Genomic DNA, 57,046 nt, shown 5'->3' with positions numbered 1-57,046 from the left:
TCTTCCCGTCATTCGGAGCATCCGCCGTCTCGACACTGCCCGCGAACGTCGAGGCAAAGCTTGGTCTTCCCGTTGGCCCGACCTATGCCGCAGAACTTGTTCGTCTTTCGATACAAGGTGTCGACTATCTGTCACCAGCCAATGTGCTCGGCCTCATAGGCTTTCCATCATTCCATACCGTAATGGCGGTCATGTCGGTGTTCTTGACATGGCAGATCGTGTGGCTGCGCTTGCCCGTACTGGCCCTGAATATACTGATGGTGCCCGCTTTGCTTTTACACGGCGGACACCATTTGAGCGACTTCCTCGGCGGGCTGGCCGTATTCGCCGTCGCCTGCCTTGCTGCCGGTTGTGTTGTCAACGCTCTCCGCGACGATAAGGCTGCATCAGCGCCTGCGGAACACGTGCACGCCGCGCCATGACGATCAGCGCCACAATCGACATGATATAAGGGATCATCAGGAAAAGCTGGTAAGGCACGACCTTACCGTAAACCGTTTGCAAGCGGAGCTGGAAAGCATCGAACAGCGCGAACAGCAGCGCACCCAGAAGTGCGCGTGCAGGCTTCCATGACGCGAAGACGACGAGCGCAATACAGACCCACCCGCGCCCCTGCATCATCGTCGGGAAGAACGAATTGAAGGCGGAAAGCGTAAGGAACGCGCCGCCGACAGCCATGAGCGCGCTGCCGAACATGATTGTGAAAATGCGCACGCGGATCGGGTTGATGCCCTGCGCTTCGGCTGCATGCGGGTTTTCGCCAGTCATGCGGATCGCAAGGCCGAGCGGCGTGCGGAAAAGCACATAACCAAGCAGCAGTGCCAGAGGAATGGCGATCCACGTGAGCGCCGTTTGCGTGCCAAGCACCTGTCCGACGAACGGGATATCTGCAAGCCAGGACGGATTGACCGGCTGGAATGGTGTGATCGTCGGCGGAGTTGAAGAGAGCGGTACCAGAAGACGAAACAGGAAATAGCTAAGGCTCGATGCAAATAATGTGATGCCCAAGCCCACAACATGCTGCGACAGGCCGAGCGGCACGGTGAGGGCTGCATGAAGCAGGCCGAACACGGCGCCCGATGCTGCTGCCGCAAGCACGCCCACCCAGAGGTCTGCGCCATTATAAACCGTCAGCCAGCCGATCATCGCGCCGAAGGTCATGATGCCTTCAATGCCGAGATTAAGCACACCCGCCCGTTCGCAATAAAGTGCGCCGAGCGTGCCGAAGATCAGCGGCGTTGCAATGCGCAGGACCGAGACCCAGAGGCCTGCGGAGAGCAGGATATCCATCAACTCGTTCATCGGGCGATCCTGTATTGTGTGAAGAACAGAGCAACCAGCATGGTCAGAAGCGACAGCGCCACAGTCACATCGGCAATGAAGCTTGGAATGCCGATAGCGCGGCTCATGCCGTCGGCACCGACAAACATTGCGGCTGCAAAAAGCGCTGAGAAGATCGCGCCGATAGGATTCAGATTGGCCAACATGGCGACAATGATACCGGAATAGCCGAAGCCCGGTGAGAGGTCAGTTGTGACGTAACCCTTAACGCCCATGACCTGTATTGCGCCTGCAAGGCCCGCAAGACCACCGGAAATGCAGGCGACTTTCACCAGCGTCTTGCCAAGCGGAACGCCTGCAAAGCGCGCGGCTTGCGGATTGAGACCGGCAGCCTTGGTTTCAAGCCCGAAGACGGTGCGCTTCTGTACATAGGCAATGATGAGCGCCAGAGCGATTGCGATGACGATACCAACGTGCAGTCGCATGCCCGCCATGATTTTCGGCAGCACCGCCGCATCCGGCACAGGCTCGGATTGCGGCCAGCCAAAGGCGAGGGGGTCTTTCATCGGCCCTTCGATCATCATCGAGACGATGAGCACGGCAACAAAGTTCAAGAGTAGTGTCGTCACCACTTCATCGACACCGAAGCGGAGGCGAAGCCCGAGCGGAATAAGCAGGAAAATCATGCCCGCAATCGCACCGACCACGAGCAGCAGCGGAATGAGAATAGCGGCTGGAAGCTGCAACTGCGTGCCACAGGCGACGACCGCAAGAGCCCCCATATAGAACTGGCCTTCGGCGCCGATATTCCAGAGTTTTGAGCGAAAGGCGACGGCAGCCGCTAGGCCGGTCAGCATCAGGGGTGTTGCGCGGGTGAGTGTTTCGGTGATCGAAAGCTTGTTACCGAAAGCGCCGATGGCTATCTGGCGGAAGGATTCCAAAACCGGCGCACCAGCGGCGGCGATCAGCAGACCGGCAAGCACAAAGGCGGTCAAAACGGCGATAATTGGTGCGGTTGCTACCAGTGCCATGGGCCGTGTTTCGCGTCTTTCAATACGCATCAATTGAGCCCCTTCTGGGTATTTGTCTGCCACTCGCCAGCCATCATCAGGCCCAGCCTTTGTGCATCTGCTTCTTCCGCGTCGATGGGTGGGGAGAGGCGCCCCTTGACAATCGCTTGAACACGATCCGCCAGGCCGATAATTTCATCCAGATCTTCCGAGATTAGCAGTACTGCGGCTCCCTTGGCACGTGCTTCCAGAATGCGGGCATGGATGGCCGCGACCGCACCTTCATCAAGGCCACGCGTCGGTTGCGCCGCGATCAGAATGCGGGGAGCCGTTTCAAGATTGCGACCCAGAATAAGCTTCTGCATGTTGCCGCCGGAAAGCAGGCGAATACGGCTATCAGGCGTGCCGCCGCGCACATCGAAATCCTTGATGATGCGGTCGGTAAATTCACGCGCAGCCGCGCGATTGACCAGAAGACCATTGGAGAACTGCGGATCACGCACGCGTTCAAGCACAGCATTTTCCCAAAGCGTAAGATCACCGATTGCGCCTTCAGTGTTGCGATCTTCCGGGATACGGCCAACACCTTCCGCCACAAACTGGCGCGGGTCGAATTTGGTGACCGTTTGCCCGAACATGACAAGTGAGCCACTCGCAGGCTGGCTGAGACCCGAAACGAGACGCCCAAGCGCTGCCTGCCCATTGCCCGACACGCCAATGATGCCCAGCGTTTCGCCTGCGCGGAGGTGAAAGTCGAGATCGCTGAGGCGTGTCGCGCCATCTTCCACGACCGTTACATTCTTTGCTTCCAGCAAGGTTTCGCCGGGCGTTGCCGCGGCGCGGGCAGGGCGCGAGACGCGCCGCCCCACCATCAGTTCGGCGAGTTCCTCTTTCGAGGTTTCGGAGGCCTTGCGCTCAGCGACAAGCTTTCCACCGCGCAGGACGACAACGCGGTCGGCTGCCGACATGACTTCATGCAGCTTGTGCGAGATGAAGATCAGCGACAGCCCCTGACGTGCCATTTCTTTCAGTGTCGCAAACAGGTTTTCGGCTTCCTGCGTGGTCAGAACGGCGGTCGGCTCGTCGAGGATCAGAATGTCGGCGTCGTTATAAAGCGCTTTCAGGATTTCCACGCGCTGTTGCTCGCCCACCGAGAGATCGCCAAGCCGTGCATCGGGATCAACCTGCAGGCCAAAGCGTCCGGCGATGTCGGCAATCTTGGTGCGCGCGGGTCCATGTGCCGATTTAAGTTTCCAGAGGCTTTCAGTGCCGGTGATGATATTTTCAAGCACTGTGAGGTTGGGCGCGAGCGTGAAATGCTGGTGCACCATGCCCACACCCGCATCGATGGCAGCGCGCGGCTTGCCTTGCGGGATTTCCTCGCCCTTGACGAAGACGCGGCCCTCATCCGGCACATAATGGCCGAACAGGATGTTCATCAGCGTGGTTTTACCTGCACCATTCTCGCCAAGAAAAGCGAGGATTTCGCCGCGCTCAAGCTTCAGCGAAATATCGTCATTGGCGGTAAGCTGGCCAAATCGCTTGGTGATGTTCTGCAATTCAAGAACGGTCGTGGTCATATGTTCAACCCCGCAACGGGAAATCTGTGCTGCCAGCGCTGATCCTCCTCCAGACGCTGGCCAAGGTTCAGAAGCAGCCGGTCAGCGCCCATTGGCGCCACGAGCTGAAAGGCGACCGGCATGCCGTTGGCGTCGGTTCCAAAGGGAAGCGAGAGCGCCGGGAAACCGGAAATATTCGCTAGCGCCGCATAAGGCGCGAAGGCATTCATCTTCTGCCAATGCGCATCGACATCGCCGTGATCCATGGGAAAGGAACCGAGTGGCATCGGCCCGCGCGCGAGCATAGGCGTAATCAGCACGTCGATGTCGCGGAAAATCTGCCAGAGCATATGTGCGGTGCTGACGGCTCCGTTCATGGCGCGGTAAAGTGCGGTGGCTTCCATGCGCCGCCCGCGCTCCGCAACCGCACGGGTAAGCGGTTCAAGCCTGTCTTCATCAAGCGCCAGAAAGTCGATTGCGGCCGCGAGATTGACGGAAATGATGCGGTCGAAAGCGCGTGCGCTGGAAGCGATCAGCGGGCTGAATTCCGAAGCCGGAATTTCACGGATTGTATGACCTTGTGCATCCATGAAATGCGCTGCATCGGCCACAACCTGCAGGCGCTCCGATGTGATTGGATAGTTTGCAAGATCGCCGGTCACGATGCCCACACGAAGGCGCTCCGGCAAATCACCTGCCTGCATTGCCGGGTCGGGCAGAAAGCCTTCTGTTTTGCCTTCGACAAGCGGCAGAAGCGCTTTCGCATCACGGACGGAGCGACAGAGCGCAAATTCGCTCGCAATGCCTGCAAGATAATTGCCGAAATGCGGACCCGCTGGCATGGCGCCACGGCTTGGTTTCAGGCCGACAAGACCGCAGGTTGCGGCGGGCACACGGATGGAACCGCCAGCGTCGGTGGCGTGCGCAATTGCGACTATCCCGGCTGCGACGGCTGCTGCCGCTCCGCCGGATGACCCGCCGGGTGAAAGCGCTTCATCGAAGGGATGGCGTGCAGGCGGTGCTCCTGCTGGCTCGCTCGCAAGCGCCAAGCCGAATTCTGGCACGGTGGAGGTGCCAAAAAAGTTGAGTCCGGCTGCGCGCAGCCTGCGACCGAGTTCGGAATCCATCTGCGCTGAGGCATTGAGAAATGCCTGTGAGCCGAGCCGGATCGGCAGACCGGCACAGGGGCCGCCCAGATCCTTGAACAGTGAGGGAACGCCCGCAAAAGCCGCCCTGGATGGCGCGGCATCGAATGCAATGGCACCGGCACGGCCCAGATCGCGATCGAGATATGCAATGGCGCCCAATGGGCGCCATTTTTCTGCTGCGTCGAGAGCGGCATCCATGGCCTGTTCGGCACTGAGGATTCCTTCCGCAATCGCCTGCGCGAGCGCGGTTGCATCCTGCTGGTTCATGTCGATTGCCACGATGTGCTTGCCCGTCCTGAGAGGTTACTTCGGTTCGGCCGGGTTCGGCTTGTACTCGAACTTGCCTTCCTTCAGTTCCACACGACGGGCTTCCATCTTGGCTTCTGCTTCGGCAGGGGCAATGCCCTTGACGTAGATGATATCGTTGCCGCCTTCCTTCATCAGGCTGAATGGCGTGTAATCCTTGCCGGTTGCCTGGCTGGCTTTCACGTCGGCGATAGCCGCATTGAGGATCGGGCGGAAATTCCAGATCGCATTGGCAAAGACCGTATCGGGATAGCGCGGCGTATAGTCGATCAGCGAGCCGATGGCCTTGATGCCGCGTTCCTTGGCGGCGTCTGCCGTGCCGATGCGCTCGCCGAACAGGATGTCCGCGCCAGAGTCGATCTGGGCAAGACCGGCTTCACGTGCTTTTGGCGGGTCGAAGAAGGTGCCGATGAACGATGCGATGAACTTCGCGTCAGGCCGGGTTTCCTTCACGCCGTCCTGAAAGGCATTGATGAGCATGTTGACTTCCGGGATCGGCACGGCACCGACCGAGCCGAAGGTGCCGGACTTGCTCATAGCGCCTGCCAGCATGCCTGCGAGATAGGCAGCCTCGAAGTTCCAGGTGCCGAAAACACCGAAATTGTCGCCCTGCGGCTTGCCCGAGGAGCCCATGACGAAAGCCGTCTTCGGATAATCGCCTGCCACCTGGCGCGCTTCGCGTTCGACGGCATAGGATTCGCCGACGATCAGCTTGATGCCCTGTTCGGCATATTCGCGCATGGCGCGGGGGTAGTCGCTCGCCGAAACGCCTTCGGAGAAGACATATTCGATGACGCCTTCGTCATTGGCCTGCTTCAGTGCATCGTGGAGACGCGAATTCCACGCGTTTTCGACTGGCGAGGCGTGGATGCCTGCTACTTTCAGCTTTTCATCGGCAGCGAAGACGCGGGTGGTGATTGCCGTTGCGCCCAGTGCTGCAGACATTGCGAGAATGTCGCGACGGGTAAAGTTCGGTGTTTTGATGATTTTTGTCATTTGGTCAGGGACCCCTCATGTGTGTTTTCGGCGCGTGGGTGCGCGCAGCCGGTTGCTTCGTTTTGACGTGCGGATTTCATGAGCAACGATTTCCATCATTGCCCAAACCACCTTTAATTCAAGAAGATTCTAAAGCTGGCCGACTGGCGCGTAGTCTGCTCCGTCAACCGAAGACGGACGGCCTTCGAGGTTGAGGCGGCTTATGCGCTGCGGGGTTTCGGCGATGACCTTGCCGCGCTTCACGACTTTGAGGCGGTTTGCCTTGAGGCGCAGCGCTTCAATCGGGTCGCGTGCCTGCAGCACCACGAAGTCGGCATTGCAGCCTTTTGCAAGGCCATAGCCTTCGAGGCCCAGCGCCTTGGCGGAATTGACGGTGAGCGCGTCGAAAACCTGCTTCTTGCCTTCGATGGAGGTCATTTGTGCGACATGGATCGCCATGTGGCCGACTTCCAGCATGTCGCCGGAACCCATGGAATACCAAGGGTCCATCACGCAGTCATGGCCGAAGGCGACATTGATGCCAGCAGCCATCAGTTCCGGCACGCGGGTCATGCCGCGGCGCTTCGGATAGGTGTCCGCACGGCCCTGAAGCGTGATGTTGATGAGCGGGTTCGGAATGGCATTCATCTTTGTTTCCGCAATCAGCGGAATGAGCTTCGAGACGTAATAATTGTCCATGGAATGCATGGAGGTCAGATGCGAGCCGGAAACGCGACCCTGCAGGCCAAAACGTACGGTCTGCGCGGCCAGCGTTTCGACATGGCGCGACATCGGATCATCGCTTTCGTCGCAATGGATATCGACCGGCAGGCCGCGTTCGGCGGCGATACGGCAGAGTTCTTCCAGCGTGGCTGCGCCATCGGCCATGGTGCGCTCAAAATGCGGAATACCGCCGACGACATCGAGCCCCATATCGAGCGAGCGGTTGACGAGATCAACCGCGCCCGGCGAACGATAGTAGCCGTCCTGCGGGAAGGCTACAAGCTGAAGGTCGATGTAAGGCTTCACCTTCTCACGCACTTCGATCATCGCTTCAGCGGTGAAGAGGCGCGGATCGCTGACATCGACATGGCTGCGGATTGCCAGCAGGCCCTGCGAAACGGCCAGATCGCAATAACGCAGCGCGCGCTCGACCATGGCCTCAACGGTCAGTATCGGCTTTAGTTCGCCCCACAGCGCGATACCCTCCAGTAGCGTGCCGGAACGATTGAGGCGCGGCAGGCCGAGCGACAGGGTCGCATCCATATGGAAATGCGGGTCGACAAATGGTGGGGTTACGAGCCGGTCGGTCGCATCGATTTCCTGCGCCGCCTGATGTTCCCCCTTGGAGGGCACGATATCGGCAATCTTGCCGTCCTTGACCAAAATGTCCTGCTTCTCGCGACCGTCGGGGAGATTGGCGTTTCTCACGATCAAATCGAACATCGGCAAGACCTTTCATCTGGATATGCAAGAACAGAGCCCAAAAATATGGGCTCATTTTTCAATTGCCTTATACCCTATATCCAGTGGGCGCAATGCCAGGGGAAGCTGGAAGGGGTCGTCATCCTCAATGGAAAATGCTAGGCCCCGAAATCATCTTTGCAGGATTGCCATGTTCACGATTAGTCGCGTCGAAACCTATAGTCAGGAGATCAAAAAAAGTCGGTTTCTGGCCATTGCCGCGCCTGTGGCGAGCGAGCAGGCGGCGAAGGACTTTTTGAGCGAGCATTCCGACCAGTCGGCAAGCCATAATTGCTGGGCCTGGCGCATGGGGCAGAACTACCGTTTCAGCGACGATGGCGAGCCGAGTGGCACGGCAGGAAAGCCGATCCTGCAGGCAATCGACGGCCAGCAACTCGATAATATTGCAGTTGTGGTCACGCGCTGGTTTGGCGGCATTCTTCTGGGAAGCGGCGGCCTGATGCGCGCCTATGGCGGCACGGCTGCAACCTGTCTGCGACAGGCGGAGAAAACAGAAGTTATTCCGCTGGTCGGATTTCAGTTTGCCTGCGATTTTTCAGATCATGCGCTGCTGAAAGCCCGTCTGACAGCGGTGGAAAACCTTACCATAGCGCAAGAGAACTTCACCGGCACCGGCGTGGAGATCGCGGGCACCATGCCCATTGCCATGCGGGATGAACTATCCCGCCTCGTTACCGATCTGACGCGCGGCAAAACGATTATCGCATTTGATGACTAGATCATGCCGCTCGTATATTGCTGACGCTTGTTCTCATACATCAGCAGGTCGGCGCGCTTGGCAACGGTTTCCAGCTTTTCGCCCGGCATGCTGGTTGCAGAGCCGATGGAAAGATTGAGTTTGAGCTGGGAATAATACTGGTTGTTGATTTCGACCAGCCGCTGAATGTCATCGACCATTGCCTCGGCGCCGCGCTCATCCACATAAGGCAGCACAACTGCGAATTCGTCGCCGCCGATGCGCGCCGCATGGCCCGGCTGCTTCACCGCTTCATTCAGCACTTCGCCGATGCGCCGCAGCAATCCATCGCCTGTCGCATGACCCCATTGGTCATTGGCGGCCTTTAGGCCGTTGAGATCGATGATGATGACCGAAACGGGCGTATGGCCCTTCCGTTCAAGCCGGTTAAGCTCGTCGACATAATAGGCGCGATTGTGAAGCTTGGTCAGAACGTCGTGTTTGCCCAGATATTCCAGATAGGCTTCTGCCTTCTTGCGCGCAGTGATATCGGTCAGCGCGATCTGCACCAGAGACCAGTCCGTCTCATGTCCCGGCAGAACGGAGAATTGCAGAAGCACATGCCTTTCGGAGCCGTCGAGCGCGTAGTTCACTACTTCGCGGCGCTGGAACAGGACACCGTTCCACAGATCAATCAACTGTTCGCGGAACGATGATTCCATCTCGTCCTTGAAGATGTGCGGCAGGTTCTGCAGCAGCGTCTTCTTGTCGGATGCGAGGAAGAGGGCAGTTGTCTCGGTGTTGACTTCGAGAACCCGGATTTCGCTCATGCACTGACGTACGAATTCCGGATGCACGTCGGTAAATACCCGAAAATCAACGATGCCGCGCTGGCGCACATCGTCCATCAATTGCTTGATGCGGCTGAAATCCTCGACCCAGAGCGACACGGGCGAATGTTCGAAAAGGCCCTGCGCGTGCTGCTTGTGGCGGTCCTGTTCGCGGCGGGCGTCCTCGCGGGCGGTAACATCCTCGATGGAAAGCAGCACCCGCTCCCAGGTGTGCTCATAGCCGGGAAGCACGACGCCCTTGAGCTGTATGTCGAGCCGCTTGCCGCCAAGCGAATAGTTGATGGTATCGCTTGAGAAGGCATTACCGCCATTCCAGAGCTGGACCATCTCGTCGATATGTGGGTCCAGCATGTCGTCGCGAAACACGCGCTCGAGATTGGCGACCAGATGGCTGACGCTGTCCGCCTCGAAAAGCGAAAGCGTCTTGCGGTTGACCTTCAAAACCCGGATATGGCTGGTGCAGATGCGAAGCCGGGTCGTGTCTTCGTGCAGGAATGCCTTGAGATCGGTAACGCCAAGCGCGCGCCATTCTTCGAGCTGCTTGCGCAGGCCGCTATAATCCTCAAGCCACAGGGAAATTGGCGCAAGGTCAAAAATATTGGCGCTGTCGCTCAAGGCAGACTCGATATTCATGGATTTCCCGCTCTACCATTGGCTTCCCGCATTTCCGAAACTGAGACGTTCGGAATATGCGCTCAAACCGGATTCTCTTTTCCCATCGGGAAAAGCCGCGATGGTTTATTGGGAGCGCGTTATATTACGAGCGGCTCAGATAAACTAGAGGTTTTATTGTTCTGCAACTTCGCTTTCTACGCAAAACACAAAGGGCGGCTCCCAAAGGTACCGCCCCTGTTCATATATAGGTCGCTATCAATTCTCGATCGGCAGCCGATGGCGTACGAGCGTGGTCCAGTATGAGCAACCCCAGGCGATGACATCGTCGTTGAAGTCATATTTGGGGTGATGGAGATTGGCACTCGGGCCGTTGCCGATATTGATCATCGCGCCCGGCACTTCGTTCAGCATGAAGGCAAAGTCTTCACCGCCCAGCGTCGCCGGCATGTCGCGCGTCACACGGTCGGCGCCTGCAACTGCATCGGCAGCGATTGCCGCCAGTTCCGTTTCGCGCTCGTGATTGACGGTGACCGGATAGCTGCGCTGATAATCGAGCGTGGCCTTGGCGCCGAAAGCATCGGCAATGCCCTGCACGGCGCGGGTAAGCTTCTCCTCGATATGGTCACGCACTTCCTCGCGAAGCGTACGAACCGTGCCGGTCAGCCGGATTTTCTGCGGAATGACGTTGAACGCGTCGCCACCCTGAATGGTGGTGATCGAGATCACCGCGGAATCCAGCGGGTCGATGGTGCGTGCCGTCAGCGTCTGGATTGCCTGAATGAGCGCTGCGGTGACGGGAATGGGGTCTATGGTCTGGTGCGGCGAAGCGGCATGTCCGCCAACACCCTCAATGGTGATGTCCAGAACATCGACCGATCCCATGATCGGGCCGGAATTGATGGTGAAATGACCGACTGCGAGGTTTGGACGGTTGTGCATGCCGTAAACTTCGTTGACCGGCCAGCGCTTGAACAGACCGTCGTCGATCATCGCCTTGGCGCCTGCGCCACCTTCTTCGGCAGGCTGGAAAATCACGATGACTGTGCCGTCGAATGCGCGGCTTTGCGCCAGCTCGCGGGCAGCGCCCAGAAGCATGGTCGTATGGCCGTCATGGCCGCAGGCGTGCATCTTGCCCGGCACTTTTGACGACCATTCAGCGCCGGTTTCTTCGAGGATCGGCAGTGCGTCCATGTCGGCGCGCAGGCCGATGGCGCGACCCGAGCGGTTCGACTGGCCGCGAATGACGCCGACGACGCCGGTGCGCCCGATACCAGTCACGACCTCATCGACGCCAGCGGCGCGCAGCGCTTCGGCAACTTTTTCCGAAGTCCGGTTCACATCGTAAAGCAGCTCGGGGTTTTCGTGCAGGTCACGGCGGAACGCGACGAGTTCGTCAAGCTGGTTCGATGTCCAGTTTTCAACCGGCATGTCAGGCTCCTTTTGTGTTGTCTTCAATCGTGTCGAGGCGGTAGCGGAAATCGCAGTGGCTTGCGCCCTTCATGATGGTCTGTGAGCGTTCCAGCTTCATTTCGGGATTGTAGCCGATGCAGAAATCGCCATCGCGATTGCAGGAGAGCAGGTGGCCGATATGGCCAAGACCCATCTCGCGGTACATTTCCGAATAGCGGCAGCGCGTAACGTTGAAATCGAAATGATCTTCGCCCTGCGAAATCACGTCGATCTCCAGTGCGTTTTCCTTCGTCCACAGCGGCTGGATATCGGCAAAGTCCTGTATCGTCGGCGTGCGGCCCAGCTCATCGGCAAAGCTCTTGCCCTGTTCGATGGCCGAACGGCTGACTGCTTCGCCGATTGCAGCCTGCGCTTCTTCCTCACCGGAGCGTTCGCGAATAACTTCGTAAACATTCTTGAGAACCAGCGCTTCGATGCGGCGACGTTCGAGAATTGACATTTGATTCATGGACCTGACCTTTCACATGAACGTTAAATGAGCGGGACTAGAGATTTGGCTCGGAGAGATCCTTGCGCCGAAGCCATGCGAGGTAGAACGGGGCAATCTTTCGCGCGACTTTATGAAAAGGCAGCGGTGCCGGTTCCGAGACGGGCAGGGCAAGTTCCTGCACAGGCTCGCCGTCGAGCGCCCGTGCGAATTCACGCCCGAGCGATGTGCCAAGCGCAACGCCGCGTCCGTTGCAGCCGATCCAGGCCCAGCCATTGGGGCCGAGCTGATGAACGCGTGGAAAGCGATCCCATGTCATGCCGATATAGCCGCTCCACACATGGGTGATTTCCGGCTCGCCAAGTGCTGGAAAGGCTTCCGCCATGTTGCGCGCCGTCTTGCGCTTGACGCGTTCTGCGATGTTGAAATCGCCCATCACCACGCCGCCGGTAATCAGCCGGTTGCGGGCATCGTAGCGGAAGAAACGCAGGTCGCCGCGTGTATCGGAAACGGCCTGCCTACCGGGCAAAATCGTTGCGCGCAGATTATCGCTGACAGGCGCCGTCGCCATTTGCCACGAGAGCACCGGCACGATGGTGCGGGCAAGGCGCGGAGCAAGCCCTTCGCGCAGCTCACCGGTATAGGCGTTGGTGGCGAGCAGAAAGCCCTTGGCGCGAACTGTGGCGCTGGTGGTCTTGACCTCCCAGTGATCACCCACCTGGGCATAGGAGATGACCGGGCTTTGTTCGTGAATGATCGCGCCGTGGCGTTCGGCAGCCGAGGCAAGACCGCGTGCGAATGCCAGCGGATTGATATGACCGCCGGTCGGGTTGAACATGCCGCCATACCAGAAATCGCTGCCCAACAGCCGCGATGTTGCGGCGCGGTCGAAAAATTCCGCCGGGAAGCCGAAGCGTTTCCATGCGTCCACGCGGGTTTGCGAAAGCTTCACCCGGCCCGGCGAATGGGCAGGCTGGAACCAGCCGTTCTGCTCGGCCTCGGCCTCGATGTTTTCATCACGCACGATGGAAAACAGAATGTCGGCGCTATTGCCGATCAGTCGAGCAAAACGTTCGCCCGATGCGCCGTAGCGTTTGGCGATTGCATCGGGTTCCGCCGAAGTCATGGTCGGAATGACCTGTCCATTATTGCGCCCCGATGCGCCCCAGCCGACCGCATTGCCTTCCAGCAGGATGACGCGCTTGCCGCGTTTCGCCAGATGGAGCGCTGCTGAAAGCCCCGTAAAACCACCGCCGACGATGGCGACATCGGCTTTCGCGTCATTGGTCAGCGGCTTTGCCGGTATGCGGGCAGGGGCAGTGGCAGCCCAGATGGAGGGTGGAAAGACTATGTTCTGCATGATGTCACGCATTTTCCAAACGAGGAGGCGTCCAGCCCTTGCCGGGAATGGAGGCAAGGAGGCGCTGTGTATATTGATGTTGCGGATTAGCGAAGACCTCAGCCGTCGGACCTGCTTCGGCGATCTCTCCCTTCGACATGACGATGATGCGATCGCAAAGCTGGGCCGCGACGCGCAGATCATGCGTTACGAAAAGAAGCGACAGATTGAGCCGTTCGCGGAGGTCGGCCAGAAGCCGCAACACCTGAGCCTGTACGGAGACATCGAGCGCGGAGACCGGTTCGTCGGCGACGATGATGCGAGGTTCCAGCGCCAGCGCACGGGCGATGCCGATGCGCTGCCGCTGCCCGCCCGAAAATTCATGCGGAAATCGGTCGGCGGCAGCGGGCGAAAGCTCTACCAGCTCCAGCAACCCGCGGGCCTTTGCGTGCGCCTCTGCCTTCGGTACGCCATGGACGATTGGCCCCTGTGCGATCAGGTCCACGACGCGGCGGCGCGGGTTGAGCGAGGCCATCGGGTCCTGAAAGACCATCTGGATGTCCTTGCGCATGGCCCGCACTTCACGCGGACTGGCGCTCAGAAAATCTTTGCCATTCACATCGACCTTGCCGCTATCGGCTTCAAGCAGACGGGTGACGATGCGCGAAACGGTTGTCTTGCCCGACCCGCTTTCGCCCACGACGCCAAGCGTTTCACCCTGACGTAGTTCAAACGAAAGGTCCTTCACGGCAGGAACGGCACTTCTTTTGCCGGTGAGCAAGCCGCCGCGCGCCTTGAAGGTTTTGCGTAAAGCGCTCGCCTTGAGAATGATCGGCTGAGCGTCCACAGATGGCTTCGGTTCGGGCGGAGTGAGAGCTGGAACCGATGCAATCAGCGCCTTGGTATATGGGTGCTGCGGATGGTTCAGCACGTCGTTTGCCGGGCCTTCCTCGACCAGTTCGCCAAGCCGCAGAACGGCAACGCGGTCGGCAATTTCCGCCACCACGCCGAAGTCGTGCGTGATGAACAGGATGCCGGTATTGTGTTCGCGTTGCAGGTCGCGGATCAGTTTCAGGATTTGTGCCTGCGTGGTCACGTCGAGCGCGGTGGTCGGTTCGTCGGCGATGATGAGGCGCGGTTTCAGGATCAGCGCCATGGCGATCATGACACGCTGGCGCTGTCCGCCCGAAATCTGGTGCGGGTAGGCGTTATAGGCGGATTCCGGGTCCGGAATTTTCACTTCCGCCAGCATATCGAGCACGGCGGCGCGACGTTTCTTGCGACCGAGCTTCATGTGCAGGCGCAACACTTCATCGATCTGCCAGCCAACCGTCTTCTGCGGGTTGAGTGCGGTCATCGGCTCCTGAAAGATCATGCCGATGCGGTCGCCGCGCAGCTTCTTCATATCGGTTTCGCTGAGCGAATAGAGATCGGTGCCTTCCAGTCTGATTATGCCATTGGTCACGCGCACATGCGGTTCCGGCAGAAGGCGCATGATTGCGCCTGCCGAAAGCGATTTGCCGGAGCCGCTTTCGCCGACGAGGCAGACGATTTCACCGGGGTTGATGGTCAGTGTCAGGTCCTGTAGGGCGTAAGGGCGGTCGGCGCCCTTTGGCAGCGCGATCTGCAGGTTTCTGATTTCGAGAACGGGTGCAGCGGTCATTATTTCTTCTGCCTCGGATTAAGCGCGTCGTTCAGGCCTTCGCCGAGCAGGCTGAAGGAAAGAACGGTGAGCAGAATGGCGATGCCGGGAATGACCGAGCAGAACCAGTCGGTGCGCAGCACGGCGCGACCCTGGCCGATCATGTTGCCCCAGCTTGCATAGTTCGGATCGCCGAGACCAAGGAAGGCGAGAGCGCTTTCCATCAGGATGGAGGTGGCCATCACCACCGATGCGAAGACGATCACCGGCGGAAGGGCATTCGGCAGGATTTCGCGGAAGATGATCGAGGCATTGCCAACACCGAGATTACGCGCAGCATCGATGAATTCGCGCTTGCGCAGCGCCAGAAATTCGGCGCGCACCATGCGGGCAGGCGCGGTCCATGACACGATGCCGATGCAGATGATGATGTTTTCGATCGATGACCCGAAGATTGCCACCAGTGTCAGAAGCAGTACGAAGCTTGGAACGGTCTGGAAGGCTTCGGTGATGCGCATCAGAACGTCATCCACCCAGCCGCCATAATAGCCGGCAAGAGCGCCGATGATGATGCCGATCACGATAGAAATCAGGGTGGCGACCACGCCGATCAGAAGCGAAATGCGCGCGCCATGGACGATGCCTGCCATGATATCGCGCCCAAGCTGGTCGGTACCAAGCGGCGTTGCAGCATTGACGAATGGCCAGACGAGCGGATCGCCTACGCGCCGTAGCGGGTCGCCGGGCGCAATGACATCGGCCAGCAGCGCAATCAGGACCACGGCGATGAAGAGGATAAGGCCCAGTACGGCGGCGCGGTTGCGGCTGAAGCGCTGCCACAGAATTTTTGCGCGCGAGACCTGCGGGCGGGTGAGGGAGAGTTCCTGTGAAGTCATGACAGTTCGATCCTGGAATCAAGCCGCGCATAGATGAGATCGGTGATGAAATTCACGATCACCACCAGCACCGAGCACAGGAAGATGATGCCCATCAGCGTGTTGAGGTCGCGCTTGATAACGGAGGTGTAGGCAAGTTGGCCGAGGCCGGGTAGCGAAAAGATTGTCTCGATCACGACCGAGCCGCCAAGCACAGTCGAGAATTGCAGTCCGAGCAGCGTAACGACAGGCAGGAATGCGTTACGCATGATGTGATGGAACATCAGCCTTGCACCGCTTGCACCCTTGGCGCGTGCGGTGCGAACATAATCAAGGTCGGCCACTTCCAGCACGCTGGTGCGCATCAGGCGCATGTAGAAGGCGAGATAGATGAGCGAAAGCGCCGTCGTCGGCATGACGAGGTGCACGGCAATATCCCAAACATTCTTCCAGCCGGTATAGAAACCGGCAATCGTCTTGTAGCCACCGACCGGCAGCCAGCCGAGCTTGACGGAAAAGATGAACATCAAGATGAGGCTGAGAAAGAAGCTCGGCATTGCATAGAAGACAAGGCCAAGCGTGGAAATCGCATTGTCGGTCAGCGAATAAGCGCGCCGCGCGGCGAAAGCTCCGAGCGCAATGCCGAAAATGAAGGCCACCGAAAGCGAGGAAACCATGAGCAGGAGCGTCGGCACGAGACGGGCCATCAGTACGTCCAGCACCGGCTGTTCGTAGACATAGGACCAGCCGAAATCGAACTGTGCCAGCTTGGTCATGTAGATCCACAACTGCGTCCAGACCGGCTGGTCGAGGCCGTATTCGGCGCGCAGATTGGCGACGAATTGCGGGTCTGCGCCGCCCATGTCGCCAACAAGCGCGTCCACCGTATCGCCAGGGGCAAGCTTGATCAGCAGGAATGACCCGATCATGATGAGAAGAATGACGGGGATCGCCTGCAAGATGCGCCGCAGCGCAAAAGTCAGGATCGGGGGCAGGGGCATTGCGGGTTATCCTGCAAGATATTCATTTCAGCATTCATAAAACTGGGGAACCGCTGCCGGATGACCGGCAGCGGTTGGTATTGTTTATTGATCGATCCACAGATCGTACCAGCTGGAGGAATCCCAGCGCGGCGTGTTGTGGTGGTTCTTCAAGACCTTATTGGTCACGCCGACGAACGGATGTTCGATGGCGAAGATGACCGGCAGGTCTTTCATCTCAAGCTGCTGGATCTGGTGATAAAGATCGGCGCGCTTGGCCGGGTCGAGCTCGCTCGCGGCCTTGTCGATCAGGTTGTCCATTTCGTCCGATTTGTAGTCGAACTGGTTGGACCATGCGGTGCCGACCGGAGCGCCGGAGCGCAGCCAGACGGTGGTGGAAACAGCCGGATCGGAGCGGAACTGGTGCCAGCCGCTTGCCGTGTCGAAGTCATGGTCACGATAGACACCGTTCAGAAAGCCCGGCGCATCGTTGGTCAGGATCTGGACGTCGATACCGACTTCCTTCATCGCCTGAGCATAATATTCGGCCCAGAGCTGCGTATATTCACCCCATGGTGCCGGGCGATGACGCAGCTTGAAGCGGATGCCGTCGGGGCCAGCCGGATAACCGGCTTCGTCGAGCAGTTTCTTCGCCTTTTCAACATCATACGGGTAGGTTTGGACCTGATCTGTGTAATTGGCGCCGCCGGCGCTTGGGATCGGGCCACGGCCCGGCTTGGCATAGCCGCGCATGATCGTCTTGATCGCAAAGTCGATATCGAGCGCGTGATAGATCGCCTGGCGAACCTTCAGATTGGCAAGGATCGGATTGCGCAGATTGAACTCGATGGTCGAGTGGGCAACGTTGTTTTCGAAACCCTTGGTGCCGGTGTCAAAGCGGCCATCCTTCTGGAGGCGCTCGGTATCCGACATGGAAATACCGTTGAAGGCGGTTTCCATCATTTCACCGGCTTCAAGCGCTGCGGCAGCAGCGGCCTTGTCCGGCATGAAACGCCAGACGATGCGGTCGAGATAAGGATATTCCTTGCCACGCCAGTAATCGTCGTTGCGCTCGGCAATGATGTGCTGGCCGCGCTCATATTCAACGAACTTGAACGGTCCCGTGCCGACCGGTGCGGCGTTGTACTTGTTCTTGAGAATATCCGTGCCTTCATAAAGATGCTTCGGCACCGGATGACCGAGATCAGGCATGGCGGCGACGAGCAGCTCCAGCGGCATCGGCTTGGAATAGCGGAACACTGCCGTGTGCGGATCGGTGCAATCGACGGCTTCGAGATTGGCCTGAAGCGTGGTCGAATAGTTGAGCAGCTTCTTCCAGAGGTTCATCGCGCTGTACGAAACGTCATCGCAGGTGAAGGGCTGGCCGTCATGCCAGCGCACATTCTCGCGCAGCTTGAAGGTGATAGCCTTGCCGTCTTCCGAGGAAGACCAGCTGGTCGCCAGAACCGGCACGTAGCCCTCATAAGTGCGGTCGATCAGCGGTTCCATGATGCGGCCGGTGATTTGATAGACGCCGGTGGAGGCGCGCAGCGCAGGGTTAAGCACACCCTGCTCGGTGTTCATATGGACGATGACGGTGCCGCCGCGCTTCACTTCTTCGGCGTGCGAAGACGCCGTCGCAAGCGAAAACGCCGCTAGAAACAGGCCAAGGCCAGCTTTTCTGATATGCATTCTCTGTTCCCCTGAAGGACGTTGAGGGAGGGCTTTCCAGCCTCTTTTCCCGCACGTCCCAATATTGTTCAAGCCCCTGAAATCGCAACGAAATGCCACCTCAGAGGGTCTTTATTGTATGCAAGCATTGATATGCTAGAATCCGTGGCGATAATGTCAAGATAAACTAATATCGCGGGCAAAATTGGTAAAATTTCTCGACCAGCCTGCGTTAATAAATGTCGATTTTCTACGACGGAGTTTGTTGATGAGCCAAAATTCCCCCGAGCAGAATGCAAACTCGGGCAAAAACGAGCGCGGCGCGGTCTGGATCACCGGCGCCGGGTCCGGCATCGGCGCTGCCATGGCACGACGGTTCGCGCGTGAAGGCTGGCGCGTCGCGCTGACGGGCCGCAAGGCGGATGCACTTGCAGCGATTGCCGAGGAGATCGTCTCCAATGGTGGCGAGGCGCAGATATTTCCGGCGGATGTTCTCGACCGGGAGGCGGTTGCCGCTACTGCCGGAGCTATCGTCGAATGGGCAGGTCGTCTTGATGTGCTCTGCAACAATGCCGGTCTCAATATTCCGCGCCGTAGCTGGGCGGATATTGATTTCGATTCATGGGACGATGTCATCGACATCAACATCAAGGGTGCAATCAATGTGATTGCCGCTGCTTTGACGCCCATGCGCGCGCAGGGTGGTGGGTTGATGATCCACACATCGTCCTGGGCAGGGCGGTTTTCATCGCCCGGCGGCGGCGTCCCCTATGGTGCGTCCAAACATGCGCTCAACGATTTGAGCGCCAGCCTGAATGCGCAGGAAGGGCCGAACGGCATCCGGTCGACAGTGCTGTGTCCCGGTGAGGTGGCGACGCCGCTTCTGGCGCGTCGTCCGGGCTTCGATCTCTCCCGCATGGATGATGTCATCCAGCCCGAGGATATGGCTGACACCGCGCTCTATGTTGCCAATATGAATCCCAAGGTTACGATCCACGAGATCGTTCTGGCTCCGACCAAGAAATAGAAAAGGAAGTTTTGTATGTCTCATCCGGTCAAAGGCGTCGATCATATTTTCCTGCTGGTCGGCGATCTGGAGAAAAGTGCCGAACAATATCGCCGTTTCGGATTTACGCTGAGCCCACGTGGCCTCCACAGCAAGGAAAAGGGCACTGGCAACTACACCATCATGTTTCCGGAGGATTATTTCGAGCTGCTCGGCATCGTCGCCGAGACGCCGGGCAATCTGCATCAGCGTGAGAAGCTGGCAGCGCAGGGCGAAGGACTCCATGCCATTGCCTGCCGCATCGACAATGCGCGCGATGCCAAGGCGAAACTGGACATGCTTGGCATCAAGACCGGCGAGGTTGGCGCGTTTCAGCGTCCCGTAGAACTGCCGGGCGGTGGCGAGGGTGTTGCGGCTTTTGAAACGGTGTCTTTCGCGGAAAGTGAAGTGCCGCAAGGTATGGTCTTCATGTGCCAGCACAAGACCCGCGAAACGGTCTGGCTGCCGGAACTGATCGAACATGCAAATGGTGCAAATGGCCTTTCCGCCATTATTGCCATCTCATCCGATCCAGAAGCTGCTGCCAATGGTTTTGCCCATCTGTACGCCAATGGCGAGGCAGAGGCACAGGATGGTGGCTGGAAGGTTTCGACAGGCTCACGTTCGGCAGACATATGGGTTGTGAGTGAGGAGAAAGCCGCTGCAATCTATCCCGGTGTGGATTTTGCCCGGACACCGGGCAAGGCTTTCGCCGTTCTGCGCATCCGGGTCGCTTCGCTGGACAAGGCGCGCATCGTTCTCGATGCCAACGGAATTTCCCACGCGAAGACATCTGCGGGCATCGCCGTGCTGCCGGAAAATGCCAGCGGCACGGTTCTGGAATTTTCCGAGCAGTAAGAATTTGAACAAGCGGGGCTGTGAGGCCCCGCTTTGCTAATCAGCGCGGAAAGCGCTGGTTTTCTTCCAGTACGTTCAGGTCCATGTGGTTGCGCATATAGCGCTCGGACGCCTTTTGCAGCGGCTGGTAGTCCCATGGATAATAGGCGCCGTTGCGCAACGCCGGATAGACGACGTGGCGACGAGCCTGACTGGCCCGGACGTCGGCATCGTAGCGTTCCAGATTCCAGCGTTTTTCAGCTTTGGCCAGAAGGTCGTCCAGAACGGTTTTGAATTCCGGCAGTTCCGCCAGATTGCGCAGCTCGTCGGGATCGTCGGCAAGGTTGAACAATTGTGGCGGGTCGGCGCGGCAAAGGTTGAGCTTCCAGTCGCCATCCCGCAGCGAGACCATCGGCGCGATGGTGCCTTCGGCTGCATATTCGACTGGAACCGCGCCGCGTTCGGCGGAACCTGAAGCAACACCAGTCAGTGAAACGCCGTCGGTCCACGGCATGATGCCCTTGAGGTCGATGCCCGCAAGGTCGGCCAGTGTCGGCAGAACGTCGAGCGTCGAGACGGGCGCATCCACGCGGCCAGCCCGCAATTGCGGGGCCGCAATCATCAACGGGACGCGAGCGGAGCCATCGAAGAAGCTCATCTTGAACCACAAGCCGCGTTCGCCAAGCATATCGCCGTGATCGGAAGTGAAGACGACGATCGTGTCATTCGCCATGCCGCAACGCTCGATCACATCGAGCAGCGCGCCGATCTTGTCATCCACATAGGAGATATTGGCGAAATAGGCTTGCCGTGCCGTGCGAACCTGTTCGCGGGTCAGATCGTAGTCCTCGGCCTTGCAGGCTCGCAACAGGCGTTCCGTATGGGGATCGATTTCGCTCTCCGGCAGAGGTCTGATCTTCGGATCAAGTTCGGGAATGTCCGCATAAAGATCGAAGAAGCGCTTGCGCGCTACGTAAGGGTCATGCGGATGTGTGAAACTGACCGTCAGACACCATGGCCGCTCGTCGTGGCCGCGCGCCAGATCATAAAGCCTTGCTTCGGCCTGATAGGCAACTTCATCGTCATATTCGAGCTGGTTGGTGATTTCGGCGGAACCCGCTCCGGTGATCGAACCGAGATTGTGATACCACCAGTCTATACGTTCACCGGGCTTGCGATAATCCGGCGTCCAGCCGAAATCCGCCGGGTAGATGTCGGTGGTGAGCCGCTGCTCGAAACCGTGCAACTGATCCGGCCCGACGAAATGCATCTTGCCGGAAAGCGCCGTCTGGTAGCCAGCGTTGCGAAGGTGATGCGCATAGGTTGGGATTTCAGACGAAAACTCCGCCGCATTGTCATAGACGCCAGTTCGAAACGGCAACTGGCCCGACATGAACGACGCACGCGCCGGGGCGCAAAGCGGGCTTGCCGTGTAGCAGTTGGCAAAACGTGCTGAACGTTCGGCAAGCTTTCTCAGATTGGGAACATGCAGGAATTCGGCCGGGCCATCTGGAAAGAACGTGCCGTTCAGCTGATCGACCATGAGAATGAGTATATTCGGCTTTTTCATTGTGCGGGACCGTTGGCAAGTGTGGGAACGCGAAACGGCGGGCGCTGAAACGCCCGCCTGCAAAGTGCGTGTTGTTCTCGGTTAAAGACCGAGGTTTGCCTTGACGGCTTCCGCGCCCGGTTCGCCCTTGAATGTGGTAACACCCGCAAGCCATTTGTCGATCTGGTCCGGATGCGCCTTCAGCCATTCCTTGGCGGCTGCAGGGCCTTCCGCACCTTCATCGAGAATCTTGCCCATCAGCTCATTCTCGATATCGACAGTGAAAGTGAGGTTCTTGAAGAACGTTGCGGCATTCGGGCACTGCGCGGCCCAGCCGGTGCGGCCAAGCGTGTAGACTTCCGCGCCGCCGAAATTCGGGCCGAAATAGTCATCGCCACCCGCCAGATATTCTATCTTGAGCTTGTTGTTCATCGGGTGCGGCGCCCAGGCCAGAAACACGACCCATGCCTTATCCTTGTTCTTGCGATCCACCTGCGCGAGCATGGCCTGCTCGCTCGATTCCACCAGCTTCCAGCCATCGAGCTTGAACTTCTGGTCCTCGATGATTTTCTGGATGTTCTGGTTGGCAGGCGCACCCGGCTCGATGCCGTAGATTTCCTTGCCAAATTTGTCCGCATGGGCGGCGAGGTCGGCAAAGTCCTTCACGCCTTCGCTTGCCACATAATCCGGCACGGCCAGCGTGAACTTTGCCCCTTCGAGGTTTTTCACGATGACTTCGGCGGCTTTCGCCTTGTCGAGATCGTCGCGGAACTTCTGCTGTGCGGGCATCCAGTTGCCGAGGAAAACGTCAAGATTGCCAGTCTTGAGCGCCTCATAGCCGATGGGCACGGACATGGTTTTTACATCGGGCTTATAGCCGAGACCTTCCAGCAGCACGCTTGCGACGGAGTTGGTGGAGGTGATGTCGGTCCAACCCGGATCGGACAGCCGGATGGTTTCGCAAGCGGCGGGATCGGCAGCAGAAGCCGCTCCTGTAAGTCCCGCCAGTGCCGTGAACGCCAGTGCCGCAATCTTCAAATAGCGCATTTTGTGACCCCTCCTATAGATTAAGACCAGTTATGTCTTATGTTCCTACTTTAAGGAGAACATCATTTAGGCTAAGGAAAAACCCATTCATTTTTTATCGAAGCTATAGAAAGAATTTATGGTTTCTCCATCCTGGGACCTTGGCAGCCTTGGCGTTTTCGAAGCGGTGGGACGATTGGAAAATCTGACCCTTGCCGCGCGTGAACTCGGCATGACGCAACCGGCGGTCAGCTATCAAATAAAACGTATCGAGGAGCGTCTGGGCGTCGGATTGTTCGCTCGACGGGCCCGTGGTGTCGAGATATTGCCCGAGGGCCGCATTCTTTATGAAGCAGTGCGCTCCGGTCTTGATGGAATCGATGAGGCTGTGCAGCAGATAAAACGTCGCCAGCGCGCGCCGGGACTGCGGATCGCGACCGACTATGGCTTCGCGACATTCTGGCTGATGCCGCGTGTCGCGCAATTTCGCCCGAAACATCCGGAGGTGGATGTGCGCATCACGGCATCATCCATGCTTCAGCCGCTCGACCGGCGTGACGCGGATATTTCGGTCCTTTTCGGCGGTCGCGAGGATTTCCCGAAGGACGCTATCGCCTTCATCGGTGAAAAAGTCGTGCCAGTCTGTTCGCCAACCTATCTTGCCGAGCATGGCCCGTTTCCGGATGGGAAACGGCTGGGTAGCGCTTCACTGCTGCATCTTGATACGCTGCAGGGTGATCGCTGGTTCACATGGCAGTCATGGCTCGATGCTATCGGTGAGGACATCGTGGACGGCAATTACGGGCTGGTCTTCAACACCTATAATCTGGTGATCGAGGCAGCCATTGCCGATCAGGGGCTGGCGCTTGGCTGGGCGGGGCTGATCGACGGGGCCGTGCAGCGCGGGCAGCTTGTCCATGCTTGCGAGGTGTCGCAGACGAGCGACAAGGGTTATTGGCTGGTCTTCAATCCGGACATTTCTGCGGGCGCGCGTAAGCTCGCACTGGAATTGCTGCAAGCAGCAGAGGAAAGCTGATATTGTAAGAAAGCAGTCGCGATCCTACTTTTGCACATCATTCAATATCTGACGCGCTTGCCAAAAGCGCGCGTTTTTTTAAGAGGTGTCGATATGATTACCTGGAACCGGATCGATGAAACGAATTGAACTTCTGATCGAAAATATCATTCTGGCGTCACGCTGGCTGCTGGTTGTCTTCTATCTCGGCCTCGCCGTTGCGCTGGCGATCTATGCTGTATCCTTCGTGGGCAAGCTGTTCGATTTTGCAACGAAAGTCACCGCGCTGAATGATACCGACACGATCCTGAAAGTCCTCGGGCTCATCGACGCGGCGTTGATTGCGAGCCTCGTGGTGATGGTCATCATTTCGGGCTATGAGAATTTCGTCAGCCGCTTCGATCAGGCTGGCGACGAGGTGCACTGGCTTGGCACCATCGATGCAGGCTCGCTCAAGATCAAGGTTGCCTCGACCATCGTGGCGATCTCATCGATCCATCTGCTGCAGATATTCCTCAACGCCACCACCTACACGTCAAACCAGTTGCTGTGGTTCACCATCATCCATCTGGCATTCGTGTTTTCGGCGCTGTTCCTCGCCTATATCGACAAGCTCACGGCCAAGGATAAAGGCGGGGCTAAAGGCAAGGGCAAGATCGAGCCGAATATCTGATGCTCTCGGATATAATTCATTGAAAAGACCCGGCTTTTGCCGGGCCTTTTGTTTTGAAAGACGAATGCAGTAAAGTTGGTTTCAATCAATTTGAAGAAGCTGCCGATATGCATTGCTGGCAGCGGTGTGGCTCCATTTCAACCTTGTGCTAGACTGACCTTCTTTGAGAGGAAGGGCTGACCATGACACGTCTGACGGCGAAGGATTTCCCGCAAGAACTTCTCGAACTCTACGATTTCTATGCCCATGGCCGGATAACCAAACGAGAGTTTCTGGACAAGGCTGCAAAGTTTGCGGTCGGCACCATGACGGCCACAACCATACTGACCTCGCTCAGTCCCGATTATGCGATGGCGCAACAGGTCGAATTCACCGATCCCGATATCCATCCCGAATACATCACCTATCCGTCACCGGAAGGAAACGGCGAGGTTCGAGCCTATCTGGTGCGACCGGCCAAGCTGCAGGGCAAGCTGCCCGCCGTCGTGGTAGTGCACGAAAATCGCGGACTGAACCCGTATATCGAAGACGTCGCCCGCCGTGTCGCAAAGACCGGTTTCATCGCACTCGCGCCCGACGGTCTCACCTCGGTTGGTGGCTATCCCGGCAATGACGATAAGGGCCGTGAATTACAGCAGCAGGTCGACCCGACCAAGCTGATGAACGACTTCTTTGCGGCGGTCGATTTCATGATGAAAAGCGATCTGACGACCGGAAAGGTCGGCATTACCGGCTTTTGCTATGGCGGTGGTGTTGCCAATGCGGCGGCGGTCGCCTTTCCGGAACTCGCAGCCGCCGTGCCTTTCTATGGCAGGCAGGCCCCTGCAGATGAAGTGCCGCGCATCAAGGCGCCTATCCTGTTGCACTATGCCGAACTGGACACCCGCATCAATGAGGGCTGGCCCGCTTATGAGGAAGCGTTGAAAAAGAACGGCAAAACCTACGAGGCTTATATCTATCCGGGCGTCAATCATGGTTTCCACAACGATTCCACACCGCGCTACGACGAAGCGGCGGCGAAGCTCGCATGGGACCGGACAATCGAATGGTTCAAGCGCTATCTGGCCTGAAGTTAGAGCATGTCTCCCGAAAGTGGGAACCGGTTTCGGGATGAAGACATGCGTGAAAACGAACAGATAGGGCGCCGATCTGATGCAATCAGATCGAAACGCGCTCTAGGCCTTCGCTTTCAGGGCCTTGAAGACGTTGACGGCTATCACGACGACAATACCGATTAGAACCGCAAGTACAGCCTGTAGGAAGGAGGTGGCGATCCATTCGAAGGCGGCTGCAAACCGGGTGCCCTCGGTCGGCAGGTGCGAGACGATGGAATGGATGAAGGCTTCAACGCTATGGATGCCGATGGAATCCAGCCCATGTACGATGATGCTGCCGCCGACCCAAAGCATGGCGATGGTGCCGACAGTGCTCAGAACCTTCAATATGATGGGCATGCCCGCGACCAGCCCCTTGCCGAGTTGCCTGCCGAAAGCCGTGTGACTGTTGCGCACGAGCGAGACGCCCATATCGTCGAGCTTCACGATGATGCCGACCACGCCATAAACGGCGAAGGTGATCAATATGCCGACCGCGGCGAGGATGGCCGCCTGCGTATAAATGCTCGACGGAGCCAGGCCCGCCAGCGTCAGCGCCATGATTTCCGCCGACAGGATGAAGTCCGTGCGGATCGCACCGCTGACGGTTGTTTCCTCGATCTCCTTGGCAGTCGTGCCCTTGGTTTCCTCATGTTCCTCTTCCTTGTGCGGGATGAAGAACTCCACCAGCTTTTCCGTTCCTTCAAAGGCCAGATAGACACCGCCGATCATCAGAAGCGGCATGATGAAGGATGGTGCGAAATAGCCGAGGATGAGCGCCAGCGGCAGCAGGACGATGAGCTTGTTGCGCAGCGATCCCTTGGTGATTTTCCAGATGACCGGCAATTCACGTTCCGGCTTCAGCCCCACGACATATTTCGGCGTGACGGCCGTATCATCAATCACGATGCCTGCAGCCTTGGCGCTGGCCTTTGCCGTCTGTCCTGCAACATCGTCGAGCGAAGCTGCCGCCATTTTCGCAATGGCTGCGACATCATCGAGAAGCGCGAACAAGCCGGACGCCATGGGGAACCTTTCTATATTGCTGTTGCGGGTAGCTAAACTTTGAATGGGTAGTACGTCTAGATGGAAATCATCATTGCCTGCAACTGTATCTGAAATCGATACAATCTGTGCATGATTGTCAATGTTTCAATGATCATACTGATGGCTATATTGGCGGTAACACAACAGGAGAGATAGCCATGCTTAATCAGATCAAGGGCCTCCACCACGTGACCTCGCTTGCCGCCGATGCGCGCTCCAATAACCGCTTTTTCACCAATATTCTGGGACTGCGCCGCGTCAAGAAGACCGTCAATTTCGACGATCCGAGTGTCTATCATCTCTATTACGGTGATGAACTAGGCACGCCCGGCACTGTCATGACCTATTTTCCATTTCCCGGCATGCCGCGCGGTCGCGATGGTACGGGCGAGGTGGGGACGACGGTATTTGCCGTGCCGCAGGGTTCTCGTGGCTTCTGGAAGGATCGTTTCGAACAATCCGCCGTCAAGATTGAATCCGAAGACGAGGCGTTCGGCGAAAAGCGTATCCATTTCCGTGGACCGGATGGCGACAGTTTTGCACTGGTTGAAGTGAAGGACGATCCGCGTGTGCCGTGGGCACATGAGGGGATTGATGCCAAGCACGCCATCCGTGGCTTTCATTCGGTCTCAATGCGGCTTCGCGACGAAGGCGCGACCTCGGAACTGCTGAAATATATGGGATACCAGAAGCTCGATGCGAAGGACGGTGTCACCCGGCTCATCATGCCGGAAGGCAATGGTGCGGGCGTCATCGATCTGGAAACCTTGCCAGCAGTTGGTCGCAACCAGCAGGGTGCCGGTTCCGTGCATCATGTGGCATTCGCCGTCGAAAACCGCGAGAAGCAGCTGGAGGTGCGCAAGGCGCTGATGGATACGGGCTATCACGTCACACCGGTCATCGACCGTGATTACTTCTGGGCGATCTATTTTCGCACGCCGGGCGGTGTGCTGTTCGAGGTGGCGACCAACGAACCCGGTTTCGACCGCGACGAGGATACGGCCCATCTCGGTGAAGCGCTGAAGCTGCCGGAGCAGCACCAGCATCTGCGCAGCTATCTTGAAGAGCATCTGGACAAGATCTGAAGAGGTCGGGACAGGAGATCGAATATGACAATCCAAACCTATGAGCATCGGCTGAAGGCCGGTGCGACCGGAGCGCCGCTGTTCATCGTGTTTCACGGTACGGGCGGCGATGAGAACCAGTTTTTCGGTCTGGCAGAGCAGCTTTTGCCGGAAGCGACCATCGTGTCGCCACGCGGTGACGTTTCGGAATATGGCGCTGCGCGCTTCTTCCGCCGCACAGGCGAGGGCGTCTACGATATGGAAGACCTTGCTCGCGCCACCGACAAGATGGCCGATTTCATGGCTGGCCTTGTGGCTCAGCACAAGCCGTCCGAAGTGATCGGGCTCGGCTATTCCAATGGCGCCAATATCATGGCGAACCTACTGATCGAGAAAGGCAGGGTGTTCGACAAGGCGGCACTTCTGCATCCGCTGGTGCCATTCAGGCCGAAGGACAATCCGGCGCTCGAAGGCGCGAAAATTCTGATGACTGCCGGGCGGATGGACCCGATCTGTCCGCCGGATCTGACAGAAGCGCTTGCACACTATTTCGAGCGCCAGAAAGCTGATGTCGAGCTGGCCTGGCATCCGGGCGGGCACGAGTTGCGCCAGACGGAACTGGCCGCCGTTCAGTCACTGCTCCAGAATTAAGCTCAAAGCCGCCGTTCAATTTTGCACGGCGGCATTATTGTTCTGGCTCTCTTGTAAAAAACAATATACATTATATTTAAATGTATATTGAATGCAGGGTGCCATGATGGATGCGATTTCGGGCCGTGTGCCAACCCATGAAAACAAAATGACGCGTTCGGAAATGGAGGGGCGGGCAACCGAGGTTGCCGAACTCCTCAAGACGCTGTCGCATCCAGCGCGGCTTATGCTGGCCTGCACGCTTGCAGAACGCGAATATTCGGTTGGAGAGCTGGAGGAAGTGCTTGGCATTCACCAGCCGACGTTGTCGCAGCAGCTGGGCGTGCTGCGTGAAGCGGGCATTGTCGAAACCCGTCGCGAAGCGAAGCAGATTTTCTACCGGCTGACGGAAGCCAAGGCCGCACAACTCATCGAGGCGCTTTACGGTATTTTTTGCGCACCGGAGGAACGGGCATGATCACAACCTATCTGCAATCATTGGCAGGCGGTATGTTGCTTGGCCTTTCCGCAATCCTGCTGCTCGTCTTCAATGGGCGCATCGCCGGTATCAGTGGCATCGTCGGGCGGCTTCTGGGCGGCAAACAGGTTCCAGCCAATGCGGTCTTTGTGGTCGGCCTCGTTCTGGGACCGATTATCTATGCGGCAATTTGCGGTTCCTTTCCCCCAGTCACGATGGCTATGTCCTGGCCCGTCATCGTCGTGGCAGGACTTCTGGTCGGCATCGGAACGCGGATGGGATCGGGCTGCACATCCGGTCATGGCATCCTCGGCATGGCGCGGTTTTCCAGGCGTTCGATAGCCGCGACGCTCACCTTTCTCATAACGGGCATCGTGGTGGCCAGCATTTCGGGAGCATTGCTATGAAACAGTCGGCATATGCGCGTCTGGCTATGACGCTGCTTGCGGGCGCGATCTTTGGTTTTGGTCTGTCGCTGTCGGGCATGATCGATCCGTCGCGGGTGACGGGCTTCCTGAATGTTACCAGCGGCCATTGGGACCCGAGCCTTGCCTTCGTGCTGGGTGGCGCCCTCCTGGTGGCTATCCCCGGCGTGATGTTGCAGCGGCGTATGGCGCGGCCGGTGCTGGACCAGTCTTTCCATCTGCCGGAGAATGCTGAGATCGACTGTCGGTTGATTACCGGTTCTGCCATCTTCGGCGCGGGCTGGGGGCTGGCAGGGTTCTGTCCCGGCCCTGTCGTGTCCGCACTGTCCATGGGGTTGCCGCAGGTATGGCTCTTCGTTGCGATGATGGTTTTGGGAATGATTTTCCACGATCGTATTATGACGAGGTCTTCATAGGAAAATCATTCCGGGCGGCGAAATTCCGGACAAAAGCCAGCAGAAGCATTCAAATCTTGAACTCTTTGGTCAAATTACCCTTTTAATAGGGGGATGAATGAGTTAGGCACCCTTTGAACGATCTTGAGGGAACCGTGCCATGGCTGGATTGCTGAAACGTTTTGCCGGATATTATCGTCCGCATCGTGGGCTGTTCGCGCTGGATTTTACCAGCGCCGTGGCCTCCGGCCTGCTTGAGCTTGCCTTTCCGGTTGCCGTTACGCTTTTCATCGACAAGCTGTTGCCGACCGGCCAGCTTGGCGTGATCGCCATTGCTGCGGTCGGCCTGCTGGCCATTTACGTCGTCAATGCCTTCCTGCAGGTCATCGTGACCTATTGGGGGCATATGCTTGGTATCAAGATCGAGACAGAGATGCGCCGCAAGGCCTTCGATCATCTGCAGAAACTCTCCTTCGGCTTCTTCGATAATCAGAAGACCGGCCATCTTGTGGCGCGGCTGACCAAGGACCTGGAAGAGATCGGCGAAGTGGCGCATCACGGGCCGGAAGATGTCTTCATCGCGATCATGACCCTGATTGGCGCCTTCATCCTGATGCTGTGGGTGCATCCGCAGCTTGCGCTGATTACCGCCGTCATCGTACCGCTGTCGGCCTATGTCACCACCCGCTATGGCGGACGCATGACGCACACATGGCACGCGCTTTACCGGCGTGTGGGCGATTTCAACGCCCGTATCGAGGAGAATGTCGGCGGCATCCGCGTCGTTCAGGCCTTTACGAACGAAGATCACGAACGCCAGCTTTTCGCGGAGAGCAACGACAAGTATCTCACCACCAAGCTCGCCGCCTACAAGATCATGGCCGCGTCGATGTCTCTGTCCTATCTGTCGATGCGCTTTGTACAGGTCGTGGTGATGCTGGCAGGCGCATGGTTCGTGGTGCGCGGCGAACTGACGGCTGGTGGATTTGTCGGCTTCCTGCTGCTGGTGAACGTGTTCTTCCGCCCGATTGAAAAGATCAATTCGGTCATCGAAACCTATCCAAAAGGCATTGCCGGTTTTCAGCGTTATACGGAATTTCTCGATACGCGCCCGGATATTGCAGACCGCCCCGGTGCGCAGTCCGTTGCACGTCTGACCGGCGATATCGTATATCGCGATGTCAGTTTCGGCTATAGTACCGAGCGCCCCATTGTCGACGGTCTCGATATTTCCATTCGTGCTGGCGAAACGATTGCCTTTGTTGGTCCTTCCGGTGCAGGTAAAACGACGATCTGCTCGCTGCTGCCGCGTTTCTATGATGTGACGAAGGGCGCGATTCTTGCCGACGGCCGCGACATTCGCGATATGACCCTGAAGTCTCTGCGGTCGAATATCGGTATTGTCAGTCAGGATGTGTTCCTGTTCGCCGGAACGATCCGGGAAAACATCGCTTATGGCCGTCTTGATGCGACCGACGCGGAAATCGTTGAGGCTGCGCGCCGCGCGCGGCTTGATGGTGTGATTGCCAATCTGCCGGAAGGCTATGACACGGTTATCGGCGAGCGTGGCGTCAAGCTTTCCGGCGGGCAGAAGCAGCGCATGGCCATTGCGCGCATATTCCTGAAGAACCCACCGATCCTGATCCTTGATGAGGCGACTTCCGCGCTCGATACGGAAACCGAACGTGCCATCCAGCAATCGCTCGCCGAGCTTTCGCAGGGCCGCACGACGCTGGTGATCGCACACCGCCTTGCAACCATCGTCAATGCCGATCGCATTCTGGTGGTGGAGGGCGGACGGATTGCCGAACAGGGCAGTCATGCCGAGCTTCTGGCCATGAAGGACGGACGCTACAAGCGCCTGCATATTGCGCAGGCTGGGCTGAATCAGGGGCATTATTCAGCGGCGGAATAGGCTGATCTGCACATCAGGATACGCTTAAGAAAGGCGGCCTTTGGCCGTCTTTTTTTATTGTCTGACAATGAGCGGAAGAGTTTCCGTTGATATCTGATGTATCAGATATTGACATATCAGATTCGCTGTTTCAGGATCAGAGCGTGAATTCAGTGACAAACAGGTGTTGCCTTGGGTGATAATGTTTCCCCCCTTTCTCCGATCAAGGTGAAGAGCCTCAGAGACCATGTGCATGACAATCTGCGGGAGGCGATTATTTCCGGGCGGATCAAGTCCGGCGAAAAGCTGAATGAGAGGCAGCTGGCATCCGATCTGGGCATCAGCACGAGCCCTTTGAAAGAAGCGCTGCGCCAGCTGGAAGGAGAAGGGCTGGTGCGCACGGAGGCCCGTCGTGGAACGTTCGTATCGTTCAATGCGCGGCAGGCCGAAGAGATGACGCTCGCTCGTGCCGCGCTTGAAAGCATCATTGCGCGGCAGGCGGCCAAGCATGGCGGCGAGGAGGCGTTCGGCTTTCTTCGCGCGGTGATTGAAGAAATGCGGGCGGCGGTCGAGGCAGGCAATGTCGATCAGCTGATCGAGCTGAACGAGAAGTTCCACGACGGCATCCATGAGGCATCGGGATGTGAATATCTGCGCCGGTTGCAAAATGCACAGCGCATGTACGACCACGCCGCAAGGGTGACCGTTCTGTCGCGCGAGGATGTGCGTCGGCAGTCCTTCAACGAGCATGAAGCAATCATGAAGGCAATTACGGCACGTAACGGCGATCTGGCTGAGCGTCTGATGCGCGAACACATCGTGAAAGCGGGAGACACGCATATCGAACTGGTCTTCTGACCAGTACATTGGGAGGAAATAATGGATCTAGCGGAATACCGCCGGGTGCTTCGGGGCATCTCGGGTGTGCACGCGACTGCCTATGATACAGATGGCGAAATCGATGACGCGCTGACGGCGAAAATTGTCGAGCGGATCGCCGGCGCCGGTGTGCATAATATCGTTACCGGCGGCAATACGGGCGAGTTCTACAGCATGACTGTGGATGAGGTTATCCGCTTGCAGGCTATCGCGGTGAAAGCGGCAAATGGCAAGGCTGCAGTGACAGCCGCAGCCGGCCGTTCCGTGCGTGATGCGATCAGGATTTCACAAGCAGCACAAGCCGAAGGCGCCGATGGCGTGATGATCCATCATCCGCTTGATCCCTTTGCGGCGCCGCATGCGCAGGTGGATTATTTCATTGCGATTGCCGAAGCCATAGACTTGCCAATCGTTGCCTATATCCGTTCGGATCTGATTCCGCTCGATGAAATGGTGCGCCTAGCGACCCATGCCAAGGTCGCAGGCGTCAAGTTTGCATCGCAAAACACGATGCTCTTCTTCGAATGCTGTCGGGCGACAAAAGGCATGGATGCGACCTGGATCTGCGGCCTGGCGGAAAGCTGGGCCTTGCCTTTCTATGCCCTTGGTGGCCGCGGCTTTACCTCTGGCCTCGTCAATGTTGCACCGAAGCGTTCGCTGGCGGTCTGGAATGCGCTGGAAGCGGGAGATTTCGCAAAAGCGCGAGCGGTGGTCGAAAGCATTGCCGATTTCGAGACCATGCGCACCAAGTACCGTAATGGCGCGAACGTGACTGTTGTGAAGGAAGCGTTGCAAATTCAGGGGTTTGAGGTCGGAAAAGTGCGACTACCCGGATTGCCACATCTTGAAGCGAATGATCGCGAGGTGCTCCAGACAATCGTCTCGGGCTGGGAGACTGATGGCATTGTCTGACAAATGAAAGCCGGCCGTCCTGACAGGGAGAAGAGGGGCGCACCGGAAAACCAAAAAGTGGAGGAGAACATGAATAAGGGAATTTCACGTCGTACATTCATGGCGGGGGTCGGGATTGCGACCGGCATGGGTATCATGCTGCCGAAAAGCGTATGGGCACAGTCGGCGAAACTGCCGTCTTCGCCAGTAGCGCTCAACGTCATTGATGCCGCTGGCAATCTGGCCCTGACCCAACCGATCTTCGACAATTTCGCAGCCGAGCAGAAAGCTCTGGTTTCGCGCTTCACCTTCAACAAGGCACCGGCGCCGGAACTGCCGGGGAAAATCAAGGCGCAGCAGCGCGCCAACCGAATTGACATCGACATGGTGATCGTCGGGCCGGATGCGCTTTCCGCCGGACTTGCCGATGACATATGGACCGACATCATCGCGTTGCCGGATAACGGCTTGCCGAAGCTTCAGGATATCTATCTTGAACCGGCATGGCGTATGCAGGAAATGTCGAAGGGCAAGGGCGTTGTGGTTTCCTATTATCCATCTGGCCCCCTTCTTGAATATCACCCCGACAAGGTGAAGACACCGCCCAAGACCGCTGAAGAACTGCTCGCCTGGACGAAGGAAAACCCGAACAAGTTCATCTATGCTCGCCCGGCCAATTCTGGTCCGGGGCGCACCTTCCTGATGGGGCTTCCCTATCTTCTGGGTGATAGTGATCCGAAGGACCCGGTCAAGGGCTGGGACAAAACCTGGGCCTATCTGAAGGAGCTGCACAAGAATATTGAATACTACCCGGCAGGTACGGGCGCGCTCATGAAGGAACTGGGCGAAGGCACGCGCGATATGACGGTGACGACCACTGGCTGGGACATCAATCCGCGTGCGCTCGGGGTGGTGCCGAAGGAAATGGGCGTCAGCAAGCTGGAAGGCTTCCACTGGGTTTGCGATGCGCATTACTTCGCCATTCCCAAGGGCGTGTCCGAGGAAAAAATCGCAGTGCTGATGGAATTCATCAAGTTCTCGCTCAAACCCGACCAGCAGGCCTATTCCTACGATGCCGGTTATTTCTATCCGGGTCCTGCTGTGAAGGACGTCACCATCGAAATGGCGCCGAAGGAAAGCCAGAACATCATCGCGGAGTTTGGCCGTCCGGAATATGCCGACTGGATTGCAAATAATCCGATCGAGCTGCCGCTCGAACCGGAGGCGCTGGTCGCTGCATTCCGCCGCTGGGACGAAGACGTCGCCGCTGGTTGATTGACCGAAGGCTGGGTGGTGGGCCGTGAAGGGCTCGCCACTGGCCGCTGATAGTCGCCAATTCTAAATCATGGTGCTTGTCTCAATGTCCTTTCAAGAACTCCGGCTCGACCGGATGAGCCGATCATTCGGAACTTTCAATGCGCTGAGGGAAATCAACCTCACAATCCGGAAAGGCGAGTTCATCGCACTTCTGGGACCTTCCGGCTGCGGGAAATCGACGGCTCTCAATTGCATCGCCGGACTTCTCGGCACGACGAGCGGTGGCATCTATATCGATGAACGGCGCGTGGACCAGTTGAAACCGGAGGATCGCGGTTTCGGCATGGTGTTCCAGAACTATGCGCTGTTTCCGCATATGAATGTCCTGCAAAATGTCGGTTTCGGTCTCAAGATGCGCGGTCTGGCAAAAAGCGAAATAGAAAAACGTGCGCGCGCTGCATTGGCTTTGGTGCGCCTGCAAGGACAGGAAGAAAAACTGCCGGGACAGCTTTCCGGTGGCCAGCAACAGCGCGTGGCAATTGCCCGCGCCATCGTCATCGAGCCGCCGGTGGTTCTCATGGATGAGCCGCTTTCCAATCTCGATGCGAAGTTGCGGCTTGAGATGCGAGCCGAAATCCGCCGCATCCATAACCAGCTCGGCTCAACGACGATCTATGTGACCCACGATCAAGACGAAGCCCTGTCGCTGGCCGACCGCATCGTGGTCTTGCGCGACGGTGAAATCCGTCAGGTCGGCAAACCGCACGAGCTTTACGAAGAGCCCCGCTATCGTGATGTCGCCGCCTTCATGGGTTTCCGCAACGCCTTGCCAGGCAAGGTCGTGCGCGTCGAGAACGGGCAGGCGATCATTTCCGTCGCGGGAAACGAACTCGTTGGCCGTGCGATGGATGAGCTTGAGCCGGGCGACGATGCCGTGCTGATGGCGCGCGGCGATGATGTTGTGTCCGGTTCACGGCACCGCAACGACCTGCAGGCGACTGTCGAAACCATTGAATATCGCGGGCGTGAATATGTTGGCACAGCCCGCACCGAAACTGGGATGGAGCTGATCTTCCATGGGCCGCAGGGCGTGGAGCCCGGCAGTGGTATCGTGTTGGGCGTCGATGCTGGCCATGCGCTGGTTTTCCCGGCGGAGGGCTGAGCAATGGTGGCCGAGACCTATGCGGATGCACCGCTTAAGCCCGGTTTGCGACAACGGCTTGCAAATCGCGGCTTCGATGGCGTTACGCTTCTGATCCTGCCGGCGTTGCTGTTTGTGGTGGGCGTTTTCATCTATCCGTTTCTGTACGGGCTGGTTCTGTCATTCAATCCGCTCGATGGCGGCGGGGCACTGGCCAATTACACCAAGTTCTTCTCCGATCCCTATCTTTACAAGACCATCGGCGCGACGCTTTGGCTTGCGATTCCCGTCACCGTCATCAGTGTTCTTTTCGCGGTTCCCATCGCCATGCGCGTGCGTCTGATGCCGCGCCAGCAACTGCTGACCACGATCCTCGTTCTGCCGGTGACGCTCGGCACGGTTCTGATTGCTGAAGGTCTTTTGAATTATCTGGGGCCGCAAGGCTGGTTCAGCCGCACGCTGATCTATATTGGCCTGATCGACAATCCGCTGAAGCTCACCAATAATTACTGGGGGGTCTTTGCATCGCTGGTCATTACGGTTTTTCCGTTCACCTTCCTGCTGACGCTTTCCTACATAACCGGCATTGATCCCGCACTGGAACGGGCCGCCGCCACGCATGGCGCCAATAGCTGGCAGCGCTTTCGCCATGTCATGCTGCCATTGCTGGTGCCGGGGCTGGTGGTCGCGGCCTGCCTCACCTTCGTGCAGGCTTTTGCTGTGTTTCCATCCGCTGTCCTCTTGGGCGCGCCGTCGGGACCGACCCGCGTGATATCCATCGCTGCAGCACAGGCGGCCTTCGAGCAATATGACGACTCCATGGCTTCATCCATCGCCATGATCATGGCGGCAGTGCAATTGCTCGTCGTCGGGGCACTGCTCGGTGTGCGCTCGCTCTTCTATCGCGGCTCGACCGCTGGCGGAAAGGGATAGATCATGATCCGCGATACTTCCATCCTTTCCAAGCTCTGGATCACGCTCGTTTGGCTCGTAACCGGCTTCTTCGTGCTCAATGTTCTTGCTGTCATCGTGGCCGTGGTGGTTTCAAGTTTCGGCACGCGCTGGCTGGGTACATGGCTGCCAGACGCGTTTACCACGCGCTGGTATGCAGCCGCCTGGGCCGAATTCCAGCTTGATCAAGTGCTTCTGGTCACATTCCAGGTCGTCTTTGCAGTGGTGATCCTGTCGGGCGTTCTGGGCGTCACGGCAGCTTACGCCATGGCACGCCGCGATTTTCCGGGCAAGAAGCTTGTGCTGCTGATCTTCCTGCTGCCGCTTCTGGTGCCGCCGATAACCTTCGGCATTCCGCTGGCAACCGTGCTTTACAAGTTCGGGGTCGGCGGTACCTTCTGGGGCGTCGTTCTCGCCAATCTCGTACCAACGGTACCCTTCGTCATTCTGGTGATGATCCCCTTCATCGAACAGATCGACCCAAAGGTCGAGGCGGCAGCGCGCGTGTTCGGTGCAGGCACATTCAAGCTCTTCATCCATGTGCTTCTACCCATGCTGTTACCCGGTGTGCTTGCGGCCATGCTGCTGGTTCTGGTGCGCACGGTCGCGATGTTCGAGCTGACCTTCCTGACCGCAGGACCGACATCGCAAACGCTCGTCGTCGCGCTCTATTATTCGGTGTTCGCTGCCGGGGTCCGCTCCGTCCAGTCCATCGACGCCATGGCGGTCATTTACATGGTCACCTCGCTGGTTTGGCTGCTTCTGGCACTGCGTTTCGTCAATCCGACGCAGATCGTTGCGCGCAACCGTCAACCGTCTGCGCATTGAGGCACAACAGGATGAAAATCATCGCTATCGAAACGGTGCAGCTTCCGCACCTCAACAACATAGTGTGGGTGCAGGTCCACACCAATGAGGGCGTTGTCGGACTTGGTGAGACTTTCCGTGGCGCAAATGCGGTCGCCGCCTATATCCACAGCGATATCGCACCGCTGCTCGTCGGCCAGAACCCGCTGGAGATCGACCGAATCTCGAAACTGCTGCTGGAGCCTTATGTCGGCTTTCGTTCGTCAGGTGTGGAAATCCGCGCCGCCTCGGCGATAGACATCGCGCTCTGGGATATTTTTGGCAAGGTGACCGGCCAGCCAATCCATCAGTTGCTCGGTGGCCTGTCTCGACAATCGATCCGCACCTACAATACCTGCGCGGGCTACACCTATAACAAAAGCGGCGCGCGCCGATATATCGGTGATGCCGATGAGGCAAAGGAAGGGCCCTACGAGGACCAGATGGCTTTTCATAGGGACGCAGGTGCACTTGCCGAAAGCCTTCTGTCGGAAGGCATCACGGCCATGAAAATCTGGCCCTTCGACCCGTTCGCTGTCGCATCCGGCGGAAACTTCATCCATGCCGGCGATCTCGACAAGGCGCTGGCACCGTTTCGCCAGATACGCGATGCGGTCGGCGAGCGGATGGAAATCATGGTCGAGTTCCACTCCATGTGGGACTTGACGTCGGCTCTGGCCATTGCGCGCGAACTGAAAGTCTTCCGACCGTTCTGGTCGGAAGACCCGATCAAGATGATGAACCCGCAGGCGCTGGCCGTTTACGCACGCCAGTCCGGCATTCCGGTCTGTGCCAGCGAAACCATGGCGACGCGTGCGCAATTTCTCGATGTCCTACGCGCCGATGCCTCCGATTATGTCATGCTCGACATTTCATGGTGCGGCGGGCTTTCGGAGGCGAAGAAGATCGCCACCATGGCCGAGGCATTTCAGCGCCCCATTGCGCCGCATGACTGCACTGGTCCAGTGGTGTTCGCGGCCTCCGTCCATCTGTCGCTCAATGCGCCCAACGCGATCTTTCAGGAATCTGTGCGGGCCTATTACACCTCATGGTATCGCGATCTGGTGACGGTGATGCCGCGCATAGAGAAGGGCATGATCTATCCGTTCGAAGGAGCGGGTCTTGGATTGGAGTTGTCTGATTTCGTACTCAGTCATCCCGATGTCATTCGGAGAAAGACGGGAGCTGAATGATGGGGCCGTTTCGCTGCATAGCCGATCTGCGCGGGCAACTGATGGAAAGTCCGGTCTGGGATGACCGCAGGGGAACACTTTTCGCCTGCGATATCTATGGGCGCCGCATATATGAAATCGACATTGACGCCGATAGGGGCGCGCTTCGTGAATGGTCCTTTACAAGCGAGGTAGCAAGCTTCGGATTGACAGAAAGCGGACGTCTCGTGGTGGCGCTTTCACGTCAGGTCATCCTGTTTGATCCTGAAACCGGCATCCGTGAACCGCTATGGACGGGGTACGATGAGCCGGGAACATCCCGACTCAATGACGGCAAGGTCGGTCCTGACGGTGCGTTCTGGATCGGCAGCATGGATGGCCGTCCTGAGCGGGAAGCCATCGCGCGACTCTACCGAGTAACATGGGACGGCGAGGCTTCTGTTAAGGCCGAGGGTTTTGAGATTTCTAATGGTCTCGCTTGGACGGCGGACGGCAGAACCATGTTCCATACGGATTCCCGCGGGCCGTGGATCGACCGTTATGACTTCGACCCGGAGACCGGTGAGATTAGTGGGCGCAAGCGCATTCGCGATCTCGATGAACTGAGCGGCAGGCCGGATGGCGGCGCCTGCGATGCTGAGGGTGCTTATTGGAGCGCGGGTGTATCCGCTGGCATTCTGAATCGCTTCGACCGCGAGGGTAATCTGCTTGAAAAGGTTCCGGTACCGGTTTCGGCTCCAACAATGCCCTGTTTTTGCGGACCAGACCTGACACTTCTGGCCATCACCTCGCATCGCCAGCTGCCGGAAGCGGCTCTGGAGACGGCCCCTCGGTCGGGCGGTGTGTTTCTGGCGCAGGCGTCTGTTGCCGGGGCCCCGGTGACCCGGATGAAGGGAGCGTAGTGTGCTCGCTGATCTCTCCATAAATATTTGTTTTGATTTAAATTTTTCCGAAGACGTGTTTCACGCCCTTTGGAATACGCTCTGATCGGGAAGGTAGGGAAATGACGAGAAAGACCTATGGTGATCTGCGCTCGGCGCGCTGGATGCTGCCCGATGATCAACGCTCGTTCGGCCATCGTTCGCGCACCATGCAGATGGGATATGATCCGGTCGACTGGGAAGGTCGTCCGATCATCGCCATCATAAACACCTGGTCCGAGGCCCAGCCTTGCCACATGCATTTCAAGGATCGGGTGGAATGGGTCAAGCGCGGCATCCTGCAGGCTGGCGGATTCCCGATGGAGTTGCCAGCATTGTCGCTGTCGGAAAACTTCGTGAAACCGACAACCATGCTCTATCGCAATCTGCTGGCGATGGAGACCGAGGAACTTCTGCGCTCGCATCCTGTCGATGGCGCGGTGCTTATGGGCGGTTGTGACAAGACCACGCCGGGTCTCGTCATGGGAGCCGTCAGTATGGGACTGCCGTTCATTTTCCTGCCCGCCGGACCAATGCTGCGCGGCAATTATGCCGGTAAATATCTGGGCTCCGGCACTGATGGCTTCAAATACTGGGACGAGCGCCGCGCAGGCACCATTTCCAAGGAGGAATGGCAGGGGATTGAAGGTGGCATCGCACGGTCCTACGGCCATTGCATGACCATGGGAACCGCATCGACCATGACCGCGATTGCCGAAGCCATGGGGCTGACGCTTCCCGGTGCATCATCGATCCCGGCTGCGGATGCCAATCATCAGCGCATGTCCACGCAGTGCGGTCGCCGCATTGTGGAAATGGTCTGGGAAGACCTGACGCCGGAAAAGATCATGACGCCCGCTGCAATAACCAATGCGGTCACTGTTGCGATGGCAACGGGATGTTCGACAAATGCCATCATTCATCTGATCGCGATGGCGCGCCGGGCAGACGTGCCACTGGAACTGGACGATCTGGATCGCATCGGACGCACGACGCCTGTGATCGCGAATATCAGGCCTTCCGGCACGACCTATCTGATGGAAGATTTCTACTATGCGGGAGGGTTGCGAGCGCTCATGAAGCAGCTTGGCGACAAACTCGATCCTTCGGCCGTGACCGTGACCGGCAAGCCGCTGACCGACGGTCTGGATGAGGCTCACATCTGGAACGATGACGTGATCCGCCCGCTTTCCAATCCGGTCTATCATGAAGGCTCGCTTGCGGTGCTGAAAGGCAATCTCTGCCCCGATGGCGCGGTGATAAAGCCTGCTGCCTGCGACCCCCGCTTTCACTGCCATAGTGGCCCGGCGCTAGTCGCGGACAGTTACCCCGACTTGAAAAAGATCATCGACGACCCCGATTATCCCATGACGCCGGATACGGTTCTGGTGCTGCGTAATGCCGGTCCGCAGGGCGGGCCGGGAATGCCGGAATGGGGCATGATCCCCATGCCGAAAGCGCTGTTGAAACTTGGGCTGCGCGATATGGTGCGGATTTCGGATGCGCGCATGTCGGGAACCAGTTTCGGTGCCTGTGTTCTGCATGTCGCGCCGGAATCCTTCATCGGGGGACCACTCGCCCTGCTGAAGACGGGCGACATCGTCGAACTCGACATTCCAGCCCGCAGCCTCAACATGCTGGTTTCGAACGAGGAACTGGCGGCACGGCGCGCAGCCTGGCAGACGCCACCACCCAAATATGAGCGCGGCTATGGCTTTGTCTTTTCCAAGCATGTCGAACAGGCCGACAAGGGCTGCGATTTCGACTTCCTGAAAACCGATTTCGGCCGTCCTGTCGACGAACCGGTCATCTATTGAGAGGCAGTTTCGATGTCAGATTATGTGCTTTCCGAGGAAACGCGGGCCAAGTTGAAGACGGTTTCGACGGCTTCCGTTGCGACGGCGCTTTACAAGCGTGGCCTGCGCAACCAGTTCATTCAGGGTGTGTTACCGGTGGCGCGCAAGCGCGAGAACATGGTCGGTCAGGCCTTCACGCTGCGCTACATCCCGGCGCGTGAGGACCGTAATCCCATCACGGTTTTTCGTAATCCGGACCACAAGCAGCGCGTTGCGATAGAGACTTGCCCACCCGGTTTCGTGCTGGTGATGGATGCGCGCAAGGATGCGCGTGCGGCGACTGCGGGGTCTATCCTCGTGACAAGGCTTGCCTTGCGCGGCGCGGCGGGCATTGTTTCTGACGGCGGATTTCGCGATGTCAGCGGGATCGGCGAGCTTGATATGCCTGCTTATTGCTCAAAGCCATCTGCGCCGACCAATCTCACGTTGCATGAGGCGGTGGATATCAATGTGCCGATAGCCTGCGGCGATGCGGCGGTGTTTCCGGGCGATGTGCTGGTTGGCGATGCTGACGGTGTCATGGTCATTCCGGCTGGTCTTGCGGATGAAATCGCAACCGAATGTATCAGTATGGAAACTTATGAGGATTTCGTGCTGGAAGAAGTGCTGAACGGCGCTACCATTGTCGGCCTCTATCCGTGCACGAAAGAAGAGACCGAGCGCAAGTTTGAGAACTGGCGCGAACAAAATGGCCGTTAGTGCATCCCGTAAAGTGTGAAACGGTTTCCGGATAAGAATCGCGACGAAACAAAAAAGGGAGGCGTTACGCCTCCCTTTTTCATACAGCTTTGTTGCCGTGTTTTAGTAGAGCACGTTCTTGGCTTCCGGCTGGTCGATATTGTCCTTGGTGACGACGACGGCGCCCGTATCGACAACCTTCTCGACCTTTTCCTTGTTCAGCACCTTCAACAGGGTTTCGATGCCCTTTTCGCCCATCTGGTAGGAACCCTGAACCACGATGGCATTGAGCGTGCCGTCCTTGACGAATTCCTGCAGGTCCTGATTGCCGTCGAAGCCGATGGCAGTCAGCTTGCCGGACTTGCCTGCCTGCTTGATCGCGCGGCCCATGCCGATGGCGGTCGGTTCATTGGCACCGAAGATGCCGACGAGGTCGCCATTGGCCGCCAGAACGTCGGTGGTCTGGTTGAGCGCCGTCGCCATCTGCGATTGCGAGTAGTAAGGACCGACGACTTTCAGCTTGGAATTGGCCTTGATGTAATCCACGAAGCCGCCGACGCGACCGATTTCCGAGCCAGCGCCCGCAACATAGGACATGACGGCGATCTTGCCGGTCGTGCCTGCCTTGTCGATCAGGGCCTTGGCAGCGGCTTCACCGGCCTTGCGGTTATCGGTGGCGAGGAATGACTGGTAGTATTTGTCGGCACCATCGGCGAGCTGCGAGTCAATGATGACGACCGGAATGCGGGCTTCCCACGCCTTCTTCACGGCAGGCGTCAGCGCATCCGGATCGGACGGGGCAAGAAGGATTGCATCCACTTTGCGGTTCACGGCATTTTCCACCATGTTCACCTGATCGGCTATGGCCGATTCAGCCGCCGGACCCTGGAAGGTCATGGTGTGATCCTTGGAATCCTTGATCGCAGCTTCGGCACCCTTCTGGACGTTCTGCCAGAAAGTCGAATTCACGGTCTTCACGATAACGGCGATTTCGCCCGCCGAAGCGCTTGCCGCTCCAGTAAGCACAAAGGCCGAAGCCATCAATGCAGAAACCAGTCTACGCATGTTTTCCTCCTGTTATCGAGCTCTTGGCTCTACCCTTTTCCGGAATGCCTGACACATTCCGTCTCCCCTCTCATCGACGGTTGCGCATCTGGTCGATCCATACTGTGACCAGAATGACGAGGCCGATGATGATCTGCTGTGTAAAAGCGGAAATGCCGTTCATGTTGAGGCCGTTCCGCAGGATTCCGATGACGAACGAGCCGATGAACGTGCCCGAAATCGTACCCACACCGCCAATGAGCGATGTGCCGCCGATGACCGCGCTCGCAATGGCGTCGAGCTCATAGGCGACACCTTCATTGGGCTGTGCGGTCACGAGGCGGGACATGAGAACGCAGCCCGTCAGACCAGCCAGTGTTCCCGATACGACATAAGTGAAGGCCGTTACGCGGGCGACATTGACGCCCGAAAGCCGCGCTGCTTCCGCATTCGATCCGATGGCATAGATGTGGCGGCCAAGCACGGTGCGGTTCAACACGAGCGCTGCCGCAATCGCAATCACGATCATCAGCACCACCGGGTAGGGGATGCCGGGGAAGGTGACGACCGGAAAGCCCTGTTCGTCAATGCTCTCGATGCGAAACAGTGAGCCGTTGCCCAGCACGCCGAAAGATTCGCCAAGGCCGGAGACGGCACGCGCACCGGTGATCTGAAGCGCGACACCGCGCGCGATCAGCATCATGCCGAGTGTGGCGATGAAGGGCGGCAGCTTGAGTTTTGTGATGACGACGCCGTTGATGAGACCGCAGAGCGATCCCGTCAATATACCGAGTAGCATGGCGAGGGGGATCGGCAGCGAAAGATCCTTGACCGCAAGTGCGGCCACAACACCGGCGAGTGCCAGAACCGAGCCGACCGAAAGATCGATGCCGCCGGTTATGATGACATAGGTTGCGCCGATGCCGAGAAACGCGATTGAGGTCACCTGCAAGGCGATGGTCATCGCATTGTTGACGGTCATGAAGGCGCTGCTGGTGACGGAAAAGATCGCCGCCAGAATGATAAGGCTGCCGACAGCCGCAAATTTCTGGATGATATCCTTCTGACGGTCGCTGAGCCCCTTGGATTTTACCGTCTGCTGGGGCTTGTCCGTAGTGATTTCGGCCATTACTGCGTCCTCATTTGTCCTGCCGGCCCCGACCGGAGGCATAGGTCATGATTTCTTCCTGCGATGTCGCGGCCGTGTTCAGGACGGCGGTGATGCGCCCCTCGTGAAAGACCGCCACACGGTCCGAAAGCCCCAGAATTTCCGGTAGCTCCGAGCTGATCAGCACAATGCCGATACCCCTTGCGGCCAATTCGTCCATGATCTGGTAGATCGCGAACTTTGCACCGACATCAATGCCTCGCGTCGGTTCATCGAAGAACATGATACGCGGTTCGCGGAACAGCCATTTGCCGATGATGATCTTCTGCTGATTGCCGCCCGAAAGCAGCCGAACAGGCTGGGCCAGTCCCGGCGTCTTGATATTGAGAAGATCGACATAACGCTGGCTAGCCTGTCGTTGCCGTTCGAAATCGATCACACCATATGAGCTGCTGACCGCTTCCATATTGGCGAGTGTGAGATTGGCATCGACCGGCATCTTGACCGCCAGTCCTTGCGCCTTGCGGTCTTCCGACAGATAGGCAATGCCTGCCTCGATGGCGTCGCGCGGGCTGGAGATGGAAAGCGTCTCGCCTTCAAGCACAATCGTTCCGGCATCGTGCGGATCGGCGCCGAAAATCGCCCGCGCTACTTCCGTGCGCCCTGCGCCCATCAGTCCGGCAAAGCCGAGGATTTCTCCGCGCCGGAGTTCAAAGCCGATATTCCCGAAGAGGCCGCTTCGCGTCAGTCCGCTGACGGAGAAAATCACTTCCTCCGTCGGCTTTCGGGTCGGTTCCGGAAACTTTTCATCAAGCGAACGCCCGACCATCCCGGCGACGATTTCATCGATGGTGACAGCGTCAAAGTCCTTGGTCCAGACATAGCGTCCGTCGCGCAGGATGGTGACGCGGTCGACGATCTCCGCCATTTCATCGAGACGGTGCGAAATATAGACGATGCCGGTGCCTTGCGCTTTCAGTTCGCGGATAACCTTGAACAGAAGCTGTGCTTCCTGTTCGGTCAGCGAGGAGGTCGGTTCGTCCATGATGAGGACAGAAGCATTGAGCGAGAGGGCCTTGGCGATTTCGACCATCTGGCATTGGGCGACGGACAGGTTCAGCACCTGTGCAGACGGGTCGATCTTGACGCCAAGCCGGTCGAGGCAGTGCTGCGCGTCCTGCTTCAGCTTGCGGCGATCGACGAAGAGGCCGCGTTTCGGCTCGCGAGCGAGATAGATGTTTTCGGCAACGCTCAGGTGTGGAACGAGGTTCAGTTCCTGATGGATGATGGCGATGCCCGCCGCTTCCGATTCAAGCGTGGAAGCAAAGCGGACAGTCTGATCGCGATAATGGATCGTCCCGCCATCCGGCTGATAGACGCCACTGACGATCTTCATCAGGGTCGATTTGCCCGCACCATTCTCGCCGCAGACGGCATGAACTTCGCCCGCCCACAATTCGAAGCTGACATTCGACAGGGCTTTGACGCCTGGAAATTCTTTGGAAACGGAATCCAGCTTGAGCAAGATAGGCGCGGTATCGGCGCGCGCAGTCGCTGACGGCAATCCTCCCATCGCGCTTCCTCCCTCGCGCAAAGTTTCGTCACCTATGAATGGAAGAAGTAGAAGCCTGCTGGTTTCTGGTCAAGCCAATTTTGCGCGAGCAGCAAAAAACCCGCTACATGGCGGACCGGCTCTCCAGAATTTCGGTTATTAAACTTAATTGGCCTGACCAGACGATGGTTTTGCGGTTTTACCTGCATCGTGAATCATTTACTGGAAAGAAGAGAAAAGGCAGCTTCTGCTGGCGAGAAGAGAGCACATAAGTACTGCAATTCCGACAGTATCGCAGTATTTTGTGTCGCGGCCTCTGGAAAGAGGGGCGGTTCCTTTCTATCATTATATTCCGATTATCTGATCCCGAGGGGCAGTTTTGTACTTTGAAATAATTACGGTCGTGCTGTTGACGATCCTCAATGGTGTTCTCGCCATGTCGGAACTCGCAGTGGTTTCCTCCCGCCCGGCGCGACTGAGGGTAATGGCCGACAAGGGCAGCCGCGGCGCCCGCATGGCCATCGAGCTTGCCGATAATCCCGGCCGTTTCCTGTCCACCGTCCAGATCGGCATCACGCTGGTCGGCATTCTGTCGGGTGCATTTTCCGGCGCGACGCTGGGTGCTCGTTTGTCAGGCTGGCTTCTCGGGCAAGGCTTGTCGCCAGCCCTTGCCGATGCTGTTGGCGTTGGTTCGGTGGTCGTGGTCATCACCTATCTGTCGCTGATCGTCGGTGAACTCGTGCCAAAGCAGATCGCGCTGCGTGAGCCGGAATCGGTTGCAAGCCGCGTGGCACCTACCATGACGCTATTGTCCAAGCTGGCGGCACCTTTGGTTTGGCTCCTCGATACGTCGGGCCGTTTAGTGCTGAAGCTGCTTGGCCAGTCGGGCAAGTCGAGCGACGGCGTGACCGACGAAGAGATCAAGTCCGTTCTCGCCGAAGCGCATAGCGCGGGCGTGATCGAGACGGAGGAATCCCGCATGATTGCAGGCGTTATGCGCCTTGCGGACCGGACGGCACGCGGGCTGATGACGCCGCGCATGGATGTCGAAATGGTCGATGTGGACGATAGTTTCGATGAAATTCGCCTGCAACTGCACAATACAAGCCGCTCGCGGCTTCCTGTGCGCGGCGAGGATTCCGATGAAGTGATCGGCGTCTTACAGGTGCGCGACTTCTTCAATCAGCTGTCCTCCAGGGGCAGTGTCAATCTGCGCGAGATCGTCCGTGATGTTCCGGTCGTGTCGGACTTTTCCGATGCGCTCGACGTGGTGGAAGCCATTCGCGGCACGCCAACGCATATGGTGCTCGTCTATGACGAGTATGGTCATTTTGAAGGTGTGATTACTGCGGGCGATGTGATGGAAGCGATCATCGGCGCCATGCAGGAGGACCATATCGAGGAAAAGGCTATCGTGCGCCGGGCGGATGGTTCTTATCTCGTCTCGGGCTGGATGCCGATTGACGAGTTCTCGGAGTTTTTGCGTTTCCCGATTGACGACGATGCGGAATACAACACCGTTGCCGGGCTGGCGCTTGAGGAACTGAAGCATCTGCCGGATGTGGGGGAAACCTTCGTCAAGAACGGATGGGTGTTCGAAATCGTTGACCTTGACGGACGCCGCATCGACAAGCTGTTGCTGACGGCGGAAGAACAGTCGACCGAGTAATTCCGGGATAGAGCATTCCCTGGTTTGTCCGAACTGTAGGGCAATGCTCTATCGGCCTGTTTTACAGTATCTGCTATCTCACCATCGTGTCCCGCCTGTGGCGCATGAGTATGGGTTCCTGCGCGTCCCTAACTATTGTTGAGCGCGCGCCTCAAGCGGCATGTCGATGGTATGCCTTGTCCGCCGAAGTGATCGTCTTGATTGAACTGCCGTACCATTGGCATTTTAGATTGTATGCATGTTATAGTTGTCAGTCGGGGGCAGGTTTGCTGTCATTCCTTTTTAATCAGGACACGAGGGGCGTCCCGATTGGAAAAAAGCTGAACGTGCTCTGGCCAGTGGTGGCGTTTAAATGGGGTCGAGAACTGAATATTGGCTTCAACTGGTCAGGTCTGCCTATAGCAGGCAGGACAGCCCGATAGCCGACAAGATACTTGCGGACCAGCTCAGGGAGATTTGCGACGGCGCGCGCTTTTCGATGCCTATCAGCACGATTCTGTCCGTGCTCATTTTGCTGGTCCAGATTGCTGCCGGGCATTTCTGGATGCCCATCATATGGTTCGCGCTGGTCAATATCATCAATGCGCTGCGCCTCATCGATGCGATAGCCTATTATAGAAGCCCGGCTGCGCCAGTTGAGAATATCGCGGTTCTGCAGCGCCAGCTCGCCCGCTTTCAGCTGTTTGGCGCTATGGCCGGTTTCGTCTGGGCCGGTGTCGCCATTCTTTCCCATGGGTTCTCTGATCCGCAATCGTCAGTCTATCTGGTCATTCTGGCCGGTATCTGCGCGGGCGCCGTCACCTACGGCTCGTCCTATGCCGCCGTTGCAATCAATTTCATAACGCCGCCGCTTGTCGTGACGGTGGTGTGTCTGGTCCTGCAAGCCGACCTGCAATATGGCGTGATTGCCGTTGCTGTTGTTCTGTTCTGGCTCGGGCTTACGCGTGGCGCACTCTTGGGGCAGAACCGCTTCATCCAGACCAGCAGGTTGAAACACGAAGCCAAGCAGTTGGCTGACGAAATGGCGCTCAAGTCGCAGGAGGACCCGTTGACGGGGCTCTTCAACCGGCGCGGCCTTGAAACCTCCATTCGCCTCTATCCTGTGAAAGACGGCCCGTTCATCGTCATGCTGATCGATCTCGACGGGTTCAAGTCCGTCAACGACACCTATGGTCACAAGGTGGGTGACGATCTCCTTGTCGCCATTGCGCAGCGTATCCGTCAGGTCTCGCCGGAGCGTTCCGTTCTGGCGCGTATTGGCGGTGATGAATTCGTACTCGCTTATCCCGAGCCCTCAGCCAAGATCGAGGCCGCATTGGTGGCCGCACGCATCATCGGCAGTTTGACCGCCCATTACGAGGGGATTCTGTCGGTGGAGATCGGCGCCTGTGTCGGCATCTGCCGGCTGGAGCGTCTCGATCCGGTCGAAATGTTGCTGCGCGCCGACTTCGCGCTTTATGCGGCCAAGAAACGCGGACGCAACGAATATTATTTTTTCGAGAAGCGTTTGCAGCACGAGTGGGAGCGCAAGCAAAGCATCGAGCGAGACCTGCGCATTGCAATCGAAACCGGGCAGGTGCAAACCTACTTTCAGCCGGTGGTGCAACTCTCCAGTGGGCGCATGGTTGGTTTTGAGGCATTGCTGCGCTGGGATCATCCGCAGCACGGCACAATTCCCCCGCCGGAAATTATCGATGTTGCGTGCGAAGTGGGTGTGGTGCGCCAGCTGACGAATAATGTGCTCTTCAATTGCTGCGAGATGATCGACAAGCTCACCGAAGGCGGGCGCAGCGATCTGACAGTTGCCATGAATCTTTCCCCTCGCGAACTGGCGGGGGGACGCATTCCACACGAAATCCTGTCCCAAATGGAAAAACGCGAACTTCCGATGTCCATGCTTGAAATCGAGATAACGGAGGAAGCTCCCTTCGATCAGCGCGGGATGAGTGACAGCCTCGGAGTGCTGTCGAGCGCTGGTGTCTCCATCGCACTTGACGATTTTGGTACCGGCTTTGCTACTTTCGCCTCCTTGAAGAAGGGCCTCATCACCAAGATCAAGATCGACAAGGTTTTCGTGCGTGGCATTGCCGAATCCGAAGGCGATCAGCATATCGTGCGCGCTATGGTCGAGCTGGGCGATGCTCTTGGCATCAAGGTCACTGCCGAAGGGATCGAGACCGAGGAAGATCGCGACATGCTTTGTAAACTCGGTTGCAATGCCGGGCAGGGCTTCCTGTTTTCACCGGCTCTGCCGGCGAGCATGGCTCTTGATGCCCTTGCCAAAGCGAGTGCCAGCTCACGGTTCGATCAGGCTGTCCGGTAGTTTGGGTGGATAATCCATCTCGATTTCGTCCTGACCGTAAATGGGGCTCTTCAGGTTGGGGCCGGTCAGGATGGGGCGGATCTTGTATTTTCCTGTAGTCAGCCCTTCGGGGAAGAACGGCGAATAGGCGTCGTCGTCGCCGACCGGGTGATAGATCACAAATTGCCCGCCGCGCTTCTGTACGGGATTATCGTCGAGCGTTTCGCTCTTTCCCGGCTCAAGGGTCTTGTTGAAGAGATCATAGAGCTTATGCGTGGTCTGCTGGCCGTCGGCAGATGTGAAAATCAGGTGCAATTCACCATAGCCGAGTTCCACGGCTTCGCGGCTTTCATTGGCCAGCGTCAGCGTGAACAGGTGCTTGTAATAATCCTGATCCTTGTCGACATCGCTGTAATCCGCGAGACCGAGCTGCAAGGATTGCGGTTTTTGCCCGTTTTCCGCCTGCCAGGCCGCAAGGTCATAGGCTTCTTTCAGGGATATCCAGCCCTCCAGCGGCCCGGTTTTGGCCAGATAGGCAATTTTCATCCAGCCATCGCCGGCAGAGACAAGCTTGCGTGCCTTGTCGCCCTTGGCCAGATAGGAGCTTGTGGCGCTTTGCCGGTCAGGATCGCTGTACAGGGCCAGCTTTTCTACAGGAACCTCCCAGCCCTGTTCCATTTCATCCGGTGCCAAAGGCATTTCAAGAACGCTGTTTCCCTGTGCGTCATAGGTGACCATGCGCATGGGTTTCATCAGGTAGGGCCAGCCAGACAACTGCTCTTCCGGGCGCGATTGTTCCACAAGCCGGACTTTTCCGTCGCGGTCGATCGACAGGATGTCGACGCGGTTATAATGCCCATCCAGACTACAGCTGCTTTTGATCAGCTTTCGTTCCGGGATGCGCTCGACATTCCACAGCTCGCCGCAATTCAGTTTTCCGCCAAGTTCGTCCTCGATAATCAGTGGGGAAAAGGCTTTGGCTTTTGGATCATAGAGATAAAGCGCGACGCCAACGTCGAGGCTTCCCGCTTCGCGGGCGCCCAAAGAAAAATCGGTGTAGCCATCGAAGTCATAGTCGCCGGTTTCGAAGCTGACAGGCCCGTCCAGTCCGTTGAGCCAATCGGAATCCAGCAAAACGAGTTTCGATCCATCGGGCTGGGTCAGAACATAACCCTCTTTGCGTCTTTCGATATGCGCGCTCACGCCCGGTTCTGGCAGAAGGCGAGGAAGATTTTCTTCCGCGAAAGCAAGGTTCATCAGGCCTGGCGATAGAAATGCCAGACAAATTCCGAGTGCCGCGAGGTGGAAAAATCGTCTCATTGCCATCTGCTTGTTTGATGTGGTCAGCTTTGCTTACACGAGACATGGCTGAAACGGGAGTTGTTCTTTCCTGTCATCCAAAGCTTGGTCGCAAACCGGATGAGATGTATGGTCCCAGCAACGAAGAACCAGCGGGAGACGCGATCGGTGGAGGAAACGTAATGAGCGATAAAAAACCTGACGGTCCGGTACTTTTGTCGGGCGGCAATCCCCAGATTGCAAAAGGGGAAGGGGATGCGCCGGTTCAGGCCTATATCGCTGCCATGCCGGGATGGAAAAGCGAAGCAGGTCGCCGCCTGGATGCTCTCATCGTGCGTACCGTTCCCGATGTGCATAAAGCGGTCAAATGGAATTCCCCCTTCTACGGAATGAAGGGAGAGGGGTGGTTCCTCAGCTATCATTGTTTCGACAAATATATAAAGGTTGCATTCTTTCGCGGCGCCAAGCTGAAGCCGATGCCGCCGGTTGAATCCAAGAGCCAGGATACGCGCTATTTCCACATTCATGAGCACGACGATGTGGATGAAGCCCAGCTGACGGACTGGATCAGACAGGCAAGCCAGCTGCCGGGTGAGAAAATGTAGGTTGGAGCGCAGATCGAAAGACGCTCTGGGAGGGGTTTCATGACAGATGATAATGACGCTTCAAAGCTTATTGACGGGCGGATTGTCGAGCTCGATGACTGGCGCGGCGAGACGCTCGCCCGAATGCGGGCGCTCATAAAGCAGGCCGATCCCGACGTGATCGAGGAATGGAAATGGCGTGGCGTGCCGGTATGGTCGCATGACGGCATCATCTGCACCGGCGAGGCTTACAAGAAGGTCGTGAAGCTGACTTTTGCCAATGGCGCAGCGCTGAACGATCCCACCCGCATCTTTAATTCCAGTCTTGAAGGCAATACGCGCCGCGCGCTGGACATAAGCGAAGGTGAAGAGGTCAACGAAGATGCCTTCATCGCACTCGTTCAAGCTGCTATAGCGCATAATACAGCCAAGCGGGCGCAGCGAAAAACCAAACGCAGCTGATTGCCCCCTAATTTCCAAGAATTTTTGTGAAATCCGTCGGTTTACGGCGGATTTTTTTTAATGCGCATTTCGATGCTCGGGTGCGTGTCTGTCGTGCAAAAGGCAGTCTCAAAGTTACGAGCACACGAAATCGCGAAGAAAAAACATGTATCTATGTCTATCTTTATTTCTTATAATTGATCATCTTGTAGAGTGTTTATTTTAGTAAATACTAATGAAAGTAACAATAATATCCATTTGATAAATTGTAATATTGTATAAGTATAGTCTCGATACAAAAATAATTGCCACTTGATCTAGGGCTTTTTTGTTGTGGCGGTAAAGAGGATATTCAGATGTGTATAGCCTGTAATCCGGGTATGGTGGCGTTTCTGCGGTCCACGGCCTCAAGGCGCGATTTTCTCAAATATCTCGGCGCTGCCGCCGCGACTTCGGCCTTTGCCTGTTCTTCGCCGGGCATGGCGTTCGCGCAGCAGGCTGCAGCACCCGCGGGCGATATCATCTTCAAGGGCGGGACAATCCTGACCATGAATGACAAGGCGCCGCGTGCCGAAGCGATTGCCATTCGCGGCAACAAGATATTGGCCGTCGGCAAGCTGGATGACGTGCAATCCGCCATCGGTTCTGGAGCGCAGGTGGTGGATCTTCAGGGCCGCACCCTGATGCCGGGCCTGATCGATCCGCATATGCATTTCGTGTTCACGGCATTCGAGGACTGGATCGATGTCAGCCCGATCACGACACCGGATTACGCGACCGTCTGGTCGAAGTTGCAGAAAGGCGTGGCGGATGCCAAGCCGGGGGAATGGGTGCGCGCACAGCAGTTCGATGCCAGCATCACCCGCGATGCCAAAATTCCGACGATTGCTGAACTGGATGCGCTTGCGCCCAACAATCCTTTCTTCATGCAGGAAAGCAACGGCCATATCGCCTATGCCAACAGTGCCGCCTTCAAGGCCGCCGGTATCACCCGCGAGACGCCTGACCCGTCCGGCGCGCGCTTTGTAAAGGATGCCGATGGCAGCCTGACCGGGCGCCTGGAAGAGATGGCGGCGCAACAGGAGTTTCTCGGCGTCATGCCGTCTCCGACTGCGGCGGATATGATCGGTCGCGTCCAGCGTTTTCTGGATCACGCAAGCTCCGTTGGCTGCACCATGCTGCACGATTGCGGCATCGGCATCATGGCCGGTGCGCAAGATCTCAAAATCCTCGATGCGGTTCTGGGCGAAGGCAAGGCCCCGGTGCGCTATCGCGGTATGCTCGTGTCAACGATCATGGATGAATGGGAAAAGGAGGGGATCAAGCCCGGTCGAGGCAACGATCTTTTCCGCGTTGATGGCATCAAGGCGTGGGCCGATGGTTCCAATCAGGCGCAGACAGGCTATCAGCGCGAGAACTATCTGGGCACCGATGCGCGCGGCGCCCTGAACTACAGCCTTGAGCAGGTAACGGAAGTGATCCGCCGGGCGCATGAAGGCGGCTGGCAGGTTGGCGTTCACGCCAATGGCGACGCGGCAATCGACATGGTACTGGATGCTTACGAGGCCGTTCTCGGAAAGTCCTCGAACAGCGATCTTCGCCATCGCATCGAACATTGCAGCGTTTTCCACCCGGAACAGATGGTACGTATGAAGGATATGGGGCTTTCGCCGTCCTTCCTGATCGGCCATGTGCGCTGGTGGGGCAAGGCGTTCCGCGACCGTCTTCTGGGGCCTGAGCGCGCCCGCTTCTATGATCCGTGTGCTTCCGCGCTGGCTGCGGGTCTCAAGATTTCGCTTCATTCCGACTGGAACGTGACACCGATCGAGCCTCTGAGCTATGTCGAAGATGCCGTCACCCGCGTGATGAACGAAGGTGGCGACGTCTTCTTCCCCGAAGAACGTATTCCGGTGGATGCAGCGCTGCGCGCCGTTACCATCGATGCGGCCTGGCAGTGTCATATGGAAGACCAGATTGGTTCGCTGGAAACCGGAAAGTTTGCAGACTTTGCCATTCTGGAAGAAGACCCGACTGCGCCGGATGTGAAGATCGGCAAGATCAAGGTCAGCGAAACCTGGATGGATGGCACCAGACGTTACACGGCCTGACCGGAAAAATCCGGCGACAGAATGAAAACTGTCGCCGGATTGATTTGGCTTCATAGAATATCGGCGGCGCGGTGATCTTTATCGACGCCGTCGATCAGAAACACCTCTCCTTCTGATCCTTGCCGGCGCCATTCGATAATCGCCTGATAGGCAGGCGAGGCATACCAGTTGCGTGCTGTTGCCAGATCGGGAAAAGCGATGACGATCAGATCGTCCGGTGACAAACCTTCCAGTTCGTCCTTAGGTCCGCCGTGGATGATGAAGTGTCCGTCGAACGGTGCGAGAGTTCCATCGATGGCTTTCAGATAATCGACAATTCCCTGATTAACCCGAACATTGCGAAGCTGCGCGATTGCATAAGCGGTCATTTGAGGTCTCCGTTCGATCAGAATGCGGTTTGAGGGATGCGGGCGGCGCGAACTTCGAGCCAGGTAAGCACAGTCACAGCCGCGGCCTGTCCAACGAGAAAAACCCAGCCGAACAGATTGGGTGCAATCATTCCTGCAACAGGCAGGAAAAGGCTGGCAACAACCCATGCGCCATTGCCAAGAATGACGAGGTTTACCGCCCATGCCGGAGGATTTGAGCTCCGCGACACCCATGCTATGAAGGCCGCCACTGGCAGCAGCAGTACGCCTGCCCAGTAAAGCAACGACGCTGGAATTCCAGTCAGTTCGCCCACCGGTGCTGAGGCAGTGACAAGCGCGGCACCCATCGCTGCGCAGGTAATGGCATCAATGGCGACGAGCGGTTTGAGGGCAAATATTGGGTGTGCGGTTTTCATCCTATCGACCTTTCAATTTGGCGTCCCGTTCTTCGGGCTGGCTGCATATTTGCCCTGTTGCGTTCTGGGGTCGATTACGTGAGAGGTAATTGTTGCTATGAATTTTGCGGCGCATTCCAGAATGCACCTACCAGCCATGATGGGCAGTCAAATCGTTCAAGGGATCCGACAAGCCTATGACCGAAACACAACAGACAGTCGGCTCGCTTCTCCGGGAATGGCGGCAGCGCCGCCGCTTCAGCCAGCTATCCTTGGCGGTCGAGGCCGAGATTTCGCAGCGTCATCTGAGTTTTCTTGAATCGGGGCGCTCGGTGCCGAGCCGCGACATGGTTCTGCGTCTGGTCGAACATCTGGACGTGCCGCTGCGGGCGCGCAACCGGATACTGGTTGCCGCCGGATATGCGCCCGTTCACAGCGAGCGAGGGTTGGAAGCGCCGGAATTTGCCGCCGCGCGAAGCGTGATTGAAGCCCTGCTGCACGGACACAACCCGCATCCGGCCCTTGCAATCGACAGGCATTGGACCCTGCTTCTGGCGAACAAGGCGGTAGGTGTTCTCACGGAGGGTGTGGCGGAATATCTTCTGCAGGGGGAGGTGAATGCGCTTCGCCTCAGCCTGCATCCGGAAGGACTGGCCCCGCGCATCCAGAATTTTCGGCAGTGGCGCAGCCATATTCTTGCGCGCCTTGCCCGCGATGCGGACAATTCAGCCGATCCGCGTCTGGCAGCGCTTCTCGATGAACTGAAGTCCTATCCGGTTCCCGCGCGCGCGGTGTCTTCGGGTGGGGGGACTGTCACTGATAATCCGGTGGCCATTCCGCTCAGGATCGACAGCCGTGAAGGCCCGCTGGAGTTTTTGAGCGCGACGACGGTATTCGGCACCGCCGTCGATATCACGCTGTCGGAAGTGGTCATCGAGACCTTCTTCCCCGCCAATGAGGAAACGGCAGCCGCCATGCGGCGGCTCACCGTCGAGTCGTAGTTTAAACAGCTCGCGTCAACCCGCCATCCACGCGCAGGTTCTGGCCGGTGATGTAGGCGGCGCCATCCGATGCGAGGAAGGCGATCGTCGCCGCGATTTCCTCGCTCTTGCCATAGCGCTGCAATGGAACGCTTGCTCGGCGCTCTTCCGTCTTCGGCAGGCTGTCGATCCAGCCTGGAAGAACATTGTTCATGCGAATATTGTCGGCAGCATAGGTGTCGGCGAAAATCTTGGTGAAAGAGGCGAGCCCTGCGCGGAACACCGCCGAGGTTGGGAACATGGCGCTCGGCTCGAATGCCCATGCGGTCGAGATATTGATGATGACACCAGACTTCTGCTTCTGCATCGTCGGCACGACGAGACGCGACGGGCGAACTGCATTCAGGAAATAAGTGTCCATTCCCTTGTGCCAGTCTTCATCGGTAATTTCGAGGATCGGCGCACGCGGGCCATGACCTGCGCTGTTTACCAGCACGTCGATACGGCCCCATTTTTCCAGAACAAGGTCTACGAGGCGCTTCAGATCATCATTCGACTGGTTTGATCCGGTGACGCCGAGGCCACCCAGCTCCTGTGCCAGCGCTTCGCCCTTGCCGGAGGATGAGAGGATTGCAACCTTGAAACCGTCCTGCGCAAGCCTGCGCGCGGCGGCTGCGCCCATGCCGCTTCCGCCCGCCGTTACAATCGCTACTTTTTCTACTGTCATGATGCGTTCCTTTTTCCGAAATGTTGCACCAGGTCGCAACTGTCGACAACCATTATTTGACGTTATAGCGGAGAGCCATTATCGTGACGAACGAAAACGCGTAACTTTAATCAATAGAAATTCTATCGAGTTTAACTCATGAAAAGGCTTCCCTCGCTCAATGGTCTACGTGTGTTTGAAGTCGTCACGCGACATCTGAATTTCCGGCTGGCAGCGGAAGAACTTGGCGTGACACAGGCAGCAGTGGCCCAGCAGATACGCGGGCTTGAGGCAGAGCTTGGACTGAAACTCTTTGAACGCCAACCCCGCACGCTGGTCATGACCGAACCGGCCCGTGCATACATTGCCAATGTGCGACGGGCTTTCGACCTGCTTTCGGAGGCGACCGAAATGCTG

The 57,046-nt window shown here is 57.7% G+C and carries 55 protein-coding genes (2 of these 55 only partly in view); 31 read left to right on the top strand and 24 right to left on the bottom strand.

All coding sequences use genetic code 11. The features are described from left to right. Positions 1–422: the end of a phosphatase PAP2 family protein gene (locus tag AAE521_RS11435; RefSeq protein ID WP_342061365.1), read on the top strand. Its footprint begins 511 nt before the window's first position; 422 of the gene's 933 nt are visible here — the last part of the coding sequence; its start codon lies off the left edge, out of view; the stop codon is at positions 420–422. On the opposite strand, the gene AAE521_RS11430 is transcribed toward AAE521_RS11435, so the two are convergent. The 6 genes from AAE521_RS11430 to AAE521_RS11405 all read right to left on the bottom strand — a co-directional run bounded on the left by AAE521_RS11430 (position 358) and on the right by AAE521_RS11405 (position 7,725). After that, positions 358–1,302 (bottom strand): ABC transporter permease, encoded by a 945-nt coding sequence (locus AAE521_RS11430; protein WP_071630945.1) that lies wholly within the window; start codon positions 1,300–1,302, stop codon positions 358–360. The genes AAE521_RS11435 and AAE521_RS11430 overlap by 65 nt on opposite strands. After that, positions 1,299–2,342: an ABC transporter permease gene (locus tag AAE521_RS11425; RefSeq protein WP_151558576.1), complete on the bottom strand. Its 1,044-nt coding sequence runs from the start codon at positions 2,340–2,342 to the stop codon at positions 1,299–1,301. The genes AAE521_RS11430 and AAE521_RS11425 overlap by 4 nt, the downstream gene beginning before the upstream one ends. After that, the gene (locus AAE521_RS11420) at positions 2,342–3,871 is read right to left on the bottom strand and encodes an ABC transporter ATP-binding protein (RefSeq protein WP_342061364.1); all 1,530 of its coding nucleotides are present in this window, start codon (positions 3,869–3,871) and stop codon (positions 2,342–2,344) included. The genes AAE521_RS11425 and AAE521_RS11420 overlap by 1 nt, the downstream gene beginning before the upstream one ends. Further along, positions 3,868–5,265, bottom strand: a complete 1,398-nt coding sequence (locus AAE521_RS11415) for an amidase (protein ID WP_071630942.1) — start codon at positions 5,263–5,265, stop codon at positions 3,868–3,870. Before AAE521_RS11415 ends, AAE521_RS11420 begins: the two co-directional genes overlap by 4 nt. A gap of 36 nt (positions 5,266–5,301) precedes the next feature. Further along, complete coding sequence (locus AAE521_RS11410; protein WP_061347747.1) at positions 5,302–6,300, bottom strand: BMP family protein; 999 nt, start codon at positions 6,298–6,300, stop codon at positions 5,302–5,304. A 129-nt stretch (positions 6,301–6,429) separates the two neighbouring features. Further along, positions 6,430–7,725, bottom strand: a complete 1,296-nt coding sequence (locus tag AAE521_RS11405; RefSeq protein ID WP_342061363.1) for an amidohydrolase family protein — start codon at positions 7,723–7,725, stop codon at positions 6,430–6,432. A gap of 169 nt (positions 7,726–7,894) precedes the next feature. On the opposite strand from AAE521_RS11405, the gene AAE521_RS11400 reads away from it, so the two are divergent. After that, the gene (locus tag AAE521_RS11400; RefSeq protein WP_071630940.1) at positions 7,895–8,482 is read left to right on the top strand and encodes an IMPACT family protein; all 588 of its coding nucleotides are present in this window, start codon (positions 7,895–7,897) and stop codon (positions 8,480–8,482) included. Here AAE521_RS11400 and AAE521_RS11395 read toward each other — a convergent pair. The 8 genes from AAE521_RS11395 to AAE521_RS11360 all read right to left on the bottom strand — a co-directional run bounded on the left by AAE521_RS11395 (position 8,479) and on the right by AAE521_RS11360 (position 18,331). After that, positions 8,479–9,924 carry a sensor domain-containing diguanylate cyclase gene (locus AAE521_RS11395; protein WP_071630939.1) on the bottom strand — a complete coding sequence of 482 codons (1,446 nt, stop codon included), beginning with the start codon at positions 9,922–9,924 and terminating at the stop codon, positions 8,479–8,481. The two genes, AAE521_RS11400 and AAE521_RS11395, sit on opposite strands and share 4 nt — an antisense overlap. A gap of 237 nt (positions 9,925–10,161) precedes the next feature. Further along, the gene (locus AAE521_RS11390; RefSeq protein WP_071630938.1) at positions 10,162–11,334 is read right to left on the bottom strand and encodes a M20 aminoacylase family protein; all 1,173 of its coding nucleotides are present in this window, start codon (positions 11,332–11,334) and stop codon (positions 10,162–10,164) included. A gap of 1 nt (position 11,335) precedes the next feature. Beyond that, positions 11,336–11,824, bottom strand: a complete 489-nt coding sequence (locus AAE521_RS11385) for an L-2-amino-thiazoline-4-carboxylic acid hydrolase (RefSeq protein WP_342061362.1) — start codon at positions 11,822–11,824, stop codon at positions 11,336–11,338. Between the two features lie 37 nt (positions 11,825–11,861). After that, positions 11,862–13,163, bottom strand: a complete 1,302-nt coding sequence (locus AAE521_RS11380; protein WP_342061361.1) for an NAD(P)/FAD-dependent oxidoreductase — start codon at positions 13,161–13,163, stop codon at positions 11,862–11,864. 4 nt (positions 13,164–13,167) lie between these two features. After that, on the bottom strand, positions 13,168–14,805 hold the full coding sequence (locus AAE521_RS11375) for an ABC transporter ATP-binding protein (protein WP_342061360.1): 1,638 nt from the start codon (positions 14,803–14,805) through the stop codon (positions 13,168–13,170). Next, entirely contained in the window at positions 14,805–15,680 is an 876-nt protein-coding gene (locus AAE521_RS11370; RefSeq protein ID WP_342061359.1) for an ABC transporter permease, read from the bottom strand. Before AAE521_RS11370 ends, AAE521_RS11375 begins: the two co-directional genes overlap by 1 nt. Next, positions 15,677–16,660, bottom strand: coding sequence for an ABC transporter permease (locus AAE521_RS11365; protein ID WP_125301316.1), 984 nt, complete (start codon positions 16,658–16,660; stop codon positions 15,677–15,679). Before AAE521_RS11365 ends, AAE521_RS11370 begins: the two co-directional genes overlap by 4 nt. A gap of 84 nt (positions 16,661–16,744) precedes the next feature. Further along, positions 16,745–18,331: an ABC transporter substrate-binding protein gene (locus AAE521_RS11360; RefSeq protein WP_071630932.1), complete on the bottom strand. Its 1,587-nt coding sequence runs from the start codon at positions 18,329–18,331 to the stop codon at positions 16,745–16,747. A gap of 247 nt (positions 18,332–18,578) precedes the next feature. On the opposite strand from AAE521_RS11360, the gene AAE521_RS11355 reads away from it, so the two are divergent. Together AAE521_RS11355 and AAE521_RS11350 are read left to right on the top strand one after the other, a co-directional pair. Beyond that, complete coding sequence (locus AAE521_RS11355) at positions 18,579–19,337, top strand: SDR family oxidoreductase (protein WP_342061358.1); 759 nt, start codon at positions 18,579–18,581, stop codon at positions 19,335–19,337. A gap of 15 nt (positions 19,338–19,352) precedes the next feature. Further along, positions 19,353–20,213: a VOC family protein gene (locus tag AAE521_RS11350; RefSeq protein WP_071630930.1), complete on the top strand. Its 861-nt coding sequence runs from the start codon at positions 19,353–19,355 to the stop codon at positions 20,211–20,213. A 40-nt stretch (positions 20,214–20,253) separates the two neighbouring features. Here AAE521_RS11350 and betC read toward each other — a convergent pair whose 3' ends face one another. Next, complete coding sequence (gene betC, locus AAE521_RS11345) at positions 20,254–21,762, bottom strand: choline-sulfatase (protein ID WP_071630929.1); 1,509 nt, start codon at positions 21,760–21,762, stop codon at positions 20,254–20,256. Between the two features lie 81 nt (positions 21,763–21,843). Next, positions 21,844–22,788, bottom strand: a complete 945-nt coding sequence (gene choX, locus AAE521_RS11340; protein ID WP_342061357.1) for a choline ABC transporter substrate-binding protein — start codon at positions 22,786–22,788, stop codon at positions 21,844–21,846. Positions 22,789–22,906: 118 nt separating this feature from the next. Between choX and AAE521_RS11335 the strand changes: the two genes are divergently transcribed. From AAE521_RS11335 to yghX, 3 genes are all read left to right on the top strand, one after another. After that, positions 22,907–23,803 carry a LysR substrate-binding domain-containing protein gene (locus AAE521_RS11335; protein WP_342061356.1) on the top strand — a complete coding sequence of 299 codons (897 nt, stop codon included), beginning with the start codon at positions 22,907–22,909 and terminating at the stop codon, positions 23,801–23,803. 115 nt (positions 23,804–23,918) lie between these two features. After that, the gene (locus tag AAE521_RS11330) at positions 23,919–24,455 is read left to right on the top strand and encodes a TIGR00645 family protein (RefSeq protein WP_010658524.1); all 537 of its coding nucleotides are present in this window, start codon (positions 23,919–23,921) and stop codon (positions 24,453–24,455) included. A 182-nt stretch (positions 24,456–24,637) separates the two neighbouring features. Continuing rightward, positions 24,638–25,525, top strand: coding sequence for a YghX family hydrolase (yghX, locus tag AAE521_RS11325; RefSeq protein ID WP_342061355.1), 888 nt, complete (start codon positions 24,638–24,640; stop codon positions 25,523–25,525). A 105-nt stretch (positions 25,526–25,630) separates the two neighbouring features. Here yghX and AAE521_RS11320 read toward each other — a convergent pair whose 3' ends face one another. Further along, positions 25,631–26,575: a DUF808 domain-containing protein gene (locus AAE521_RS11320; RefSeq protein ID WP_010658526.1), complete on the bottom strand. Its 945-nt coding sequence runs from the start codon at positions 26,573–26,575 to the stop codon at positions 25,631–25,633. Positions 26,576–26,754: 179 nt separating this feature from the next. Here AAE521_RS11320 and AAE521_RS11315 point away from each other — a divergent pair, with 179 nt between their 5' ends. From AAE521_RS11315 to AAE521_RS11240, 16 genes are all read left to right on the top strand, one after another. After that, positions 26,755–27,681, top strand: coding sequence for a VOC family protein (locus AAE521_RS11315; RefSeq protein ID WP_342061354.1), 927 nt, complete (start codon positions 26,755–26,757; stop codon positions 27,679–27,681). 24 nt (positions 27,682–27,705) lie between these two features. Continuing rightward, on the top strand, positions 27,706–28,311 hold the full coding sequence (locus AAE521_RS11310) for an alpha/beta hydrolase (protein WP_342061353.1): 606 nt from the start codon (positions 27,706–27,708) through the stop codon (positions 28,309–28,311). A 106-nt stretch (positions 28,312–28,417) separates the two neighbouring features. Then, on the top strand, positions 28,418–28,768 hold the full coding sequence (gene bigR / locus AAE521_RS11305) for a sulfite-sensing transcriptional repressor BigR (protein ID WP_342061391.1): 351 nt from the start codon (positions 28,418–28,420) through the stop codon (positions 28,766–28,768). Beyond that, complete coding sequence (locus AAE521_RS11300) at positions 28,765–29,175, top strand: YeeE/YedE family protein (RefSeq protein ID WP_342061352.1); 411 nt, start codon at positions 28,765–28,767, stop codon at positions 29,173–29,175. Before bigR ends, AAE521_RS11300 begins: the two co-directional genes overlap by 4 nt. Further along, positions 29,172–29,609 carry a DUF6691 family protein gene (locus AAE521_RS11295; RefSeq protein WP_342061351.1) on the top strand — a complete coding sequence of 146 codons (438 nt, stop codon included), beginning with the start codon at positions 29,172–29,174 and terminating at the stop codon, positions 29,607–29,609. The genes AAE521_RS11300 and AAE521_RS11295 overlap by 4 nt, the downstream gene beginning before the upstream one ends. A gap of 139 nt (positions 29,610–29,748) precedes the next feature. Continuing rightward, positions 29,749–31,503, top strand: coding sequence for an ABC transporter ATP-binding protein (locus AAE521_RS11290; RefSeq protein ID WP_342061350.1), 1,755 nt, complete (start codon positions 29,749–29,751; stop codon positions 31,501–31,503). A gap of 228 nt (positions 31,504–31,731) precedes the next feature. Then, a complete protein-coding gene (locus tag AAE521_RS11285) occupies positions 31,732–32,340 on the top strand; it encodes a GntR family transcriptional regulator (RefSeq protein WP_010658533.1) in 609 nt (202 codons plus the stop codon). Positions 32,341–32,361: 21 nt separating this feature from the next. Next, entirely contained in the window at positions 32,362–33,273 is a 912-nt protein-coding gene (locus tag AAE521_RS11280; RefSeq protein ID WP_342061349.1) for a dihydrodipicolinate synthase family protein, read from the top strand. Positions 33,274–33,342: 69 nt separating this feature from the next. Beyond that, a complete protein-coding gene (locus AAE521_RS11275; protein WP_374864512.1) occupies positions 33,343–34,527 on the top strand; it encodes an extracellular solute-binding protein in 1,185 nt (394 codons plus the stop codon). 70 nt (positions 34,528–34,597) lie between these two features. Next, a complete protein-coding gene (locus AAE521_RS11270; protein ID WP_206044277.1) occupies positions 34,598–35,671 on the top strand; it encodes an ABC transporter ATP-binding protein in 1,074 nt (357 codons plus the stop codon). 3 nt (positions 35,672–35,674) lie between these two features. Continuing rightward, on the top strand, positions 35,675–36,583 hold the full coding sequence (locus AAE521_RS11265) for an ABC transporter permease (protein WP_071630918.1): 909 nt from the start codon (positions 35,675–35,677) through the stop codon (positions 36,581–36,583). A gap of 3 nt (positions 36,584–36,586) precedes the next feature. Beyond that, the gene (locus AAE521_RS11260) at positions 36,587–37,429 is read left to right on the top strand and encodes an ABC transporter permease (RefSeq protein WP_029927754.1); all 843 of its coding nucleotides are present in this window, start codon (positions 36,587–36,589) and stop codon (positions 37,427–37,429) included. 11 nt (positions 37,430–37,440) lie between these two features. Beyond that, positions 37,441–38,640: a mandelate racemase/muconate lactonizing enzyme family protein gene (locus AAE521_RS11255; RefSeq protein ID WP_071630917.1), complete on the top strand. Its 1,200-nt coding sequence runs from the start codon at positions 37,441–37,443 to the stop codon at positions 38,638–38,640. Then, positions 38,637–39,521, top strand: a complete 885-nt coding sequence (locus AAE521_RS11250) for an SMP-30/gluconolactonase/LRE family protein (protein ID WP_071630916.1) — start codon at positions 38,637–38,639, stop codon at positions 39,519–39,521. Before AAE521_RS11255 ends, AAE521_RS11250 begins: the two co-directional genes overlap by 4 nt. A 101-nt stretch (positions 39,522–39,622) precedes the next feature. Next, positions 39,623–41,356 carry an L-arabinonate dehydratase gene (gene araD, locus AAE521_RS11245; protein WP_071630915.1) on the top strand — a complete coding sequence of 578 codons (1,734 nt, stop codon included), beginning with the start codon at positions 39,623–39,625 and terminating at the stop codon, positions 41,354–41,356. Positions 41,357–41,368: 12 nt separating this feature from the next. Beyond that, a complete protein-coding gene (locus AAE521_RS11240) occupies positions 41,369–42,094 on the top strand; it encodes a ribonuclease activity regulator RraA (RefSeq protein ID WP_010658542.1) in 726 nt (241 codons plus the stop codon). Between the two features lie 102 nt (positions 42,095–42,196). Here AAE521_RS11240 and AAE521_RS11235 read toward each other — a convergent pair whose 3' ends face one another. The 3 genes from AAE521_RS11235 to AAE521_RS11225 form a co-directional block, all read right to left on the bottom strand. Beyond that, positions 42,197–43,138 carry an ABC transporter substrate-binding protein gene (locus AAE521_RS11235; RefSeq protein ID WP_071630914.1) on the bottom strand — a complete coding sequence of 314 codons (942 nt, stop codon included), beginning with the start codon at positions 43,136–43,138 and terminating at the stop codon, positions 42,197–42,199. Between the two features lie 70 nt (positions 43,139–43,208). Beyond that, entirely contained in the window at positions 43,209–44,246 is a 1,038-nt protein-coding gene (locus tag AAE521_RS11230) for an ABC transporter permease (RefSeq protein WP_071630913.1), read from the bottom strand. 10 nt (positions 44,247–44,256) lie between these two features. Next, positions 44,257–45,798 carry a sugar ABC transporter ATP-binding protein gene (locus AAE521_RS11225; RefSeq protein WP_071630912.1) on the bottom strand — a complete coding sequence of 514 codons (1,542 nt, stop codon included), beginning with the start codon at positions 45,796–45,798 and terminating at the stop codon, positions 44,257–44,259. 38 nt (positions 45,799–45,836) lie between these two features. On the opposite strand from AAE521_RS11225, the gene AAE521_RS11220 reads away from it, so the two are divergent. From AAE521_RS11220 to AAE521_RS11210, 3 genes are all read left to right on the top strand, one after another. Then, positions 45,837–46,049, top strand: a complete 213-nt coding sequence (locus AAE521_RS11220; protein WP_342061348.1) for a hypothetical protein — start codon at positions 45,837–45,839, stop codon at positions 46,047–46,049. Between the two features lie 107 nt (positions 46,050–46,156). Next, on the top strand, positions 46,157–47,446 hold the full coding sequence (locus AAE521_RS11215; protein WP_071630911.1) for a hemolysin family protein: 1,290 nt from the start codon (positions 46,157–46,159) through the stop codon (positions 47,444–47,446). A gap of 352 nt (positions 47,447–47,798) precedes the next feature. Further along, positions 47,799–49,769 (top strand): putative bifunctional diguanylate cyclase/phosphodiesterase, encoded by a 1,971-nt coding sequence (locus tag AAE521_RS11210; protein ID WP_342061347.1) that lies wholly within the window; start codon positions 47,799–47,801, stop codon positions 49,767–49,769. On the opposite strand, the gene AAE521_RS11205 is transcribed toward AAE521_RS11210, so the two are convergent. After that, entirely contained in the window at positions 49,743–51,068 is a 1,326-nt protein-coding gene (locus AAE521_RS11205) for a hypothetical protein (RefSeq protein ID WP_342061346.1), read from the bottom strand. The two genes, AAE521_RS11210 and AAE521_RS11205, sit on opposite strands and share 27 nt — an antisense overlap. A gap of 161 nt (positions 51,069–51,229) precedes the next feature. On the opposite strand from AAE521_RS11205, the gene AAE521_RS11200 reads away from it, so the two are divergent. The 3 genes from AAE521_RS11200 to AAE521_RS11190 all read left to right on the top strand — a co-directional run bounded on the left by AAE521_RS11200 (position 51,230) and on the right by AAE521_RS11190 (position 54,180). Then, positions 51,230–51,652, top strand: coding sequence for a DUF1801 domain-containing protein (locus AAE521_RS11200; RefSeq protein WP_342061345.1), 423 nt, complete (start codon positions 51,230–51,232; stop codon positions 51,650–51,652). 39 nt (positions 51,653–51,691) lie between these two features. After that, the gene (locus AAE521_RS11195) at positions 51,692–52,093 is read left to right on the top strand and encodes a DUF1801 domain-containing protein (RefSeq protein ID WP_071630908.1); all 402 of its coding nucleotides are present in this window, start codon (positions 51,692–51,694) and stop codon (positions 52,091–52,093) included. Between the two features lie 335 nt (positions 52,094–52,428). Continuing rightward, positions 52,429–54,180, top strand: coding sequence for an amidohydrolase (locus AAE521_RS11190; RefSeq protein ID WP_342061344.1), 1,752 nt, complete (start codon positions 52,429–52,431; stop codon positions 54,178–54,180). Positions 54,181–54,230: 50 nt separating this feature from the next. On the opposite strand, the gene AAE521_RS11185 is transcribed toward AAE521_RS11190, so the two are convergent. Together AAE521_RS11185 and AAE521_RS11180 are read right to left on the bottom strand one after the other, a co-directional pair. Then, complete coding sequence (locus AAE521_RS11185; protein WP_071630907.1) at positions 54,231–54,548, bottom strand: DUF1330 domain-containing protein; 318 nt, start codon at positions 54,546–54,548, stop codon at positions 54,231–54,233. A 17-nt stretch (positions 54,549–54,565) separates the two neighbouring features. Then, entirely contained in the window at positions 54,566–54,964 is a 399-nt protein-coding gene (locus AAE521_RS11180) for a hypothetical protein (RefSeq protein WP_342061343.1), read from the bottom strand. A 176-nt stretch (positions 54,965–55,140) separates the two neighbouring features. Between AAE521_RS11180 and AAE521_RS11175 the strand changes: the two genes are divergently transcribed. Further along, entirely contained in the window at positions 55,141–55,944 is an 804-nt protein-coding gene (locus AAE521_RS11175) for a helix-turn-helix domain-containing protein (RefSeq protein ID WP_071630905.1), read from the top strand. Between the two features lies 1 nt (position 55,945). Here the strand turns inward: AAE521_RS11175 and AAE521_RS11170 are convergent, their stop codons facing one another. Further along, complete coding sequence (locus tag AAE521_RS11170) at positions 55,946–56,650, bottom strand: SDR family oxidoreductase (protein WP_012092789.1); 705 nt, start codon at positions 56,648–56,650, stop codon at positions 55,946–55,948. A gap of 138 nt (positions 56,651–56,788) precedes the next feature. Between AAE521_RS11170 and AAE521_RS11165 the strand changes: the two genes are divergently transcribed. Next, positions 56,789–57,046: the 5' portion of a LysR substrate-binding domain-containing protein gene (locus AAE521_RS11165; RefSeq protein WP_342061342.1), read on the top strand. It continues 624 nt past the right edge of the window; only the first 258 of its 882 coding nucleotides appear in the window; its start codon is at positions 56,789–56,791; the stop codon falls past the right edge of the window.

It is taken from the genome of Brucella cytisi (genome assembly GCF_038433355.1).
Lineage (GTDB): Bacteria > Pseudomonadota > Alphaproteobacteria > Rhizobiales > Rhizobiaceae > Brucella > Brucella cytisi.
Note: the sequence above shows the minus strand (reverse complement) of the source record. Positions and strands in the feature narration are given on the sequence as shown.

Coding starts and splice junctions, on each gene's coding strand:
- AAE521_RS11430 (WP_071630945.1), bottom strand. CDS start 1,302: ATGAACGAGTTGATGGATATCCTGCTCTCCGCAGGCCTCTGGGTCTCG.
- AAE521_RS11425 (WP_151558576.1), bottom strand. CDS start 2,342: ATGCGTATTGAAAGACGCGAAACACGGCCCATGGCACTGGTAGCAACC.
- AAE521_RS11420 (WP_342061364.1), bottom strand. CDS start 3,871: ATGACCACGACCGTTCTTGAATTGCAGAACATCACCAAGCGATTTGGC.
- AAE521_RS11415 (WP_071630942.1), bottom strand. CDS start 5,265: ATGAACCAGCAGGATGCAACCGCGCTCGCGCAGGCGATTGCGGAAGGA.
- AAE521_RS11410 (WP_061347747.1), bottom strand. CDS start 6,300: ATGACAAAAATCATCAAAACACCGAACTTTACCCGTCGCGACATTCTC.
- AAE521_RS11405 (WP_342061363.1), bottom strand. CDS start 7,725: ATGTTCGATTTGATCGTGAGAAACGCCAATCTCCCCGACGGTCGCGAG.
- AAE521_RS11400 (WP_071630940.1), top strand. CDS start 7,895: ATGTTCACGATTAGTCGCGTCGAAACCTATAGTCAGGAGATCAAAAAA.
- AAE521_RS11395 (WP_071630939.1), bottom strand. CDS start 9,924: ATGAATATCGAGTCTGCCTTGAGCGACAGCGCCAATATTTTTGACCTT.
- AAE521_RS11390 (WP_071630938.1), bottom strand. CDS start 11,334: ATGCCGGTTGAAAACTGGACATCGAACCAGCTTGACGAACTCGTCGCG.
- AAE521_RS11385 (WP_342061362.1), bottom strand. CDS start 11,824: ATGAATCAAATGTCAATTCTCGAACGTCGCCGCATCGAAGCGCTGGTT.
- AAE521_RS11380 (WP_342061361.1), bottom strand. CDS start 13,163: ATGCAGAACATAGTCTTTCCACCCTCCATCTGGGCTGCCACTGCCCCT.
- AAE521_RS11375 (WP_342061360.1), bottom strand. CDS start 14,805: ATGACCGCTGCACCCGTTCTCGAAATCAGAAACCTGCAGATCGCGCTG.
- AAE521_RS11370 (WP_342061359.1), bottom strand. CDS start 15,680: ATGACTTCACAGGAACTCTCCCTCACCCGCCCGCAGGTCTCGCGCGCA.
- AAE521_RS11365 (WP_125301316.1), bottom strand. CDS start 16,660: ATGCCCCTGCCCCCGATCCTGACTTTTGCGCTGCGGCGCATCTTGCAG.
- AAE521_RS11360 (WP_071630932.1), bottom strand. CDS start 18,331: ATGCATATCAGAAAAGCTGGCCTTGGCCTGTTTCTAGCGGCGTTTTCG.
- AAE521_RS11355 (WP_342061358.1), top strand. CDS start 18,579: ATGAGCCAAAATTCCCCCGAGCAGAATGCAAACTCGGGCAAAAACGAG.
- AAE521_RS11350 (WP_071630930.1), top strand. CDS start 19,353: ATGTCTCATCCGGTCAAAGGCGTCGATCATATTTTCCTGCTGGTCGGC.
- betC (WP_071630929.1), bottom strand. CDS start 21,762: ATGAAAAAGCCGAATATACTCATTCTCATGGTCGATCAGCTGAACGGC.
- choX (WP_342061357.1), bottom strand. CDS start 22,788: ATGCGCTATTTGAAGATTGCGGCACTGGCGTTCACGGCACTGGCGGGA.
- AAE521_RS11335 (WP_342061356.1), top strand. CDS start 22,907: ATGGTTTCTCCATCCTGGGACCTTGGCAGCCTTGGCGTTTTCGAAGCG.
- AAE521_RS11330 (WP_010658524.1), top strand. CDS start 23,919: ATGAAACGAATTGAACTTCTGATCGAAAATATCATTCTGGCGTCACGC.
- yghX (WP_342061355.1), top strand. CDS start 24,638: ATGACACGTCTGACGGCGAAGGATTTCCCGCAAGAACTTCTCGAACTC.
- AAE521_RS11320 (WP_010658526.1), bottom strand. CDS start 26,575: ATGGCGTCCGGCTTGTTCGCGCTTCTCGATGATGTCGCAGCCATTGCG.
- AAE521_RS11315 (WP_342061354.1), top strand. CDS start 26,755: ATGCTTAATCAGATCAAGGGCCTCCACCACGTGACCTCGCTTGCCGCC.
- AAE521_RS11310 (WP_342061353.1), top strand. CDS start 27,706: ATGACAATCCAAACCTATGAGCATCGGCTGAAGGCCGGTGCGACCGGA.
- bigR (WP_342061391.1), top strand. CDS start 28,418: ATGGATGCGATTTCGGGCCGTGTGCCAACCCATGAAAACAAAATGACG.
- AAE521_RS11300 (WP_342061352.1), top strand. CDS start 28,765: ATGATCACAACCTATCTGCAATCATTGGCAGGCGGTATGTTGCTTGGC.
- AAE521_RS11295 (WP_342061351.1), top strand. CDS start 29,172: ATGAAACAGTCGGCATATGCGCGTCTGGCTATGACGCTGCTTGCGGGC.
- AAE521_RS11290 (WP_342061350.1), top strand. CDS start 29,749: ATGGCTGGATTGCTGAAACGTTTTGCCGGATATTATCGTCCGCATCGT.
- AAE521_RS11280 (WP_342061349.1), top strand. CDS start 32,362: ATGGATCTAGCGGAATACCGCCGGGTGCTTCGGGGCATCTCGGGTGTG.
- AAE521_RS11275 (WP_374864512.1), top strand. CDS start 33,343: ATGAATAAGGGAATTTCACGTCGTACATTCATGGCGGGGGTCGGGATT.
- AAE521_RS11270 (WP_206044277.1), top strand. CDS start 34,598: ATGGTGCTTGTCTCAATGTCCTTTCAAGAACTCCGGCTCGACCGGATG.
- AAE521_RS11265 (WP_071630918.1), top strand. CDS start 35,675: ATGGTGGCCGAGACCTATGCGGATGCACCGCTTAAGCCCGGTTTGCGA.
- AAE521_RS11260 (WP_029927754.1), top strand. CDS start 36,587: ATGATCCGCGATACTTCCATCCTTTCCAAGCTCTGGATCACGCTCGTT.
- AAE521_RS11255 (WP_071630917.1), top strand. CDS start 37,441: ATGAAAATCATCGCTATCGAAACGGTGCAGCTTCCGCACCTCAACAAC.
- AAE521_RS11250 (WP_071630916.1), top strand. CDS start 38,637: ATGATGGGGCCGTTTCGCTGCATAGCCGATCTGCGCGGGCAACTGATG.
- araD (WP_071630915.1), top strand. CDS start 39,623: ATGACGAGAAAGACCTATGGTGATCTGCGCTCGGCGCGCTGGATGCTG.
- AAE521_RS11240 (WP_010658542.1), top strand. CDS start 41,369: ATGTCAGATTATGTGCTTTCCGAGGAAACGCGGGCCAAGTTGAAGACG.
- AAE521_RS11235 (WP_071630914.1), bottom strand. CDS start 43,138: ATGCGTAGACTGGTTTCTGCATTGATGGCTTCGGCCTTTGTGCTTACT.
- AAE521_RS11230 (WP_071630913.1), bottom strand. CDS start 44,246: ATGGCCGAAATCACTACGGACAAGCCCCAGCAGACGGTAAAATCCAAG.
- AAE521_RS11225 (WP_071630912.1), bottom strand. CDS start 45,798: ATGGGAGGATTGCCGTCAGCGACTGCGCGCGCCGATACCGCGCCTATC.
- AAE521_RS11220 (WP_342061348.1), top strand. CDS start 45,837: ATGGAAGAAGTAGAAGCCTGCTGGTTTCTGGTCAAGCCAATTTTGCGC.
- AAE521_RS11210 (WP_342061347.1), top strand. CDS start 47,799: ATGGGGTCGAGAACTGAATATTGGCTTCAACTGGTCAGGTCTGCCTAT.
- AAE521_RS11205 (WP_342061346.1), bottom strand. CDS start 51,068: ATGAGACGATTTTTCCACCTCGCGGCACTCGGAATTTGTCTGGCATTT.
- AAE521_RS11200 (WP_342061345.1), top strand. CDS start 51,230: ATGAGCGATAAAAAACCTGACGGTCCGGTACTTTTGTCGGGCGGCAAT.
- AAE521_RS11195 (WP_071630908.1), top strand. CDS start 51,692: ATGACAGATGATAATGACGCTTCAAAGCTTATTGACGGGCGGATTGTC.
- AAE521_RS11190 (WP_342061344.1), top strand. CDS start 52,429: ATGTGTATAGCCTGTAATCCGGGTATGGTGGCGTTTCTGCGGTCCACG.
- AAE521_RS11185 (WP_071630907.1), bottom strand. CDS start 54,548: ATGACCGCTTATGCAATCGCGCAGCTTCGCAATGTTCGGGTTAATCAG.
- AAE521_RS11180 (WP_342061343.1), bottom strand. CDS start 54,964: ATGAAAACCGCACACCCAATATTTGCCCTCAAACCGCTCGTCGCCATT.
- AAE521_RS11175 (WP_071630905.1), top strand. CDS start 55,141: ATGACCGAAACACAACAGACAGTCGGCTCGCTTCTCCGGGAATGGCGG.
- AAE521_RS11170 (WP_012092789.1), bottom strand. CDS start 56,650: ATGACAGTAGAAAAAGTAGCGATTGTAACGGCGGGCGGAAGCGGCATG.